The organism is Pseudarthrobacter sp. NPDC092419, from assembly GCF_044755045.1.
Taxonomy (GTDB): Bacteria; Actinomycetota; Actinomycetes; order Actinomycetales; family Micrococcaceae; genus Arthrobacter.
Map to the genome: position 1 here is coordinate 1 of NZ_JBIVQF010000001.1, position 56,707 is coordinate 56,707.

Consider the following 56,707-nt stretch of genomic DNA (forward strand, 5'->3'; position numbering starts at 1 on the left):
TAATCCACCAGCAAGCTGGCTTCATCGTTCGACTTGCATGTGTTAAGCACGCCGCCAGCGTTCATCCTGAGCCAGGATCAAACTCTCCGTTGAAGAAAAACAGACACAACCCCAAGCCCCGGGAAAACGGGACCAAAAGGCTGCACAAAATTTGAAACCAGCTGTAAAAACCATGCACACCACGGGGTGGCGGCACAGCAAAAACAACCAATCAATAAAACAATTGGTATCAACAAACTTGGCACACTATTGAGTTCTCAAACAACAGACACACCCGAATATTCCCGAAGCAATTCATTCAATGAATTTCGCTTCGTATTTCTTCGCTGCGATGTTTTTATCTTATTTCATCTTCATTCGCTTTTGCAAATCCGGTTGTTTTCCCGGAATTCACTCAATCGAGATGAATCCGCCCAGCAAAATATCGAAGGACTCTTCAATCCGTGCCCTGCACGGCCAAGAATCGCTTCTCATTTGTTGGGGGTTTGTCACCACTCAGCGGCGGCGACTCAGAAAACAATACACGCCCCTCCGCGGCCGTGCAAATCGGCTCCGGAAGGGCGTGCATCGGGCTGGGCGGGCAGGCTGCCGGCTAGGGAACCAGGACCTGAACCGTCGCGAGGTTCTTCTTGCCACGGCGCAAAAGGAGGTACTGCCCATGGAGCAGTTCGGACTCCGAAATCACGGCTTCCGGGTCCAGTACCTTCTCGTTGTTTACGTAAGCGCCACCCTCCCCTACTGTGCGCCGGGCAGCAGACTTGCTCTCCGACAATCCGGAGGCGACGAGCAGGTCGATGATGCCAAGCGCGTCGACCTGGACCGTGGCGGAAGGAAGCTCCGAGGTGGCTGCCTGCAGCGTCTGCTTGTCCAGCGCAGAAAGGTCGCCGTTACCGAACAGCGCGGCGGAGGCGGCGATGACCTTTTCCGTGGCCTCGACACCGTGCACCAACGAGGTAACCTCGAACGCCAGTTTCCGCTGGCCTTCCCGTGCGAACGGGCGTTCTGCCACGGCCACGGCAATCTCTTCGATCTCGGCACGCGACAGGAAGGTGAAAACCTTCAGCCGGTCCACCACGTCAGCGTCGGCCGTGTTGAGCCAGAACTGGTAAAACGCGTACGGGCTGCACATGCCGGCATCCAGCCAGATGGCGTTGCCCTCGCTCTTGCCGAACTTGGTTCCGTCGGAGTTGGTGATCAGTGGGGTGCCAAGTGCGTGGACGCTCTTGCCTTCCACCTTACGGATCAGTTCGGTACCGCTGGTGAGGTTGCCCCACTGGTCGGAGCCGCCGGTCTGCAGGACGCAGCCGTATTCGCGGTACAGCTCCAGGTAGTCCATGCCCTGCAGGATCTGGTAGCTGAACTCCGTGTAGCTGATGCCCTCGTCCGAGCTCAGGCGCGAGGCCACCGCATCCTTGCGGAGCATGGTTCCGACGCGGTAGTGCTTCCCTACTTCACGCAGGAAGTCGATGGCGCTCAGCGGTGCGGTCCAGTCAAGGTTGTTGACCATCCGCGCGGCATTGTCGCCCTCGAAGCTGAGGAATCGGCGCACCTGGGCCTGGAGGTACCCGACCCATTCAGCAACGGTGTCCTTGGTGTTCAAGGTGCGCTCCGCCGTCGGACGCGGATCACCGATCATCCCGGTGGATCCGCCCACCAGGCCCAGGGGGCGGTGCCCCGCCAGCTGCAGGCGCCGCATGAGGAGCAGCTGGACCAGGTTGCCCAGGTGCAGGCTCGGTGCGGTGGGGTCGAAGCCGCAATAGTACGTAACCGGTGCACCGGCGAGGAGCTTTTCCAGCTCCGCTTCGTCGGTGGAGACGTGGACCAGGCCACGCCACTTCAGCTCCTGCCAAATATTGGCAAAGGTGGGGTCGTTCTGCTGCGATTCGAGGCTGCTTAGTTCTGGCACGCCTTCTAAGTTAGCAGTATTGCCGCGGCCTCCCTCAGCGCCGCGGGCGGCCCTCCAATTTCACCGGATAATGCCTGCCGGCACCGGCTGCCCTGCGATCAACCGCAGCCGCTGCGTGGCACGGGTCATGGCAACATACAGGTCCCCCACCTTGCCGTGCTCATGGTTGAGCATCATGGCAGGCTCCAGCACCACCACGCCGTCGAACTCCAGGCCCTTGGCCTCACGCGGACTGATCACCACGATGTCCTGCTCATAGCTGCCCGCGCCGTTGCCGATGCGCCGGCCGTAGGCGGCACGCAGGGCGGATGCAGCTTCAGCGAGAAGGGGACCGTCGGCAATCACGGCGAGCAGGCCGCCGTCGAGCGCTGCAAGCTCCTCCGGCAGCACCTCCACCAGGCGGTCCACCAGCGCACCCGGCTGTACCTGGTCCACGATCGGCGCCCAGCGGCCCTCCCGGACCGCCTTGGGCGCAGACACCACCAGGCCGGCGGCGTTGGCCATCCGCACCGCGGCCTCGGCGATCTGCGTGGGCGTACGGTAATTGACCGTCAGCTCCTCCAGCTGCCACCTGTCACCGAACATGGGCCCCAGCGCACCCTGCCACGAGTTGGCGCCGGCAACGGAACTGGTCTGGGCAATGTCCCCCACGATCGTGAAGGACTTCAGCGGGCACCGGCGAACCAGCAGCCGCCACTGCATCGGGGACAGCTCCTGGGCCTCATCCACCACGATGTGCCCGAACGCCCAGGTCCGGTCCGTGGTGGCGCGCTCGGCCGCGGTGAGCCGGGCCTCGCGTTCCTGGTTCTGCTCCATCAGGTCCTCGGCCGTCATGAGCGCATCAACGCCGGCCGTTTCCATGTTGACCAGCGTCTGCTTGGCGTTGGCCAGGTCCCGCGCGCGGTCGTGTTCCTGCTGGGCCAGGCCGCGGCCGGCCGCCGGGTCGAGTTCGCCCAGCAATTCGGCGGCTTCGTCCAGCAGCGGAACGTCGGATTCGGTCCACGGGGCGTCCGCCGGGCGCAGCAGCAGATCGCGCTCGGCGGGCGAGAGATGTGGGGTGCAGAACTCCAGCACGGCGGGCTTGCTGAACAGCTCGGAAATCAGCTTCTCCGGCGTCATGGGCATCCAGCAGAGGTTCAGCGCGATCCGCACGTCCCGGGCGGTCCGGACATCCTCGGCCAGGTAGGAGCGGTCCGCGTTGTTGCCGATGTTCCCGGCTTCCACCATGTCCGTCAGCTGTTCGGTCAGCTCACGCAACAGGATCTTCACGAAGGTCACCCTGGCCTCGTTGTACGGCTTTCCGGTGGACCGGGCGCGTTCGCGGGCGCGGCGCACCTGGCGCGGCGTGAGGGTGAGCTTGCGCCCGTCCACCTCCAGGATCTGGTTCCCGGCCGGGACCCGCTGGCGGTTGGAGACGGCGTTGGCCACCACGGTGGCCATGTCCAGGCGCCCCTTGATGGCCGCCACGGCGGCTTCCGTTTCGGGAACAGCCTGGATCCCGGGCATCAAGCGGCCCAGGCTGGCCATCACGACGCCGGTCTCACCCAGCGAGGGCAGCACCCGTTCGATGTACTTCATGAACGACGACGACGGGCCCACCAGCAGGACACCTGCACTCTTGAGCCGGTCCCGGTGGGTGTAAAGAAGGTAGGCGGCGCGGTGCAGCGCCACGGCAGTCTTGCCCGTACCCGGCCCGCCCTGCACCACGAGGGCACCGGAGATGGAGGAACGGATGATCCGGTCCTGTTCCGACTGGATGGTGCTGACGATGTCCGACATGCGGCCGGTCCGCTTCGAATTTAGGGCCGCCAGCAGGGCCCCTTCGCCCTGCAGCGACTCGTTGTCCGCGAGCATGGAGGCATCCAGCACGTCATCCTCGATCGCCTTGACCTCGCGGCCCTGCAGGATCAGGTGCCGGCGCCGCCGCACGCCCTGCCGGTCGAAAGCGGTGGCCTGGTAGAAGTGGCCGGCTTCCGGCGCGCGCCAGTCCACCATGAGCCGCTGCAGGTCCTCGGTGGACAGGCCGATACGGCCGATGTACTGCGCTTCCCCGGAATCCAGGTCCAGCCGGCCGAAGACCAGCCGGTCATCCACGGCGTCCAGCTGCGCCAGGCGGTCCTCATACAGGGCAGCAAAGGCGTCACGTTCGGAAACATTCTGCATGGTGCCCACGGCGCCGGCCCGCCGGACCTGCGCCAGCTGCCGGCGCTTTTCCTCGCGGAGCTCTTCCAGCCGGGCATAAAGGCCGGCCACATACTCCCGTTCGTGGGCCAAATCCGCGTCGAGCATTAACGTTCCCCTATCGCAAAAGACAGACCTACCATTCTACAACCATTTCCGTTAACGGGCGCCAAACGCGGGCGGTCCGGCCTTCCCCGGGCGCGGCTTCGCGGCCTTGTACCGGGACACGGTGGGATCGCCTGTGATCCAGTACCGCCATGCATACTCCCCGGACCCGCCGGCGCCGGACACCCCCACCCGCGGACCGGAGCTGACCGCCCCAGCCGGGCGGGGCGGAAGTACCAGCGCAAAAGGCGGCGCCAGGGCATCCCGGCCGCTGTCCGCCGTCGTAAGGCCCAACGCCTTGGCGAGCCGGGCAGGGCCGCTGGCGAGATCGGCGGCGGTCCTGGACGTGTGCCGGCGTTTCCGTGCCAGCTCGAGGCCGTCCACGATTTCGCCGGCGCGCAGCAGCAGGGCGGAAGCTGTGCCAGGGGGGCCGCACACAATATTGGTGCAGTGGTGCATCCCGTAGGTGAAGTAGACGTAGAGGTGCCCGGCCGGGCCAAACATCGGCGCGTTGCGCGGAGTGGGGCCGCGGTACGTGTGGGAGCCGGGGTCGGGATGGAGCGAATCCTCCGGGCCCAGGTACGCCTCAACCTCGGTCAGCCGGACAGAGACCGGCCCCTCCCGGGACTCGTGCGTGAGGACGGCACCGAGCAGCAGCGGGGCAAGGTCGCGGGCGTCTCCGGACAGGAATCGGCGCAGGTCGTCCGGGCCATGAGACAGCTGGTCACTCATGGGCAGACTCTATCGAGACCGGCAGGAAACCGGTTACGCAGCCATGTCCGATTTCCGCTAGGTGCAGCCTCTTCGGGCTGGCAGGATGGAAGCGTGGATTTCTGGCAGCGCTACCGGGCCATCGACGCCCGGGATACCCGCTTCGACGGGCAGTTCTACACTGCCGTGCGGACCACGGGGATCTACTGCCGCCCCTCATGCCCGGCCCGGACGCCCAAAGCGTCCAATGTCACCTTCTACGAGACCTCCGCTGCAGCGCACGACGCCGGCTACCGGGCCTGCAAGCGATGCCTCCCCGAAGCGGTCCCCGGGACGCCGGCGTGGAATCTCCGCCAGGACGTTGCCGGCCGGGCCATGCGCCTGATCAACGACGGCGTGGTGAACCGGGAGGGAGTGGAGGGGCTGGCGGCGCGGCTGGGCTACTCCGCGCGGCAGCTCAACCGGATCCTCACCCACGAACTCGGCGCCGGGCCCCTCTCCCTGGCCCGCGCTGGCCGCGCCCAGACAGCCCGCACGCTGCTGGTGTCCACTTCCATGAAGCTGGGCGATGTCGCCTTTGCTGCCGGGTTCAGCAGCGTCCGCCAGTTCAACGAGACCATGCTGGCGGTCTTCGCCATGACTCCCGGCGAGCTTCGCCTCGCTGCCCGGCCGCACCGGCCCGCCCGCGGAACCACCGCCCTGACGCTCGCACTCCCCTACCGGCAGCCCTTCGACCCAGGCGTTTTCTCCTTTCTGGCGGTCCGCACCATTCCCGGGATCGAGGCCGGGACGGAGGCCTCCTATGCGCGCACGCTGCGGCTGCAGCACGGAGACGCGAGGTTCCGGGTGGATTACGACGACGGCGCCCCGGGCCGGCCGCTGACCCTCACCGTGGGCGCGGTGGACCTTCGCGACCTGCCGGCACTGCTGGGCCGGGTGCGCAGGCTGTTCGACCTGGACGCGGACCCCGAGGCCATCGACGACGCCCTCCGTGGTGATCCCCGGCTTGCACCGTCCGTGGCCGCCGCGCCCGGGCTGCGCATGCCGGGGGCAGTGGATCCGCAGGAGCTGCTGGTCCGGGCCATGATGGGCCAGCAGGTCACGGTCGCTGCCGCCCGCACCGCCCTTATCCGATTGTCTGCCGCGGGCAGTCCAAGTACCGCCGCCGGTGACGGCCTGGAGCGGCTGTTTCCCACGCCGGCGCAGCTAGCGGAGGCCGGACACCTCCTGGCCGGCCCTCGGCGCAGGATCGATGCACTCCTTCACGCAGCATCCGCCATGGCTTCCGGCGAGCTGGACTTTGGCTACGGCAACGATGTGCCGGGGCTCGAAGCCGCCCTCCTGCCCCTGCCGGGCGTGGGAGCATGGACCATAGGCTATGTGGCCATGCGGGTCCTCGGCGCCCCGGACATCTTCCTGGCCAACGACGCGGCGGTACGCAATGGGATCCGCGCGCTCGATCATGGGGGCAGCGCCCTTAGCCCTGACTTCCGGGAAACCAGCCCGTGGCGCTCGTATGCCACCATGCACCTCTGGCGCGCCGCCGCCCGCCCGTCCCCCACAACCACCGTTCCCCTGAAAGGGATGCCATGAAAGCCCAACTTCTGCAGCTGTCCACGCCGGACGGGCCGTTCGCCATCCTCGCGCGTGACGGTGTGGTCCTTGCCTCGGGCTGGACGGCAGGCCTTCCGGAATTGACCGGGCAGGTCCATCCCGGGCTGCGGCCGGACGCCGTGGACATGGTGGCGGATCTCGGAGCCATCTCCTCCGCCGTCGAAGCCTTCTATGCCGGTGACCCCGCCCCGGCCATGGCGGTGCCCGTCCTCCAGCAATCTGGCCCGTTCCGTGCCCATGCCTGGGATGTGCTGCGGCAGGTCAAGCCGGGCTCACCCGTCACGTACTCGGAGTACGCCGCCCTGGCCGGCAATCCGCGCGCCGTGCGGGCCGCGGCCAGTGCCTGTGCCTTCAACGCGGCGGCCCTGTTCGTCCCGTGCCATCGTGTGATCCGGACCGATGGCTCGCTGGGCGGGTTCCGCTGGGGTCTCGCGATCAAGGAAAGCCTCCTGGCCCGCGAAGCCAACCAGCCGCCGTCGTCCGCGTACCCGAACGTCCACATACCCGGACGCTCTCTCACTTAATGCCTGAAAAACACCAACGCTCTCTCATTTTCCTGAAGAAAGTGAGAGAGCGTTGCCCCAAAAGCCGCATTAAGTGAGAGAGCGTCGGGGGGTTAGGCGGCGTAGGTGCGGGCCGTCTCCAGCTCGCCTTCCAGCGCGGCCAGTTGGCGTTCGACGGCGGCCGGTGCCGTTCCGCCCTGGGAGTTGCGGCTGTTCAGTGACCCCTCCGTGGACAGGACAGAGCGGACCTCGGGCGTCAGGTGCTCCGAAATGGCGGCGTACTCCACATCCGTTAGGTCCCACAGCTCAACGTTGCGGGACTCTGCCTGCTTGACCGCGGCGCCGGAGAGCTCGTGGGCTTCCCGGAACGGCACGCCCTGCCGGACCAGCCACTCGGCAATGTCCGTGGCCAATGCAAAACCCTGCGGTGCCAGCGACTCCATCCGTTCGGTGTTGAACTTCAGGGTGGCGATCATGCCGGAAACCGCCGGAAGCAGCAGCTCCAGGGTGTCCGCCGCGTCGAAGACCGGTTCCTTGTCCTCCTGCAGGTCGCGGTTGTACGCCAGCGGCAGTCCCTTGAGGGTGGCCAGCAGCCCGGTCAGGTTGCCGATCAGGCGCCCTGCCTTGCCGCGTGCAAGTTCCGCCACGTCCGGGTTCTTCTTCTGCGGCATGATGGACGATCCAGTGGAATACGAATCATGCAGCGTCACGAAGGAGAACTCCTTGGTGGCCCAGAAGATGACTTCCTCGGAGATCCGGGACAGGTCCACGCCGATCATGGAACACACCCAGGCGAACTCGGCGAAGACATCGCGGGACGCGGTGCCATCGATCGAGTTGTGCACCGCGGAGTAGAAGCCCAGGTCGGCGGCCACCGCCTCAGGGTCCAGGCCCAGCGAGGAACCCGCCAGGGCACCGGAACCGTATGGCGAAACACCTGCGCGCTTATCCCAGTCCTGCAGCCGCTGTACGTCGCGCAGCAGCGCCCAGGCGTGGGCAAGCAGGTGATGGCTGAGCAGCACGGGCTGCGCATGCTGCAGGTGGGTCCGGCCTGGCATGGCCACGCCCTGGTGGGCCTTGGCCTGTTCCACCAGCGCGTCCACCGTGTCCAGCACGCCCCGGGCGATGATGCGGGCATGGTCGCGCAGGAACATCCGGCCCAGCGTGGCCACCTGGTCGTTGCGGGACCGGCCTGCCCGGAGCTTGCCGCCCAGCTGGGCACCAGCGCGCTCTATCAGGCCACGCTCCAGGGAACCGTGCACATCCTCGTCGGACTCCGCAGGCTGGTACGCGCCGGAGGCTACGTCCTCATCGAGCTCCGTCAGCGCGGCAAGCATTCCTTCCAGCTCAGCGTCGTCCAGCAGGCCGGCCTTATGCAGCACCCGCGCGTGCGCCTTGGAACCGGCAATGTCGTAGCGGGCCAGCCGCCAGTCGAAGTGCGTGGACTTGCTGAGCGCGGCCAGCGCGTCCGCGGGGCCGCCGGCGAACCGGCCGCCCCACAGTGCGCCGGTGTTGGTAGCTTCAGACTTTGCGTCAGCCACGCGGGCTACTTCCCTGCGACCCGGATGTCGCGGCCGGAGGCAACCTTGGCGGACATGCCCCACAGCTCGATGAAGCCGCGGGCCATGGACTGGTCGAACGTGTCACCGGTGTCGTAGGTGGCCAGGTCGAAGTCGTACAGCGAGGTGTCGGAGCGGCGGCCGTTGACGATGGCCTGGCCACCGTGGAGGACCATGCGGATGTCGCCGGAGACGTACTTCTGGGTGTCCTCAATGAATGCGTCAAGGGAGCGCTTCAGCGGGGAGAACCACTGGCCGTCGTACACCAGCTCTGCCCAGCGCTGGCCGACCGTTGCCTTGAAGCGGGCCTGCTCGCGCTCGATCGTCACGTCCTCGAGGTGCTTGTGGGCGGTGATCAGCGCCATCGCGCCGGGTGCTTCGTAGATTTCGCGGGACTTGATGCCCACCAGGCGGTCCTCGACGACGTCAATGCGGCCCACACCCTGGGCGCCGGCACGGCGGTTGAGTTCCTGGATGGCCTGCAGCGGGGTGACCCTGACGCCGTCGATCGCCACCGGCACGCCGGCCTCGAAGGAGATGGTGACCTCATCCGGTGCCGGCGGGAATTCCGGAGTGGCGGTGTAGTCGTAGATGTCCTTGGTGGGCGCGTTCCAGATATCCTCCAGGTAGCCCGTTTCGACGGCGCGTCCCCAGACGTTCTGGTCGATGGAGTAAGGGTTCTTCTTGGTGGTTTCGATGGGCAGGCCCTTTTCCTCGGCGAAGGCGATGGCCTTGTCGCGGGTGAGGGCGAGGTCGCGGACCGGCGCGATGCACTTCAGGTCCGGGCCGAGGGTCTGGATGCCCACTTCGAAGCGGACCTGGTCGTTGCCCTTGCCGGTGCAGCCGTGCGCAACCGTGGTGGCGCCGAATTCGCGGGCGGCTTTGACCAGGTGCTTGACGATCACCGGGCGGGAGATGGCGGAGACCAGCGGGTAGTGGCCCTGGTAAAGGGCGTTGGCCTTCAGCGTGGGGACGCAGTATTCGTTGGCGAACTCATCCGAAGCGTCGGCCACGTAGGCCTCCACGGCGCCGCAGCCCAGTGCGCGCTGGCGGATGGTTTCCAGCGATTCGCCGCCCTGTCCGACGTCCACGGCCACGGCGATGACCTCTGCCCCGGTCGCTTCGCCGATCCAGCCGATGGCGACGGAGGTGTCCAGGCCGCCGGAGTAGGCCAGCACAATGCGTTCAGTCACTTTGTTTGCTCCTTGTTGGGGGTTGTTTTGATGATTGTCTTCAAGCTTATTGCCCGGCTTCCTCAGCCAGTTGCAGGAAGCGGGCGGCAAGGTCCGGGCCGCCGAGCGGGTCGCGGGAGACCAGCAGCACGGTGTCGTCACCGGCGATGGTGCCCAGGATGGACGGCATGACAGAGTGGTCGATCGCCAGGGCGAGGAAGTTCGCGGCACCGGGCGGGGTCCGCAGCACCACGAGGTTTGCCGACGCTTCTGCGGTGACCAGCAGTTCGCTGCAGAGCCGGGCCAGGCGGGCGTCCAGGATTTCCTGGCTCACCCCCGCCTTGGCCGCGCGTTCGCCGCCCTCGCCCGGAACCGCGTAGACCAGCGCGCCCTCCTGCCCACGGACCCGGACGGCGCCGAGTTCCACGAGGTCCCGCGACAGCGTCGCCTGGGTGACCTGCACGCCGTCGTCCGCGAGCAAGGCCGCCAGCTCGGCTTGGGAACGCACCGACTGGCCCGTAAGGATCGCGGTGATGCGCGCCTGGCGGGCTGTCTTGGTGGCCGGGCTGGAGCCCGCGGCGGTGGGCTGGGAGGACACTAGAACGTGCTCTCCCCGGTGCCCTCGACCGGCGCGAGGCCGTCCACAAAAGCCAGCCCGGAGCGGTGCATCAGCCATGCCATGAGCGCCTTCTGCGCGTGCAAACGGTTTTCGGCCTCGTCCCAGACGATGGACTGCGGACCGTCGATCACGCCGGCGGAGATTTCGTAGCCGCGGTAGGCGGGCAGGCAGTGAAGCACGACGGCGTCATCCGCAGCCAGGGCCATGGCCTCCTCAGTCACGGAGTACTCCCGGAAAAGCTGCATCCGCGCCTCCTTTTCGGCTTCCTGGCCCATGGACACCCAGGTGTCGGTGGCTACCACGTCGGCACCCTGCAGGGCTTTCGCGGCGTCGGTGGTGATGAGCACGGACCCGCCGGTCTCCGCGGCGCGTTCCTCAGCTGCGGCAACGATGTCCGCGGCCGGCAGGTACCCCTCGGGACCCGCGATCCGGACGTGCATGCCCGCGGTGACGCCGGCGAGCAGGTAGGAGTTGGCCATATTGTTGGCGGCGTCGCCCAGGTAGCTCATGGTGAGTCCAGTGAGCTTCCCCTTGTGTTCCTTGACCGCCAGCAGGTCCGCCAGCAGTTGGCACGGGTGGTAGTCGTCGCAGAGCGCGTTGATGACGGGCACGCTGGAGTTTTCCGCCATGGCCACCAGGCCGGCATGGGCACCGGTCCGCCAGACGATGGTGGATACCATGCGTTCCAGGACCTTGGCGGTGTCCTCCACTGTTTCCTTGTGCCCGATCTGGGCTTCACCGGGGTTGATGATGAGGGCGTTGCCGCCCATGTCGGCGATGCCGGTGGCGAAGGAGACGCGGGTCCTGGTGGAGGTCTTGTCGAAGATCACGGCCACGGTCTTGCGGCCGTTTCCGTGGGCGGCATACGGCTGGACGCTGTACGGTGCGGCCTTCATGCGGGCGGCCAGGTCCAGGACTTCGGCCTGTTCGGCGGGGCTGAGGTCCGTGTCCTTGAGGAAGTGCCGGGTGGAGGAGCGAGTCACTGGGCGTCCTTAGCTGTGTGGAGGATGGCGGGAAAAACGGCGAGGAAGGCGTCGGCCTGCGCTTCGGTGAGGATCAGCGGTGGGGCCAGGCGGAGCGTCCTCGGGCCGGGGCTGTTGACGATAAAGCCGGCGTCGAGGCCTGCCTGCACCACCGCGGGCGCCACGTCGGCGTCCAGGTCGAAGCCGATCAGCAGGCCTTCGCCGCGGACCTCGGTGACGCCGGGAATGGCGCGCAGCCCGTCCCGCAGGTGCTCCCCCACCGCAGCGGCGTTCGCCAGGACGTTTTGGCTTTCCAGTGCGTGCAGGGTTGCGAGGGCGGCCGCGGTGGCCACGGGGTTTCCGCCAAACGTGGTGCCGTGCTGGCCGGCGGACAACAACGACGACGGCGCCTCGCCCAGGGTGATCAGCGCACCGACCGGGAACCCGCCGCCCAGCCCCTTGGCCAGGGTGATAGCGTCCGGAACGATGCCGGCCTCTTCGCTCGCGAGCCACTTGCCGGTGCGGCCGATCCCGGTCTGGACCTCGTCGAGGATGAGCAGTGCGCCCGCTTTGGTGGTGGCGGCCCGGGCCGCCTGGAGGTAGCCGGCGGGCAGTGGCCGTACACCGGCCTCGCCCTGGATGGGTTCGAGGAAAACCGCGGCAACAGTGTCATCCACCGCGGCCTCCAGGGCGGCGATGTCACCGAACGGGATATGCTCCACGCCGCCGGGCAGCGGCTCGAACGGGGTCCGGTAGGCTTCCTTGGCCGTGAGTGCCAGTGCCCCCATGGTCCGGCCATGGAAGGCACCTTCGAGGGCGATGATCCTGGTCCGCCGCGGAGCCTCGCCCGGCGCGGAGCCGGTGTTGCGGCGGGCCAGCTTGAAGGCGGCCTCGTTGGCTTCGGTGCCGGAGTTGGTGAAGAACACCTTGGACCCGGCGGGCGCCTTCGCCAGGGCCAGCAGCTTCTCGGCCAGGGCAATCTGGGTCGGGCTGGTGAAGAAGTTGGAGACGTGCCCCAGGGTGGCCAGCTGGCTGCAGATCACGGACGTCACGAAGGGGTGGGCATGGCCCAGCGCGTTGACGGCGATGCCGCCCAGCAGGTCAAGGTATTCCTTGCCGTCGGCGTCCCAGACGAGGCAGCCGGCGCCCCTGACCAGGACGCGCTGCGGGGTGCCGAAAACCCCCATCAGGGAGCCGGAATAGCGGGCCAGCCAGTCGGCGCCGCTGCCGTCGCCGGTGATCAGCGCGGCTTCGGCGCCGGCGGCGGCGGGGTTGACGTCAACAGTGTGGTTCATGCGTTGACCTCCTGGTCAGGAACTACCTGGGTGCCGATGCCGGCGGTGGTGAAGGTTTCCAGCAGCATGGAGTGCGGCAGGCGCCCGTCCACGATGTGCGCGCGTTCCACGCCGCCGTCAACGGCCTTCAGGCAGGCCTCCATCTTGGGGATCATGCCGGATTCCAGGGTGGGAAGCAGTTCGCGCAGGTCTGACGCCTTGAGCGACGAAATCAGCGAGGACCTGTCCGGCCAGTTGGCGTACAGGCCCTCCACGTCGGTGAGGATCACCAGTTTGGAAGCGCCGAGAGCTTCGGCGAGGGCGGCGGCTGCCGTGTCCGCGTTGACGTTGAGCACCTGGCCGGTGGTCTGGTGCGTCTCCCCCTGGGCGCGGCCGTCGACGGCGGTGCCCGGGTTGGCGATTTCGGGCGCCACGGTGGAGATTACCGGAATCCGGCCGGCGGCCAGGATGTCCAGGATGCCTTCGGGATTCACGCCCACCACCTCGCCCACCAGGCCGAGGTCCACTTCCTCGCCGTCGATCACGGTGCCGGTGCGGACCGCCCGGAGCAGGCCGCCATCCTCGCCGGACATGCCCACGGCGTAGGGGCCGTGGGAATTGATGAGGCCTACCAGCTCACGTCCCACCTGGCCGGTCAAGACCATGCGCACTACGTCCATGGCCTCCGGCGTGGTGACGCGCAGACCGCCCTTGAACTCGGACTCGATCCCCAGCCGGGCCAGCATGGAATTGATCTGCGGGCCTCCGCCGTGGACCACCACGGGATGGATGCCCACGTGGTGCAGGAAGACCACGTCCTCGGCGAACGCGCGGCGCAGTTCGTCGTTGACCATCGCGTTGCCGCCGTACTTGATCACCATGGTGGTGCCGGCAAAGCGCTGGATCCAGGGCAACGCCTCGATCAGCGTGGCGGCTTTGTCCTGGGCGTCCAGCATCGAGGTGTTTTCACGGGTTCGGGTGTTCATGGCCTGTCTTCCTGAAGTGGCAGAGAGTTTCGGCGGGCAGCTGCCTAGCTTGAGTAGGCGCTGTTCTCGTGCACGTAGTCGTGGGTCAGGTCGTTGGTCCAGATGGTGGCTTCTGCGTCGCCGGCCTGAAGGTCAATCTCCACCAGCACCTCGCGGGGCTCCAGGTTCACCAGGCTGCGGTCGTCGCCGATGCTGCCGTTCCGGCAGATCTGGACGCCGTTCATGGCCACGTTCAGCTTGTCAGGCTCGAATGCGGCGTCGGTGGTGCCCACGGCGGAAAGTACGCGTCCCCAGTTCGGGTCCTTGCCGAAGATGGCCGCCTTGAAGAGGTTGGACCGGGCCACCGAGCGGCTGACGGCCTCGGCGTCGGCTTCGCTGGCGGCGTTGAAGGTCCGGATGGCGATGTCGTGGCTGGCGCCTTCCGCGTCCCCGATGAGTTTGCGGGCCAGTTCCGCGCATACCTGGGTCAGTCCGGCCCCGAAGGCTGCGGCGGAGGGAACCGCGCCGGAGGCGCCGGAGGCCAGGAGGACCACGGTGTCGTTAGTGGACATGCAGCCGTCAGAGTCGGCCCGGTCGAAGGTGACCCGCGTGGCGTCACGGAGGACGACGTCGAGCATGTCCGCCTGCACGTCCGCGTCGGTGGTGAGGACCACCAGCATGGTGGCCAGGCCGGGAGCGAGCATGCCGGCGCCCTTGGCGATGCCGCCGATGCTGAATTCCCGGCCGTCCGCGTCGCTGCCGATGAACAGGGCGGATTTGGGTACGGAGTCCGTGGTCATGATGGCGGTGCCTGCTGCCGGGCCGCCATCGGTGCTCAGTTCGGCGGCGGCTGCTTCCACGCCCGGCAGGAGCTTGTCCATGGGCAGGTGCTCGCCGATGAGGCCGGTGGAGCAGACAAAGACGTCCGTGGCGGAGAGGCCCAGCACATCCGCTACCTTTTCGGCGGTGCTGTGCGTGTTCTGGAAACCCTGGGGGCCGGTGCACGCGTTGGCTCCGCCCGAGTTGAGGACCACCGCATCGACGCGCCCGTCGGAGACCACCTGGCGGGACCAGTGCACTGGGGCTGCGGCCACGCGGTTGCTGGTGAAGACGGCGGCGGCGGCCTTGGACGGGCCGTCATTGACCACCAGTGCCAGGTCGGGGTTGCCGGAGGCCTTGAGCCCGGCGCTGACGCCTGCGGCCCGGAATCCGGAAGGTGCGGTAATGGTCACGGGGCTACTCCCTGCAGGTTGAGGCCGTCGGTTTCCGGCAGGCCAAGTGCGATGTTCATGGACTGGACCGCGCCGCCGGCGGTGCCCTTGGTGAGGTTGTCGATCACGCAGGTGACAATGACGCGGCCGGTGTGACTGTCGAACGCGAGCTGCATGGCGGCATGGTTGGAGCCCTGGACGGCCTTGGTGGCGGGCCATTGCCCTTCGGGGAGCAGGTGCACGAAGGGCTCGTCGTCGTAGGCATCGGCCCAGGCCTGGCGAAGCTGCTCAGCGGTGGTGCCAGGCTTAACACGGGCGGTCGCCGTGGTGAGGATGCCGCGGCTCATGGGCGCCAGGGTGGGCGTGAAGGACACGGTGACCTGTTCGCCCGCCGCGTTGGACAGGCCTTGCTCGATCTCGGGGGTGTGGCGGTGCCCGCCGCCCACGCCGTAGGGGCTCATCGAGCCCATGACTTCGGAGCCGATGAGGTTTACCTTGGCGGCCTTGCCCGCGCCAGAGGTGCCGGACGCCGAAACGATCACGACGTCGTCGGGCGCCAGGAGCCCTGCACTGAACCCGGGCGTCAGGGCGAGCAGGGCTGACGTCGGGTAGCAGCCGGGGACGGCGATGCGGGTGGCGCCTTTCAGCGTCTCGCGCTGGCCGGGAAGCTCCGGCAGGCCATAGGGCCAGGTGCCGGCGTGCGCCGAACCGTAGAACTTTTCCCAGGCAGCCGGGTCTTCGAGCCGGTGGTCGGCGCCGGCGTCGATCACCACGGTGCCTTCGGGTAGCTGGGCAGCGATTTCCGCGGATGCACCGTGCGGAAGGGCGAGGAAGACCACGTCATGCCCGGAGAGGTTCTCCACCGTGGTGTCCTCCAGGATGCGGCTGGCGAGTCCGTGCAGGTGCGGCTGTAGTTCGCCCAGCCGCGAGCCCGCGTTGCTGTGCGCTGTGATGGCGCCGATGGTCACGCCGGGATGCCCGGCCAGGAGGCGGAGGACTTCGCCCCCTGCATAGCCGCTGGCGCCGGACACTGCCACTGAAATAGTCATGCCTTCGACTATACAACAATACTTATGCATAAGTCCCGATATTTATGCATAGCTGTCCGCACCGGCCGCGATGTCCCTACGATGGGTGCAGCAGCCGGGCCGGAGAGGCCGGACCCGGGAAAGGAGATCCATGACGCACGCCATCGTCGCACGGGAGGCCGGAGGCCCGGAAGTCCTCGCCCATACGGAAATCGACCGTCCCGCTCCGGGCCCCGGGCAGCTGCTGGTCAAAGTGGGTGCGGCCGGCGTGAACTTCATCGACACCTACAAGCGCAGCGGCACCTACAAGGTCCCCTTCCCGTTCACCCCCGGCTCCGAACTGGCCGGCACCGTGGAGGAACTCGGCGAGGGCGTCACCGGGTTCTCGGCCGGCGACCGGGTGGCCACTGCCGAAGGCATCAGCTGCTACGCCGACTACGCTCTGGTGGACGCCGATGCTGCACTTCCCGTTCCGGCCGGACTGGACGACTTCACCGCGGCCGCCCTCCCGCTGCAGGGCATGACCGCCCATTACCTGATGAACTCCACGTTCAAAGTGGAAGCCGGGCAGACGGTACTGCTGCACGCCGGCGCAGGCGGCGTGGGCCTGCTGTTGATCCAGCTGCTGAAGCTGCGTGGCGCAACGGTGGTCACCACCGTCTCCACTGATGAGAAGGCACAGCTTGCGCTGGAGGCAGGCGCGGACCACGTGCTGCGGTATGACGAGTTTGCCGGACGGGTGCGGGAGCTCACCGGCGGCGCGGGCGCCCACGTGGTGTACGACGGCGTCGGGAAGGACACGTTTGACGATTCACTTGCGGCGCTGCGCGTCAGGGGAACGCTGGTACTGTTCGGCGCGGCCTCCGGCCCGGTGCCCCCGGTGGATCCGCAGCGGCTCAACGCGGGCGGTTCGCTCTTCCTGACCCGGCCCACCCTGGTCAACTACCTGCAGGACGCCAAGGAGCGGCGCTGGCGCTCGGATGAAATCTTTGCCGCCGCGGCGGACGGCAGCCTCAAGGTCCGCATCGGCGCCAGATACCCGCTCGCGGAAGCCGGGCAGGCCCACCGGGACCTCGAAGGCCGCCGCACTACGGGCAAGGTGCTCCTGGTGCCATAGTGGCAAACACCTCTGCTGTTCACTTGGGGGAGGCAGAATAGCAACGTGGCTCAACAGCAGCTCCCACCGAAGGATGTTCCCACCATTTACGCGCCCCAAATGCCCGGCTCCGTGTCCGCTCCCCCGGTCCGGACGCTCGTGGACATCCTGGAGGAGACTGCGGCCCGGTTTCCCGAGGCGTCCGCGCTGGACGACGGCCGCCGTTCCCTCAGCTATGCACAGCTGATGACTGAAGTCCGCGCGGTTGCCCGGCGCCTGGACCAGGCGGGGCTCGGCGCGGGCGACAGAATCGGCGTCCGCATACCGTCGGGTACGAGTGAACTCTACGTATCAATCCTGGGCGTGCTTATGGCGGGGGCAGCGTATGTGCCCGTAGACGCGGACGATCCCGACGAACGGGCCCGGCTGGTCTTCGGCGAAGCCCTGGTGTCAGGGATCCTGGAAGGCGGCGGCGTCATCCGCGACGCCGGCCCCGGCGGTGGGGTACACGGTGCCAAAGGGGAACACGGTGCCGGCGGGGAGGACAGCGGCACCCGGGCACACGGTGCCAGGCCGCCGGCGCCGGAGGACGACGCCTGGGTCATCTTCACATCTGGTTCCACTGGAACCCCAAAGGGCGTGGCGGTCAGCCACCGCTCGGCGTCCGCCTTCGTGGACGCCGAGGCCCGGATCTTCCTGCAGGAGGATCCGCTGGGCCCAGAGGACCGCGTGCTGGCCGGGCTGTCCGTGGCCTTCGACGCCTCCTGTGAAGAAATGTGGCTGGCCTGGCGGCATGGGGCGTGCCTGGTTCCTGCCCCCCGCGCGCTGGTGCGGACCGGCATGGACCTTGGACCGTGGCTGATCAACCATGGAATCACGGCAGTGTCCACCGTCCCCACGCTCGCGGCGCTGTGGCCCGCCGAATCGCTGGAGAACGTGCGGCTGCTCATCTTCGGCGGCGAAGCCTGCCCCCCTGAACTCGCCGAGCGGCTAGCCATAGAGGGCCGCGAAGTGTGGAACACCTACGGCCCCACCGAAGCTACGGTAGTCGCCTGCGCAGCTCCGCTGGGCGGACCCGGACCGGTCCGGATCGGACTGCCGCTCGACGGCTGGGACCTGGCCGTCGTCGACCGCGACGCCGTCCCCGTCGCAGAAGGCGCGGTGGGCGAACTGATTATCGGCGGCGTGGGGCTGGCCCGCTACCTCGATCCGGTCAAGGATGCCGAGAAGTATGCGCCCATGCCCAGCCTTGGCTGGGACCGGGCCTACCGGTCCGGAGACCTGGTCCGCTACGAGGCTGCCGGCCTGGTCTTCCAGGGCCGCGCTGATGAACAGGTCAAGCTTGGCGGGCGAAGGATCGAACTCGGGGAAATCGACGCCGCCCTCCAGTCGCTCCCCCTGGTGGGGGGTGCCGCCGCGGCGGTTCAGACCACTGCTGCCGGAAACCAGATCCTGGTGGGCTATCTTGCCTCCGCCACCGGTCAGGAGCTGGACCTGGAAGCCGCCCGCGCGCAGCTCAGCGCCAGCTTACCGGCGGCGCTGGTGCCCATGCTGACTGTCGTGGATTCACTGCCCACCAAGACCAGCGGCAAAGTGGACCGGCATGCCCTGCCCTGGCCCCTGGCCGGTGCCAGCGCGGCAGAGGCCAACGCAGCTCCGCTGAACCTGCCCGATGACGCTGCCTGGATCGTGGAACAATGGAGCGCCGTCCTGGGCAGCCCCGTGACGTCCCTCGATGCCGACTTTTTCGCCTACGGCGGCGGCTCGCTCTCCGCGGCGCAGCTGGTATCTGCCCTCCGCCGCCGCTATCCGACAGTTACAGTGGCTGATATCTACGCAACGCCCCGGGTTGGAGCGCTCATTGAAGTGGCACGGCAATCGCTGCCGGGAGGCGCTGCCGGCCCTGCCCCCGCGCGGTCAGTACGCCCCACGGCCCTAAAATCACAGCTGTTCCAAACCCTGATGGGCGTTCCCCTGCACATCCTGGTGGGCATGCGCTGGCTGACGTACCTGATGGCGGCCAACAACATGCTCTCCGCGGGTGCCGGGTTCACTGCAGCACCCACCATCTCCTGGTGGTGGGTGGCGGCATCCTGGCTGGTCTTCGTCAGCCCCGCGGGGCGGATGCTGACTGCGGTTGCCGCCGCTCGGCTCCTGCTGCGGGGAGTCAAACCGGGCAGGTATCCACGATCGGGACAGGTCCACCTCCGGCTGTGGCTCGCCGAGCAGATCCAGGACCTGGCCGCTGCCATCAGCCTGGCCAGCGCTCCCTGGGTGCCGTCCTACGCCCGGGCGCTGGGGGCGAAGATCGGCCGCGACGTCCAACTGCACTCACTGCCGCCGGTGACCGGGATGCTGACACTGGGCAGGGGCGCAAACGTGGAGCCGGAAGTCGACCTTTCCGGCTGGTGGATCGACGGCGACTACGTCCACATCGGCGCTGTCCACGTTGGCGCCGGCGCCTCGGTGGGCGCGCGCAGCACGCTCCTGCCGGGAACCGCCATTGGCGCGGGGGCGCAGGTCGAGCCGGGCTCGGCGGTGTCGGGCAAGGTGAAGGCCGGCCACCTGGTGGCCGGTTCCCCCGCCGCCCGGCAGGGCAAGGCCAAGCATGCAGTTCCCGACGCACCCGCCCTTGGGCGCGTCGCGGAGAGGGCCTGGATCGGCGGTTTCGCGACGGCCTCCGCGGCACTCTCCCTGATCCCCTACATTTCAGGGGCGGCGGCGCTGTGGGTGGCATACCTCTTTATCCAGGGCAGCACATCACTGAACGAAGCGGTTCCCCGGCTCCTGCCTGCCCTCGCGCCCGCCGCCCTGGTGTGGTTTACGGCCAACGCCCTGCTGATCCTTGCCGTAACAAGGCTGCTCAGCCTGGGTATCACGGAGGGATACCACAGGGTCCACAGCAGGGTGGGCTGGCAGGTATGGGCCACCGAACGTGTCCTGGACCTGGCCAGGGATTTGCTCTTCCCCATCTACGCCAGCCTCTTTACTCCGGTCTGGCTCCGGTTGCTCGGAGCCGGGATCGGCAGGAACGTCGAGGCTTCCACCGTCCTGCTGATCCCGAAGATGACCACCGTCGGCGAAGGCGCCTTCCTCGCAGACGACACCATGGTGGCGTCCTACGAACTGGACGGCGGCTGGATACGGGTAGCGCCTGCGAAAATCGGAAAACGGTCCTTCCTGGGCAACTCGGGCATGACCGCCGCGGGCCGCAACGTCCCCAAGAACTCTCTGGTGGCAGTCCTCTCGGCGACGCCCGTCAAGGCCAAGTCGGGCACCTCCTGGCTGGGCAGCCCGCCGGTCCGGCTGCGCCGCACGGCCATTGCCTCTGACGACACACGAACCTTCCAGCCGTCGCTGAGGCTCAAGATCGCCCGGGCCCTCTGGGAACTGTGCAGGTTCGTTCCGGTCATGCTCACGGCTGGAATTGCGGCGGGCACCATGCTGGTCTTCGACTGGCTCGCCGCAACGTTCAATTACGGTGTGGCCGCGCTGCTCAGCGGCGTGGTGATCCTGCTGGCCGGCTTGGTGGCAGCGGCCTCGGCGGTCGCCGCCAAATGGATTCTGGTAGGACGCATCCAGCCTGGTGAGCATCCGCTGTGGAGCTCGTTCATCTGGCGGAACGAAGTAGTCGACAGCTTCATTGAACTGGTCAGCGCACCCTGGTTCGCCCGCGCCGCGTCGGGAACCCCGGCGCTGGTGTGGTGGCTGAGGGCGCTCGGGGCGAAGATCGGGAGCGGCACGTGGTGCGAGAGCTACTGGCTTCCCGAGGCGGACCTGGTGACTCTCGGCCGGAACGCCACCGTGAACCGCGGCTGCGTGGTGCAGACGCACCTGTTCCACGACCGCATCATGAGCATCGGCCCTGTTACGCTCGAAGACGGCGCAACGATGGGACCGCACGGTGTCATCCTCCCGCAGGCGCGCATCGGCCACGGCGGAACGGTGGGACCGGCTTCCCTGGTCATGCGCGGGGAAACGGTTCCGGCCGGAACCTACTGGATGGGCAACCCCGTCAGTCCATGGGCCGGCCCCGGCGTTCCTGCACCCCGCCCGAAGTAAGTACCCGCCACGTTTGTGATTGAGGCCCGCGTCCATGAGTCTTCCTGAACCAGCAACCTCCGGACCTGCCGCCGGGACAGCCATCCCCGGAGTGCTGTCCGACCCCTACATGCCGGGCCACGGTACCGACTCGTACCGCGTGTCCCGCTACGAACTGGACCTCGACTACCGCATGGCGGCCAACCGGCTCAGCGGCCGCGCCGTCATTCACGCCACGGCGGCCCGGGAGGCGTCCGCCGTCGTCCTGGACCTGGCGGGACTTCGCGCCATCAAAGTGCAGCTGAACGGGCGGCGGGTGCGGAGGTTCGCGCAGCGCGCTGAACAACTGGTGGTCCATTTGGATGCGGACCTGGCCCCGGGCGAAACGTTCACCGTAGACGTCCGCTATGAGGGCAATCCTGCGCCGCGCCGCGGGCTGTGGGGCGAGGTGGGCTGGGAAGAACTGACCGACGGCGTGCTGGTGGCTGGCCAGCCCAACGGTGCACCGTCCTGGTTTCCGTGCAACGACCATCCGCGGAGCAAGGCAAGCTATCGGATCACGGTAACTACCGACGCCAATTACCGTGCCGTCTGCAACGGCCGGTTGGTAGGGCACAGCACCAGGGCCAGCCGGGAGACCTGGACCTACGAGCAGGAGGAGCCGATGGCCACCTACCTGGCCACGGTCCAGATCGGGCGGTATGAATCCCTGGTCCTTGACCCGGGTGGGGCCCCGGGAGGCGTGCTCCAGACCGCGGCCGTCCCGCCCGCACTGGCAGCGGCTGCGGGCCAGGGGCTGCGCCTCCAGCCTGACATGATGCGCACCTTCGTCAGGTGCTTTGGGCCTTACCCATTTTCCGAGTACACGGTTGTGGTGGCCGACGATGTCCTGGAAATTCCGCTGGAAGCCCAGACCATGGCCATCCTGGGCCGCAACCACCTCAGCCTGAACTGGGATGCCCAGCGCCTGATCGCCCATGAACTATCGCACCAGTGGTTCGGAAACTCCCTGACAGTCCGCGGGTGGCACGACATTTGGCTGCACGAGGGGTTTGCCTGCTACGCAGAATGGATCTGGTCGGAGGCGGCCGGAGTAATGACCGCCCAGGACAGGGCGGCCGCGGCCTGGCGCGGGCTTTCCGCCGCGGGGAAGGATCTGCTCATCGGCGACCCCGGACCGGCCCTGATGTTTGACGACCGTGTCTACAAGCGCGGGGCCCTGGCGCTGCATGCACTCCGGATGCATTGCGGGGACCTTGCGTTCTTCACCCTGTTGCAGGAATGGACCAGGACCCACCGCCATGGCTCCGTCTCAACAGCCGATTTCATCCTGATGGCCAGCGGTGTTGCGGGCATCGACGCCGAAGCAGTGCTCCACCCCTGGCTCTTTGAACTTGCGCTTCCGCCGTTGCCGGCGGCGCGGAGCCGGCAAGTCTAGCCCAAGGCCGCGGCGGCAACCAGCGACGCCGGCAGGCCCGTTGCTGTGGACGGCAGGTCCTGCACTCCGGGTTCCTCCAAGGCGGCTACCGTCCGGGGATCCACCCTGAGGCCCTCGCCGGTCATCTTGAGCAAGGCCTCCTTCCTGCTCCAGAGCCGGGCACGTTCCCGCAGGAGCGACTTTCCTTCCAGCCCCGCGAGGCTGAGCCCCTCCGAGCGGGACAACGCCACGGCGTCAAACCCCTCGAAGCCGAGCCGTTCCGGATTTTCGGCGTCCACCCCCAGCCGTTCTCCCCTGCCCGGCGACGTAACCGCCGCGAGCAGCACCCAGTTGCCGGTCCTGGCCATGCTCAGCAACAGGGGCAAGCGCCGGCCACGGTGCGTGAAGCCCGGCCGGCCGTGGGAGACCCCGGGTCCGGAGCCGCACTGGAGGCAGGCGTAGGAAGACTGCAGCTGCGCTTCCGGTACATCAAGGACCTCGGCGACAAAGCGCCGCAGCGCTGCCCTGCCGGCCAGGAAACGCTGCGCGGCAGCCGGCTCCATGGCGGCGGCCCGCAGACCTTCGGCCCGTCCAGGGGCGAAGCCGCCAGGATACCCCTGCGGGCAGGGGACATCAGCTGCGATATCCACTGCCCGCAGGGTCAGCCTTGCATCCATGGGATCCCGGTCCCGCGCGCTTAGCGCTGGACGGCACCGAACCGTTCGGCGGCCAATGCCACAGCGCCCTCGCGGGCAGCGGATGCCTCATCGGCGGTGAGCGTGCGGTCGTCGGCGCGGAAGCGCAGCCCGAAGGCGAGGGACTTCTTGCCCTCTTCAATGCCCTTGCCGGCGTAGACGTCAAACAACGCAACGTCTTCCAGGAGCTCTCCGGCGCCTTCACGCAGCGCGGCCAGGACCTCGTCCGCCGGCACCTCCGCGGGAACCACCAGGGCGACATCCTGGGTGGCGACCGGGAACGTGGAGAGGTGGCGGGCCACGATCACGTCCGGGGCTGCGTCGAACAGCGCGTCCGCGTTGAACTCAAGGGCCACGGAGCGGGCGGGCATGTCCGCGGCGGCCAGCAGCTTGGGGTGAAGTTCACCGGCATAGCCCACGGTTTCGCCGGTCCGGAGAGACAGCCGGGCGGCCCGGCCCGGGTGGAACGCCTGGTGGCTGCCCTGGCTGACAACGAGTTCCACGCCCAGGACATCACCGGCGAGCCGCGCAATATCCAGCGCGTCGGCCCAGTCCCACAGCCGTGGAGTGTGCGCCGCGGCAGCGGGCGAATCATGCCCCGTCAGTACGGCGGCGACGTGGAACGGCTGGTCCGGAACGCCGTCGTACAGTCCATCCAGCACCTCATCGGAGGGCTTGGCGCCCAGCGGCGGAATGGACGCCGTGCCCACAGTCCCGGACGGCAGGAACACCAGGCCGGATTCGAACAGCGCCAGGTCCCGGAAGCCGCGCGAGTGGTTGCGCTTGGCCACCTCGATCAGCCCGGGCAGGATCGAGGTGCGCAGGAAGCCCTGCTCCTCGCTGATCGGATTGGCCAGCTTGACCGCAGTGCGTTTCGCCTCCGGCTCCGCCACACCGAAGGTGTCGTTGGCGGCCTTGGACACGAACGGGTAGGACAGCACCTCGGTGAGCCCGGCGTCGGCGAGCGCCTGGATCAACCTGCGGCGCTGCTGCTGGACGCGCGTCAGGCCCCGGCCCGGAGGCGCCACCGGCAGTGTGGCGGGAATCTGGTCATACCCCACCAGCCGCGCGATTTCCTCGGACAGGTCTTCCTTGGTCTCCAGGTCGCTCCGCCAGCTGGGGGCTGTGACGCTCCAGCCGCCGTCGTGCTTCTCCACGGCGGCGCCCAGGTCCTCGAGCGAGGTGGTGATCTGGTCTTCGGTGAAGTCGATGCCGATCCGCGCGGCTGCGAAGTCCGCGGGCAGGTCGATGGTGACGGTCGCCGGGGCGGTTCCGACGTCGGTGCCCGCGTCATCCGCGGCTCCTCCGGCAAGTTCGACCAGGAGGTCCACCACGCGCTGCGCGGCAATGCCGGCAACCTGCCAGTCCACCCCGCGCTCGAAGCGCTTCGAGGCTTCGGACGGCAGCTTGTGCCGGCGGCGGGACCGGGCGATGGACACCTCGTCGAAGTGCGCGGCCTCCACCAGGATGTTCGACGTCGAATCGCCCACCTCGGTGGCGGCGCCGCCCATGACGCCTGCGATGCCAATGGCGCCGGAGTCGTCGGTGATCAGGAGGTCCTCGGCGTCAAGGGTGCGCTCCTTGCCGTCCAGGGTGGTGATTTGCTCGCCGGCGGCGGCGCGGCGCACCACGATGTCGCCGGAGAGCGTGTCCAGGTCGTAGCAGTGCGTGGGCTGGCCCAGCTCGAGCATGACGTAGTTGGAAATGTCCACTGGAAGCGAGATGGACCGGATGCCGGCGAGCCGGAGCCGGGAGACCATCCACTGCGGGGTGGGCCGGTTGGCGTCCACGCCGCGGACGGTGCGCGCCACGAAGCGGTCGCAGCCGGGCTTGCCGTAGATGGGGGCGTCGTCGTTGAGCTTGACGCCGTATCCGCCGGACAGCGACTCCGGGGCCTGGACCTTCGACGCCGGATCGGTGAAGGACGTGCCCGTGGCATGCGCGTATTCACGGGCCACGCCGCGGATGGAGAACGCGTAGCCGCGGTCCGGGGTGACGTTGATTTCGGCGGCTTGGTCGTAGAGGCCCAGAAGCTCCATGGCGTCGGTGCCCACCTCGGGGTCCAGCCCGATGCGGGACAGCACCAGGATGCCGTCGTGGTCGTCCCCAATGCCGAGTTCACGGACGGAAGCGATCATGCCGGCCGACAGGTGCCCGTAGGTCTTCCGCGCCGAGATGTGGAAGTTGCCCGGCAGCACCGCTCCCGGAAGGGTGACCACCACCTTGTCGCCTTCAACGAAGTTGTGGGCGCCGCAGATGATGCCCTGCACGCCGGACGGGTCGATGCCGTCGCCGGTGAGCTTCTGCTCCTGCCCTTCAGGGACGACCCGCACCTGGCACCAGTTGATGGTTTTTCCGTTAGTCTGCGGTTCCTTGACCAGGCTCAGCACCTGGCCAACGACGATCGGGCCCTGCAGGGTGTCCGTGGGACGGTGGACGTCCTCTTCTTCGAAACCGACCTTGACCAGTTCGGCCATGACGTCTTCGGCCGTTGCTCCGGCCGGTACCTCTGCGAATTCACGCAGCCAGGAAATTGGGATACGCACTGTTAGATCTCCATCCCGAAGTGCTCGCTGAAACGTACATCGCCTTCGATCATGTCGCGCATGTCCCCCACTTCGTTGCGGAACATGAGGGTGCGCTCGATGCCCATGCCGAAGGCAAAACCTGAATAGACGTCCGGGTCGATGCCCGCGGCGCGGAGCACGTTGGGGTTGACCATGCCGCAGCCGCCCCATTCGATCCAGCGCGGGCCGCCCTTGGCGCCGGGGTGGAAGATATCCAGTTCGGCGGACGGTTCGGTGAAGGGGAAGTAGTTGGGACGCAGCCGAATCTGGGCTTCATCGCCGAACATCTGCCGGGCGAAGTGCTCCAGGGTGCCGCGGAGGTCGGCCATGCTGAGGTTCCTGTCGATCGCCAGGCCCTCGAACTGGTGGAACACCGGCGTGTGCGTGGCATCCAGTTCGTCGGTACGGAACACCTTGCCCGGGCACAGGACGTAGATGGGCACTTCGCGCTCCAGCATGGAGCGAACCTGTACCGGCGAGGTGTGGGTGCGCATCAGCAGGTGGGCTTCGGGAGGCTCCACGAAGAAGGTGTCCTGCATTTCGCGGGCCGGGTGGTCCGGCTTGAAGTTCAGCGCATCGAAATTGAACCACTCGGATTCCACCTCGGGGCCTTCGGCGATTTCCCAGCCCATGCCGACGAAGATGTCGGCCACACGGTCCTGCAGCGTGGAGAGCGGGTGCCTTGCACCGGCACGGCGCCGCCGCGGGGCCGCAGTGACGTCTACGGTCTCCTCGAGCAGGATGCGGGCGTCGTTTTCCGCCTCGAGCTCAGCGGTGCGGTCCGCGAGCGCCTTGTTAACCCGGCCGCGCGAGGAGCCCATGAGCTTTCCGGCCACGGCCTTCTGGTCCTTGGGCAGCTTGCCGATCTCGCGGTTGGCCAGGCTCAGCGGGGACTTCTCCCCAGCGTGCGCGAGCCTCACCGCCTTGAGCTCGTCAAGGGTGGCCGCGCCGGCGATGGCGGCGACAGCCTGGTCTACAGCGGCGTTGATGGCGGCTTCATCCGTGGGGTTCGGGGCGGCGCCGGGCAAAGTTTCAGTCATCTACTGTTCTTAGCTTCGAGTTTGTTGGCTGCCGGCGAACGGGTCGGCCTGCACGGTTTCCCGCCGGCGCGTCCGTCACTGGCAGGTCATGGATGAACGCGCCCAAGGTTCAGCGTATTCAATGACCAGGTCAGGGCCCACCGGAAATCCGGCAGCCACTGCCCTCCAGTCTAGTAGAACGCCCCGGCTACCATGGCCTCATGACAGCGCAGCAGTTCCAGGGGCCGGTGGCGCGTCCGACGGCGGCCCAGCGGCTGAGGCAGGCCGCGAACCTCCTGAACGGGAGCACCCTGGTGGGGGTCGCCGTCGCGAGCCTCTCCGGGGCACGCCTGCGGCGCGGACCCCGGGGCCTCCTGCTCGCCTCCGGCTACCGGTGGCCGCTGCCGCTCGCGCGGGCCTTCGTGCTGGGGAACGTGGTGCTGTACCGCGGGCGAGCCTCGGACCTGCTGTCCATGCCGGCCCTGCTGGGGCATGAGGAGAAGCATTGCACGCAGTATGCGTGGTGCCTTGGCTTGCCGTTCCTGCCCCTTTACTCCGTGGCGGCAGCCTGGTCCGTCCTGCGGACGGGCAATCCGGGAACGGCGAACATCTTTGAGCGGCGGGCAGGACTGGCCGCCGGCGGCTACCCCGCGCGGAAGGAACTTCCGTGAGCGGACCCCGGGCCATACAGCCCGGAACCATCACCGTCTCCGGGCACGGCGGGGCAGAGGCACCGCCGGACCTGGCCGCCGTCGCCCTGGGCGTTGAGTGCCGCGGCGGCTCGGTGGACGCCGCTTTCACTGCGGCGGGCTCATCGCTGGCAGCCGTTTCCGCCGCGTTACGCAGTGCGGGCGTTGCGGACTCCGATCTGCAAAGCACCGGGCTCACAGTCCGCGCCGACCTCGTGTGGCGTGATGGCGGGAGCCAGCAGGTGGCCGGATATATCGCCGCAGGAACGCTTGCTGCACGGCTGCGTGATCTGGATTCAGTCCCGGCGGTCCTTGCGGCCGCGGTTGCTGCCGCCGGCGACGACGTCCGGCTGAACAACCTGCAGCTGGTCGTGGAGGACACTGCCGCGCTCCGGGAGCGGGCCCGGGCCGGTGCGTGGGAGGACGCAACGCGCTCAGCAGGCCAGCTCGCCGCCCTGGCGGGCGCCACGTTGGGCCGGGTGGTCTCCCTGGCAGAACAGCCGACGGCGGGAGGCCCCGTTCCGCTTGCCGGCCTCCAGCGCATGTCCGCCAGCCAAGGCATTCCTCTGGAGCCGGGCCTCAACCGCGAAGAGGCCACGGTGACCGTCAGCTGGGAGCTGCTGCCGCGCCGGCAGGGCGCGGACGGCTGAAGCGCCGGCACTCTTGCGGGCGCGGCGTCCTTGACATTGATTCGAACATGTTTTCGAATGGAGTTCATGAGATGGGACGCGCAGGCACTGCTGGAGACGCCCGGGAATGCTCCCGCTGCCTCACCCGCACTCCTTCCCCTGGCAGGACTGGTCCGGTCCGTGACCACACCCGAGTTCGCGGGGGTCACCTTCCACGAGGTCACCGCCAAATCGGTGCTCAACAGGGTGCCCGCCGGTTCCCGGATGCCGTTCGAGTGGACCATCAACCCCTACCGCGGCTGCAGCCACGCCTGTGTCTACTGCTTTGCCCGGAAGACCCACACCTACCTGGACTTCGATGCCGGCCTGGACTTCGACAGCCAGGTGGTGGTCAAGGTCAACGCGGCGGAAGTGCTCCGCAAGGAACTCGCCAAGCCGTCATGGGCACGCCGGCAGGTGGCCCTCGGAACCAACACGGACCCCTACCAGCGGGCTGAAGGCCGCTACCGGCTGATGCCCGGGATCATCTCTGCGCTGGCCGATTCCGGCACTCCCCTGTCCATCCTCACTAAGGGGACGCTCCTCGCCCGGGACATCCCGCTTCTGAAAAGCGCTGCCACTCAGGTTCCCGTGGGGATCGGCATCTCGCTGGCCATGACGGACGAGGCCCTGTCCGAGGCGATCGAGCCGGGAACCCCGGGGCCGCGGGCCCGCCTGAAGCTGGTCTCGCGACTGCGCGAGGCGGGGCTGCCGTGCGGCGTCATGGCCATGCCCATCCTGCCCTGGCTCTCCGACAGCGATGAAGCTCTAGACTCCCTCTTTTCCTCCCTGGCCGCAGCGGGTGCCACCGGCGTCACTGCCGGAGCGCTGTACCTGAAACCCGGAACACGTGAATGGTTCATGGGCTGGCTTGCCGCCAACCATCCCCACCTGGCGGGCAAGTACCGGCGCCTCTACGGGCAGGGTTCGTACGCGTCCAAGGAGTACCGGATGTGGCTGGCCGGCAAGGTGCGCTATTTCAAGGCCCGGCACGGGTTCCGGTCGACCTCAGGATTCAGCCACCGCGATGTGGACGATCCGAGCAGCCCCGCGGACGATCCCCGCGGAGAGGAGGCCCAGTACCCGGCAGGCAGCATCCCGGCGCAGGCTGCCCAGCAGGCCACGCCACGGGAGGGACAGCAGGGCGGCGCACAGCCGGTGCTGTTCTAGCCGACCGAATCCAGCCCGGCCCGACGCTGCACAGCCTGGTCCTGATCAGCCCGATCCTGCACAGCCCGCCCCAAACCAGCCTGATCCAGGACAGCCTCTACAATCGGATAATCGGCCGGGATCCACGGCAGTGCCAGCACGGCTTCCGGATCAGCCAGGGACACCCAGCGCAGTTCGTCGTGGTCCTCCAGCGGTTGGGGCTTTCCGCTGCTCACCTGGGCAAACCACACCCGCATGCTGGCACGCCGGTTCAGCGGCCAGCCTTGCGGCTGCCCGGAGGAAAGCTCCTGGCCCAGCCGGACCTCCACGCCGAGCTCTTCGCGAAGTTCCCGGACCAGCGCGGCCGGAGCAGCCTCGCCCGGCTCGACTTTCCCGCCCGGAAATTCCCACAGTCCGGCCAGTGTTTCCGGCGCGCTGCGGCGGGCCGCCAGCAGCGCCGTCGGCCGTGCCAGGCTGTCCACCACGGCCCCGCCCACTACCTGAATCACTACGTCTTCCTGCGTCTGCCCGGTCATCGTTCCAGTGTATGGGGGACAATGGAAAAACCGACGCCCCTGCCCGCGGGAATACCGCCTGGCAGCGCAGGGTTATCCGGTTAGTCCCGACCTGCCCCGCTGCCGTGGCCCGGTCTGTCCGCCACCACCGAAAAGCAGGCTTATGAGCAGCGTCCTGGAAAAGTCCACGGCAGTTCCCGCCCGGTCCTTCAACCTCACCATGGCCATCATCGCCCTCGCCATGGGCGGGGCAGGCATCGGCGTTACCGAGTTCACCATGATGGGCCTGCTGAAAGAGGTGGAAGCAGGGCTGGGTATTTCAACCCCGGAGGCCGGCCACCTGATTTCCGCATACGCCCTGGGAGTGGTGGTGGGCGCTCCCCTGCTGGCCGCGGTGGGCGCCAAACTGCCTCGGAAATACCTGGCACTGGGGCTCATGCTCTTCTTCAGCCTGGCCAATCTCAGCTCGTATGTCGCACCGGATTACGGGACCATGCTCCTGTCCAGGTTCGCCGCCGGCCTGCCGCACGGCGCGTTCTTCGGCGTGGCCGCCGTGATCGCTGCATCGCTGGTCCCGCCCACGCGGCGGGGCTGGGCCATTTCCATGGTGATGGCGGGACTCAGTATCTCAAACGTGGTCGGCGTCCCCTTCGCCACGTGGCTCGGCCAGACCTATGGGTGGCGGCTGCTCTTCATCCTGGTGGGCTTCATCGGGCTCCTGACCATGGCACTCATTGCCCGGTTCGTGCCGTTCGAAGCCGCGCACCCGGAAGCGAGCATCCGGCGCGAACTCGGCGCCCTCAAGCGGCTTCAGGTGTGGCTGGCCATCCTGATCGGCATCGTGGGCTTCGGCGGGTTCTTCGCCACATACACCTACATTGCGCACACCATGACTGCCGTCGCTGGGATGCCCCAAACCATGATCCCTGTCGTGGTGGCCCTCTACGGGGTGGGCATGGTGGCTGGTACCCTGCTCGGCGGCCGCTTCGCCGACAGGTCCGTCATGGGCACCCTGTACCGGGTACTGCCGGGCATCGCGGTGGCGCTGGTGGTCTACGCCGTTGCCGTGCACTGGCAGTGGTCGGCGCTGGTGATGGTGTTCGTCGTGGGCGCCGCCGGCTCCATGCTGGTCCCGGCGCTCCAGACCCGGCTCCTGGATGCTTCCCCGGACGCCCCATCGCTGGCGTCCTCACTCAACCATGCGGCACTGAACGTGGCCAACGCCCTGGGCGCCTTCCTTGGCGGTGTGGTCATCGCGCTGGGATGGGGCTACGTTGCCCCGGCACTCGTGGGGGCCGTCCTCGCCGTCCTGGGCTTCGGCGTCGCACTCCTCAGCGGGCTGTTGGAGCGCAAAAAGCCGCTGGCCGCTTAGGCATCTGACTGCCGGCCCGTTCCCTGTCGTCAGCCCTGCTGGGAGCGGGCGCTGGCATAAAGGCACACCGTGGCTGCGGTGCCGAGGTTCAAGCTCTCCGCTGCACCGTACACGGGTACGGCCACACGGTGGTCGGCCAGCGCGAGCTCCTCTTCGGACAGCCCCTGGGCCTCGTTCCCGAAGAGCCACGCCGTGGGCGCCGCAAGGTCAACGGCGGATTCCGGCCCGTCCCCGGTCAACCGGCGGCGGGCACTCTCATCCTGGAGCGCATCCAGGTTGAGCTGCCCATAACCGTCCGCAGCGAGGATACCAATACCCCGCGCCCGGCAGGCAGCCGCGAGTTCGGCGGGCTCCACACCGAGGACCACCGGCAGGTGGAACAGCGATCCTGCAGTGGAGCGGACCGCTTTCGGGTTGTAGATGTCCACGCTGGATCCTGTGAGCACCACGGCGTCCGCACCGGCGGAGTCCGCAGCCCGGAGGACGGTGCCGGCGTTCCCGGGGTCGCGCACCTGGCAAAGGACGGCAATCAGGCGTGGACCGCCGTCGAGCACGTCCTGAAGCGGCACGTCCACGAAGCGGCAAACAGCGATGATCCCCTGCGGGTTGACGGTGTCCGCCATGGCTGCCAGGACCTCATCCGTGGCCAGGCGCGCGTTGGTCCCCTCTGCGAGTTCCTCGAACTCCGGAAACCGGTCCAGGCAGGCGTCGCTGGCGAACACCTCGGTGACAATGCCGGGCGCACCCGACGCCAGCCGTTCCTGGTGCAGCTTCAGAGCCTCTCGTACCGCCTGCGGACCTTCCGCCAGGAACTGCCCGCGCTTTAAACGCGCCGGGCGCCCGGCAAGTTTTGCCACATCCCGGACCCGATCAGCTCGGGGGTTGGAGAGTGGAAAATCTTGCGGGCGCCCGGTGTCGTTCATATAGGAAACTCTAGTGGCTGGCACCAGTGGTTCCTGAACGTCCCCGTCGATGGGGGGAAGAGCCTGTTGCTAGGCTACAACCTTCTTGGCGGAGGTGTCAGCCGGAAGGGAGTCCTTGGCGACCTTGACCAGTGCGGCGAAAGCGTTGGCGTCGGAGACGGCCAGCTCTGCCAGCATGCGGCGGTCAACCTCGACCTCAGCGGCCTTCAGGCCCTGGATCAGGCGGTTGTAGGTCAGGCCGTTGGCGCGGGAAGCCGCGTTGATACGCTGGATCCAAAGGCGGCGGAAGTCGCCCTTCTTCTTTTTGCGGTCGCCGTAGCTGTACACAAACGAGTGCAGCAGCTGCTCTTTGGCCTTGCGGTACAGGCGTGAACGCTGTCCACGGTAGCCCTTTGCGCGTTCAAGGATAACCCGGCGCTTCTTGTGGGCGTTGACCGCCCTCTTCACACGTGCCACGTGCGTACTCCTTCGAAAATTCTGATCCCAAGCATCTACTGCCGGAGGTCCGGCGGCCTGAGAAGGCTGTTTGGCAGGTGACCGACCACCAGGTGGTGTTCAGTCAAAGAACTTGGAAATTAGATGCCGAGCATCTTCCGGATGACCTTGGCATCGCCCTTGAAGACGATCTTGTCGCCGGCGAGACGGCGGGTCAGGCGGCTGGACTTGTGCTCCAGGTAGTGGCGGCGGTTGGCCTGCTGGCGGCGCAGCTTGCCGCTGCCGGTCAGCTTGAAGCGCTTCTTAGCACCACTGTGGGTCTTCATCTTCGGCATGGTAACCGATCTCCTTACGTGTCCGCAGGCATTGCCTGCAGTTCTATCGCGCAGCCTCCCCTGAGGGCGGCATGCTGGTTGCTGACTGCCGGAAGCCGGAACTTCCCGCAGTTGTGAACTACGTGGTCTTCTTACCGGCCGGCTTCGGCGTTGCCTTGGGGGCAGGGCGTGCGGCGGGCTTCGGCGCGGCGGGCCTGGCCACCGGCTTGGGCGGCGCAGGAACAGCAGCAGGCTTCGGCGCAGCAGCCGCAGGCTTGGGAGCCGTAGCCTTTTCCGCTGGCTTGGAAGCTTCCTTGGGGGCAGCTTTCGGAGCCGGAGCAGCCTTGGGCGCGGCGGCCTTCGGTGCTTCCTGCTTGGGAGCGGCCTTAGGCGCGGCAGCCTTCGGAGCCTCTTCCTTTTCCTTCGGAGCTTCCTTTTCCTTCGGAGCTTCCTTGGGTGCTTCCTCAACAACCTCGGCAGGTTCGACGGCGGCAGCCGACTCCTGCGCTTCGCCCTGGGGAGCTTCTGGTTCCGTGGAAACGGCAAAACCCTCCGGGAGCAGGTCCGCAAGCGACTGGGTCATGGGAGCCTGGTCGTCGCCCGAAACGTCTACCCGGCCCGAGGCCTTTGCTTCGTTCTGGGCCTTCGCCTCAGCCCGCTGCGTGGCGCGGCGTGCTTCAGCCTTGGCTTCCGCCTTGTTCTTCAGCGGACCGACCACCATGACCATGTTGCGGCCGTCGATGCGCGGGCTGGATTCAACCACGCCCACCTCGGCAACGTCGTCCGCGAAACGCTGGAGCAGGCGGATGCCCATTTCGGGGCGCTGCTGCTCACGGCCTCGGAACTGGATCATGGCCTTGACCTTGTCCCCGGCGCCGAGGAAGCGCAGTGCGTGGCCGCGCTTGGTCTCGTAGTCGTGGGTGTCGATCTTCAGGCGGAAGCGGATTTCCTTCAGAACAGTGTTGGTCTGGTTCTTCCGGGCTTCACGTGCCTTAACTGCGGCCTCGTACTTGTACTTGCCGAAGTCCATCAGCTTGCACACCGGAGGCTTGGCCTGAGGTGCTACTTCAACGAGATCAAGGTCGGACTCGGCAGCCAGACGCAGGGCATCCTCAATACGGACGATGCCTACCTGTTCACCTGCAGGGCCGACCAGCCGCACCTCGGGGACGCGGATACGCTCATTGATTCTTGGCTCGCTAATGTTAAAGCTCCTGTGTTGTTGTGGGATCCCGGCAAAAGGAGAAGGCCCCCGACTGCCGGAGCAATCGAAGGCCTCTAAAGATCGGAACAGCTCCCGCTAAGGGACTGCGTGCAGGTCCACGGCGACTGCCGTTGACCATACCCAACCAGGTACCCGGCAACCTTGCGTTTCGGGACGATCCTGCTGGATATCCAAAACAACGGCCGACGCGGGTGGGAGAGAACTCCGCTTGCAAACTGCATGCCATTCTACAGAAAAAATCCCCGCCAGTGCTGTGAAGCGCCGGTGGGAACCCGTTGTGCTGAAATAACGACATCCAGTCGGTCTGTGTCAAGCTTACCAGTATGAGCACCCCAGACAGTAATTCACACGTTTTCGAGCCCGCGGGCGGCGCCGCCGACGTCTCGCAGGAGATCAGGGATATTTCCGAGGTCCCGGCAATCGAGGTCATCACCACCGCGGCCGTCCACCTTATGAGTGCCGCCGCCGTCAAACTGGGCCTGGCCGCTGAGGACAATGCCGAGGAACTCAAGGACCTGGACGAGGCCCGGAAGCTCATTACGGCCCTCGCGGGGCTGGTCACCGCGGCGGCACCCGAAATCGGCTCGCAGCACGCTGGCCCGTTGCGCGATGGCCTCCGTTCCCTCCAGCTGGCTTTCCGCGAAGAGTCGCTGATCCCTGACGCCCCGGGCAAGGGTCCCGGCGAAAAGTACACCGGCGCCGTCAACTAAAGGAACGCCGTACACCCCACCAGCACCACAGCACCCCACTCCGGAGTTTAGGGGTGGGGTCTGGGCGTGGTGTCCTTGCTGGCGGGGGCTGTCCGGCTGCGGCGTACCTGTTGCAGGACCAGCCCCGCCACGCACAGCACTACCCCTGCGACGCCGACGGCCGTGAAACCGCTGGAAGGTCCGCGGCCGTCGATGAATACACCGGCCAGCGGAGCACCCAACGCCACGCCTGCGGTCAGGGCGGACCCGTACCAGCCCATCGCCTCGCCCCTCCGTTCCTCGGACACCAGGTCCGCCACCTTCTCGGAGGCTGACGACAGCACCGGAGCGCACAGCAGGCCAGGCAGGATGGAGAGCAGCGCCAGGGTCCATGTGTCGGTGGCGAAGCCCATGGGAATCGTGAGCGCGGCCATGCCCAGCAGCAGCAGCATCGGCGAAACCGGACGGTGCATGGCGCCGTAGATCAATCCACCTACCACGGACGCGGCGCACCAGAACAGGAAGACGATCCCGATTTCGCTTTGCCGGCCTCCGGTTTCCAGCGCCGCGACGATTCCCACATCCGTGCCGCTAAGCACCATTCCGGTACCCGCAGCTACCGCGAACAATGCGGCGACGGCAGCGGTGAACCAGGCAAAGTTGTGCGCCACCCTGGTGCGGAACGCGCGACGGCGGCCCGGCCCGCCGCCCGCGGCGGCATCGTCGCTTTCGGCGCCTGCGGGCACCAGCTCGGCCGCGGCCTCCTGTACGTGGGCCGGGGCGGCCGACACCACCGCGATTTCGGCCGCATGCAGCAGCTCACCGGCGCGTTCGGCCGTGGGCGCTGCACTGCGGGTGGGTGGGTTGAACCAGATCAGGAACAGCCCGGCCAACGAGGTGGAAATTCCCACCGCCGTCAGGCCCGCGACGGTAAAGCCGCTGGTGGCGATGATGGCGCCGGCCGCCGGGCCGATCATGAACACCACTTCGGTGCTGATGGCGTCCAAAGCAAAGGCGGTGCGCCGCTGTTCACCGTCGGCCAGGACGCCCAGGGATTGACGTACCACACTGAAGATCGGAAGGGTCAACAGCCCGCCCACGAAGACCAGGGGCAGCAGCCACTGGTAGCTGACGTGCGGAACGGCGGACCACACCAGGGCTTCGGACACCACTGACGGGATGAGCGCCCGGCGCAGGCCGACGGTGTCCACGCGCCGGCCACGCCAGGGAGCGCCAACGGCGATGCCGATGGTCATGACTGCAGCTGCAGCCCCCGCGGCAGCGTACCCTTCACCGAGCGAAAGAACGATGTGAAGGGTGAGCAGCACTCCAGCGGCTGAGTGCGGTATGCGGGCCACCATGCCCACCAGCAGGAGGCGCCGGATGGGACGCACTGCCAGGAGGTGCCGGTAAAGGGCGAAGTTCACGAAGGTTTCCTTATGGTCTGCTGCGGCAGTCCGGGAGGGTCTCCGCCGTGCACCGCCGCTAGTTGACGGCCCGCCTCAGCTTGATTTCCATCGAGTCGACCCGCTCCCCAAACAATACATTCCGGGACCACTCGCCCTGGAGGGACGCTACGAGGTGCTGCACCGCGCCGGCGTCCAGGCCGTCCTCGAGGTACAGGACCACCTGAAGTTCCGGGCCGGGTCCGCCGCCGGCAAGGACTGTACCGTCCGCTGCCCGGCTGGCCACTCCCCCGCCGGGCAGCAGTTCAATGCTCCGGACGGCGGGGAAGCGGGAAGCGGCCTGCCCAAGCTCGGGGGCGAGGGCGGGATCGGTGTAGCTGGGAACCCACTCGTGCTGCTGAGCCAGCGCCCACAGGGCGGGTCGTCGGACCACGAACGTCACTGGGGAGCCAGGGTCCAGCACCATCAGTTCGGCTCCCTCGGCGACGGCAGACAGCGCAGCACGGGCTGCGTAGACGGCGACGGGCCGGGCGTCCGGGTGCCATGCGGCAAGGGCGGCGGCCGACGTGAATGCCGGCATGGCGGTCCGTCCGTCCGGTGCCTTAAGCGTCACCAGTGCCATGTCGGCCTGCTTGTCCGCCCGCAGGCCGTGGCCGCCGTCGGCCTCTTCGGCAAGCTGGGCGACGACCGGGATGAAGACGCGGGCTGTGGCGAGGGAGCGCACTACGGCGGCCTCGTCTCCGCTCCCCTCGCACAACTGGTCGACGGCGGCGAGGTACCCGGCGTCGGCCGTGCCGTCGTCGTCCTCGAAGTTGTGGATCCTGGCGTCATCCCCTGCGAGGCTGCGGCCCGCCCAGGGCCGCCCGGCCGAATCTGCCGCGCCACCAGCACCTGCCAGCGCGGCAGCTATATGGCCGGGCAGGTGGCGGGGGGCCGGGGCTTCGGAACCGTCAGTGGCCATGGCGGGCGTCAGCGCCGCCCGGCGACGTCGAGCGCCTCGGGCAGGGTGAAGGCGCCGGCGTAGAGCGCCTTGCCAACGATGGCCCCTTCGACGCCGAGCGGCACGAGGGAACGCAGGACCTTGAGGTCGTCCAGGCTGGAGATCCCGCCGGATGCCACCACGGGCTTACCGGTTTTTTCCACCATCTGGCGCAGCAGTTCGACGTTGGGGCCCTGAAGGGTGCCGTCCTTAGTCACGTCCGTCACCACGTAGCGGGCGCAGCCGGATTCTTCAAGCCTGGCCAGGACGTCCCAGAGATCCCCACCCTCCTTGGTCCAGCCGCGGCCGGCCAGGGTGGTGCCGCGGACGTCGAGGCCGACCGCGATCTTGTCACCAAAGCGCTCAATCGCGCGGGCGGTCCACTCAGGGTTCTCCAGCGCCGCGGTGCCGAGGTTGACGCGCGCCACGCCGAGGCCCAGGGCGGTTTCGAGCGTCTCGTCGTCCCGGAGGCCGCCGGAGAGCTCGACCTTGATGTCCAGCCGGCCCACCACTTCCCGCAGCAGCTCAGCGTTGGAGCCGCGGCCGAAGGCTGCGTCGAGATCGACCAGGTGCACCCATTCGGCGCCCTGCTCCTGCCAGTTCAAGGCAGCTTCGAGGGGTGTGCCGTAACTGGTTTCGCTGCCTGCCTCGCCTTGGACCAGGCGCACGGCCTGTCCGTTGACGACGTCCACGGCGGGCAGCAGTTCGAGGACCGGCAAATCGTTAGCGGTGGTCATGTTCGTCCTTTGTCAGGTAGGCGGGGCGCTGCGGGCTAGGCAGCCGGCAGCGTTAACAGGTAGGCGGCGAGCAAAGCCATGCCCGCCAAAACGTAGAAGGAGATTTGCGTCCACAGCGGCTTGCCTTGCTGGCGGAATGCCAGGGCACCGCCCACCAGGAGGCCGGCAAGGCCCATCAGGACGATGGACCACATCTAGGCGCCGCCGGTCGCAGGCGCTGCGCTGCTGCCGGCCCCGGAGTCCGCGGGCCGGCGGAGGGATTCCACCCAGTTGCGCAGCAGCCGGGCACCGGCGTCGCCGGACTTCTCCGGGTGGAACTGCGTTGCGCAGAGCGGCCCGTTTTCCACGGCGGCGATGAATGGTGCGCCGTGCTCGGACCAGGTCACCAGTGGTGCGGCCATGCGCGGCTGGACGACATCGAAGTTCCATTCCTGCACGCCGTAGGAGTGCACGAAATAGAAGCGCTCGTTTTCGACGCCGGCGAACAGCCTGGATCCCTCGGGAACCTTAACGGTGTTCCAGCCCATGTGCGGGACCACGTCCGCGGGCAGGTGCTCCACCTTGCCGGGCCATTCGCCCATGCCTTCGGCCTCGGTGCCATGTTCGACTCCGGTTTCGAAGAGGACCTGGAGACCGACGCAGATTCCCAGGACGGGACGACCACCCGCAACACGGCGGCCGATCAGCCGGATTCCGTCCACGGCCTTGAGTTCGCGCATGACAGTTTCGAACGCACCCACGCCCGGAACCACCAGGCCATCGGCGTTCAGGACGTCCTCCGGCTTGGCACTGAGGGTAACCTCGGCGCCTGCCCGTTCGAGGGCCCGGACGGCGGAGCGGACATTGCCCGAACCGTAGTCCAGGACCGTCACCGTAGGCTTTCCCTCCGGGGAGGGAAGCTTCCGTGATGCTGAAGGGTCCACGATGGCGCCGTCCTTCAGGACCTGGCCGCTCACAGGGCGCCCTTGGTGGACGGAATGCCCTCGACGCGGGGGTCCGGCTCAACAGCAGCCCGAAGTGCGCGGGCAAACGCCTTGAACTGCGCCTCCACGATGTGGTGCGGGTCGCGGCCGGCGATGACGTTCATGTGCAGGCAGATTCCCGCGTGCAGGGTAATCGCTTCGAAGACGTGGCGGGTCAGCGAGCCGGTGAAGTGGCCGCCGATCAGGTGGTATTCCTGGCCGGCCGGTTCGCCTCCGTGCACCAGGTAGGGCCGCCCGGAAACGTCGACGACGGCGTGGGCGAGGGCCTCGTCCAGGGGCACTGTCGCTTCACCGAACCGTCGGATGCCGGCCTTGTTCCCGAGCGCGGTACGAAGGACTTCGCCGAAGGTGATGGCAACGTCTTCCACCGTGTGGTGGACATCGATGTGGATGTCCCCGGTCGCCTTGACCGTCATATCGATCAGCGAGTGCTTGCACAGGGCAGTGAGCATGTGGTCGTAGAAGGGTACGGACGTGTCGATGTCCGAAACGCCGGTGCCGTCGAGGTTGATCTCCACGAGTACAGACGACTCACTGGTGGCACGCTCCATGCGGGCGGTCCGGGAGGCCGCGGCATTCGATCCGGTGGAACTCATGGTCAAAGTGTCCTTTGGGGAAGATAGGTGGTCAGGGCGCAGGGCGCCGCTCTTCCAAGTCTAGGCGGGTAGCGCTGCCTGCCGGGCGAGGATGCTTTCCAACGATTCCAGGAAAGCTGTGGTTTCCGTCTCAGTTCCGGCCGTTACGCGCAGGTGTCCGGGAATCCCGACGTCACGGATCAGCACACCCGCCGCCAGGAGTTCCTGCCAGACCTGGTGCGGATGGTCAAGTCCGCCAAAGAACACGTAGTTGGAGTCGGACGCGGCCGGCGTGAGGCCCATGCGGCGCAGTTCATCGACGATTCGGTCCCGCTGCCTCTTGATGTCCTCGACATCGGCCATCAGCGCTGCACGGTATTCCAGTGCGGCCAGCGCCGTCGCCTGGGTCACGGCTGACAGGTGGTACGGCAGCCGGACAAGGCGCAGCGCATCCGTCACTTCCGGGGCTGCTGCCATGTAACCTAGCCGCGCCCCGGCCAAGGCAAAGGCCTTGCTCATGGTGCGGGACACAATGAGTCGCTCACGGCCCGGCAGGAGAGTCAGCGCGCTGGGCGTACCGTCGTGGGCAAACTCGTGGTAGGCCTCGTCCACGATCACGATGGTTTGGCTCGCCTCACCGGCACGGTAGACCTCCTCCACCACGTCCAGTCCCAGGCCGGTACCGGTGGGGTTGTTTGGCGAGCAAAGGAAGACGATGCTCGGCTGCAGGTCCTTCACCTGCCGGGCAGCGGACTCTGCAGTGAGGCCGTAATCATCCGCGCGCTGTCCAGCGATATAGCGGGTATCCGTGCCGCTCGCGAGCAGCGGATACATGGAGTACGTGGGAGGGAATCCGAGCGCGGTGCGGCCGGGGCCGCCGAAGGCCTGGAGGATCTGCTGGAGGACCTCGTTGGAGCCGTTGGCCGCCCAGATGTTCGAAGCGTCCAGCCCGTGGCCGAGGTATTCGGCCAAGGCAGTGCGGAGCTCGGTGAATTCGCGGTCCGGGTACCGGTTCAGGCCCTTGGCGGCACGGGCAACGGCCGCGGTGATAGCCGCCTGCACGTCCGCCGGGACGCCATGCGTGTTCTCGTTAACGTTCAGGAGAATGGGGACGTCCAGCTGCGGTGCCCCGTAGGGGGCAAGACCGCGGAGGTTCTCGCGGAGTGGAAGCCGGTTCAGTCGTTCTAGCTGGTCATTCACCTGAACAGTTTAGTGCCCGCGCCGGGGACCGGAAAATGTGACAGTTCCCTGCCGCCCCTGCCCGGCTCTGGGACTCCATTACCCGGCCGGAACGAACAGTTGCTGGCCCGGAATCACAGGCCCGCCGGAAAGATTGTTCAGCTGCACTATTTCTGCCACGACGTCCCTGGCATCGCGCTCCGGCGCAAGGCTGCCGGCAATGCTCCACAGGGACTGGCCCGGCTGGACTGTCACGGTGACTGTCGGCGTGGCCACGAGGTCGGCTGCCGAGTCTGAGGCCTTGGCGGGCGAGTTGAAGAACCCCGCCAGGGAAAGCAGCAGCGCCGCCAGCAGGACCAGCGGGATGCCAATCAGCACTACCCGCCCCCGGCGGGTGAGCCGCAGCGGCGGCAGGGGCGCTGGCGCCTGGCCTTCAGAAGCGCGGCCATCAGAACCCGAGGTGTTCCCTGGGGAAACTGGTGAGTGGTGAGCGGAAATAGCTGACATGGACTTAGCCCTCCTGGACCGTACTGTGCTGCCCGGAATGTTCCGGCCGCCATCTCCCGCCGTTCTTCGAAGATGAACTTCGAACGACTGCAACAGTGACTAGAACACATATTCGAACTTTGCTGATTCAGTTTTAGCACTTATCAACGAATAATGTCGAGACTCGCTAGAACAAATGTTTGAAAAAGCCCTGTGGCTGGCCTAGTTTTGAAGACAAGAACAACCACGCGGACAGTTGATCAGCCAGGTCTGACAATTTGGACGGGACCATCACGGCCGGAGCCAGAGCAAGCGGACCGGTGGCAACCGAAGGGCATTGGCAAACATGGCAGCAGCACCGGCCGGGGGCAGGACACTCCCGCAGGCGAAGAAGCCCGCCAAGGGCCTGACCGCCCGGCAGAAGAAGATCCTCGAAACCATCCAGCGCTCAGTCAACGACAACGGCTATCCGCCGTCGATGCGCGAGATCGGGGACACGGTGGGGCTGGCCAGCCTCTCCAGCGTGACGCACCAGCTTTCACAGCTCGAAAAGCTGGGCTACCTCCGCCGGGATCCCAAGCGGCCCCGCGCCATGGAAGTGTTGATGCCGCTGACACTGGGCGGCGTGCCGGGCAAGGGAGCCCCGGCCACCGAAAGCCCGGTACCGGGTGCCATGGCCGCCACAGTCACCGAACTCCCCACAGCTCTCGACACCGCAATGGTCCCCTTGGTGGGCCGGATCGCCGCCGGCGGGCCAATCCTTGCGGACCAGGTGGTGGAAGACGTCATGCCTCTTCCCCGGCAATTGGTGGGCCAGGGTGAACTGTTCATGCTGAAAGTCGCCGGCGACTCCATGGTGGACGCGGCCATCTGCGACGGCGACTGGGTAGTGGTCCGCCGTCAGGCCGACGCAGCCAACGGGGATATCGTGGCGGCCCTCTTGGACGATGAAGCCACCGTCAAGACCTTCCGGCAGCGCGACGGCCACACCTGGCTGCTGCCACAGAATACCCAGTACGAGCCCATTCTGGGCGACCACGCCACCATCATGGGCAAAGTGGTGTCCGTGCTGCGGTCCCTCTAGGGCACGAGCTCCCACGGAGCTGCGCCGCCTAAAGCGGCGTTCCCGACGGCCGCCGGCCTCCCGGCTAGCCTTCCCGGGCCAGCCGTTCAAGCGCCGCGAAGGCCGTGTTGCGGTCGGTGGTGGGCCAAAACGGCGGCAGCGCTCCCCGCAGGAAGCCCGCATAGCGTTCGGTGGCCAGCCGGGAATCCAGGACTGCTACCACGCCTTTGTCGTTGGTGGACCGGATCAGCCGCCCAGCCCCCTGGGCGAGACGGATGGCCGCATGCGTCGCCGAGACCGCCATGAACCCGTTGCCGCCGGATTGAGCCACAGCCCGGGACCGTGCCGTCATGAGCGGGTCGTCCGGCCGCGGAAACGGAATCCTGTCGATGACCACAAGGCGGCAGGAACCGCCCGGCACATCCACTCCCTGCCACAGAGACATGGTGCCAAACAGGCAGGTATCGGATTCGTCCGCGAACTGCTTGACCAAGGCCGTCATGGTGGATTCGCCCTGGCAGAGGATGGTCATTCCCAGCTTGGGCCGGAGGGCGTCGGCCGCTTCCTCGGCCGCACGCCGGGAGGAGAAGAGACACAGGGCGCCGCCGCCGGAGGCCTGGATCAGGGCCTCAAGTTCGGCCAGCGCCTCCGGGGAGACACCGCGTCCGGGCTTCGGCAGGTGGCCTGCCACATAAAGGATCCCCTGTTTGGGATAGTCGAAGGGCGAGCCCACATCCACGCCCGTCCAACTGGGTGCCCCCTGGCCCACGAGCCCCAGTCCGCCAGCGGCCGGCTCGAACGCTGATCCAATGGCAAGGGTGGCCGAGGTGAGGACCACCGTATGGTCCGCGAACAGGCCCTCGCGGAGCTTGCCGGCCACGGACAGCGGCGCCACGTTGATCAGCACCGGTGCCGAGTCGTCCGGCTGGGAGTAGCCTTGCCCGGGGTCGAAGGTACTCGCCCGTGAAAACCAGACCACTTCGCGGTTTTCCCGTGCCATCAGGAGCCGCTCGCACAGTTCCAGGATGAGCATGAGGCGGGACCGCGCAAGCTGCCGCCCGCCGTCGGCCGCCTGGCTGCCATCCCCCTTGGAATCAGACAACGCGGCACGGCAAGCCTCGCGGAGTTGGTCAACGCAGTCGAGCTGTTCGTCGTTGAGGCCGTTGGGGAGCAGCCCTCCGGGCGCACCGGCCAGCGCGGCTTCAAGGTTGGCTGCGGCAGCATTGAGCGCATCCACGGTAATGGCGGTGTGCTTCCGCGCCCCGGAGGCAGCGGCATGGACCATGGCCACGGACAGTTGCCCGGAAACGGCGCCGGTCACCCGGTCCTGCAGTTCGTGGGCCTCGTCCACCACCACCACGTCGTACTCGGGAAGGACTGCCAGGCCCTCGAAGGCGCTGACGGCCAGCATAGCGTGGTTGGTCACCACGATGTCTGCAGAGGCCGCATCGTGCCGTGCAAGCTCGCTGAAGCACTCTTCGGCCAGTGGACATTTCTGCGCACCCAGGCACTCCATGGACGTGACGGAGACCTGGCGCCATGCGCGGTCGGTGACCCCGGGCAGCAGTTCGTCACGGTCCCCCGTCGCGGTCTTTGCAGCCCATTCGCGCAGCCGGACCACTTCCTTGCCCAGCTGCGAGGAGGGTCCGCCGACGGCTGCGGCAAAGTGCGGAACACTGGTGTCCTCACCAAGCGAGAACAGCTGGCCCTCCGTGGGCTCCTCGGACGGGAATCCCCCCTCAAGCTTGTGCCGGCAGACGTAATTGGACCGGCCTTTGACCAGCGACACCTTGACGGGCCGCTCCAGCGCCGGGGTGATGGCGTCCAGCAGCCGAGGCAGGTCCCGCCCCACGATCTGTGTCTGCAACGCCAGGGTGGCGGTGGACACCAGGGTGGGCTTGTTGCTTTCCAGCGCATGCGCAATCAGCGGGATAAGGTAAGCCAACGACTTGCCCGTGCCCGTCCCCGCCTGCACCAGGAGGTGGGTGCCTGTTTCGATCGCCTGCGCGACCTGCCGGGCCATCTCGTGCTGGCCAGGCCTGCTCTGTCCCCCCATCGCGCCGACGGCGCGGTCGAGCAGTTCGGTCACGAACTGTCCGCCGGCCGTCTTCGTGGCGCCGGACGCGGCGTCAGTCATTGAAGCGGCGTCAGTCATTGGTGACGAAGGGTTCCAGCTCGGCCGCGAGACCCTCCCTGACCATCACCACGGCGCGGGTGCCCGCCTCCACATGGTCCACGCTGATGATTTCAGCGTCCGATTCGTGCAGCTTGCTGATCAGGTCTCCCCGATCGTAGGGAATGAGCAACTCGAGCTTCACGCTGGGCCGGGGAATCGAATCGCTGATGGCCTTGAGCAGTTCGGCAATCCCTTCGCCGGTGCGGGCCGAGACCACCACATGGCGCGGTTCGCGCTGTTTGAGGCGTTCCACCACGAAAGGATCCGCGGCGTCCGCCTTGTTCAGGACAATGATTTCGGGAACCTTACGGGCGTCGACCTCACTGAAAACCTTGCGGACTGCTGCGATCTGTCCTTCGGGATCGGGATGCGAAACATCCACGACGTGCAGGATCAGGTCAGCGTCCGCCACCTCTTCCAGCGTGGAGCGGAACGCTTCCACCAGCTGGGTGGGCAGGGAGCGGACAAAGCCCACCGTGTCCGCCAGCGTGTAACCGAGCCCGTCGGCCGTTTCGGCCTTGCGGACGGTGGGATCAAGCGTGGCAAACAGGGCGTTCTCCACCAGGACACCGGCATCCGTCAGCCTGTTGAGCAGGGACGACTTTCCGGCGTTCGTGTACCCGGCAATGGCAACTGACGGGACGGAATTACGACGGCGGTTGGCGCGCTTGGTCTCGCGGGCAGGCTTCATTGCGGCGATTTCACGCCGAAGCTTGGCCATCCGGGTACGGATCCGCCGGCGGTCCAGTTCGATCTTCGTCTCACCGGGACCACGGGAGCCCATGCCTGCCGCTGCGCCGCCCACCTGGCCACCTGCCTGGCGGGACATCGATTCGCCCCAGCCGCGCAGTCGCGGCAGGAGGTACTCGAGCTGGGCCAGTTCCACCTGCGCTTTACCTTCGCGGCTCTTGGCGTGCTGGGCAAAGATGTCCAGGATCAGCGCCGTCCGGTCGATGACCTTGACCTTGACGATGTCCTCAAGTCCACGGCGCTGGGACGGTGCCAGCTCAGCGTCCACCACCACGGTGTCCGCGCCGGTGGCCATCACGATGTCCTTGAGCTCCTGCGCCTTTCCCGACCCCAGGAAGGTGCCCGGGTCAGGCTTGGCACGCCGCTGGACCAGTCCGTCGAGGACCTCGGAGCCCGCGGTTTCGGCAAGCGCAGCAAGTTCACGCAGCGAATTCTCCGCGTCTGCGAGGGTACCGTCCGACCACAGCCCTGCCAGTACCACCCGTTCCAGCCGAAGCTGCCGGTATTCGACCTCGGTAACGTCCTCGAGCTCAGTGGACAGCCCCGCCGTGCGGCGCAGTGCGCGGCGCTCTTCGAGATCCTGCTGGTCGCCGTCGTACTCGCTGTGTTCTGCGTCCAGGCGGGAGATTGCCTGGGCCTTGCCAAGCACAGCCGCGCCTTCACCGCGGCCGCTGTCCGGCGTTCCGGTCCGGGCGGGAACGTCCTTGGAAAGGATCCGGTCGATCACGGCCTGGATTTCCTGTGGACTCATGTCCTGGGCGGCGGGATCGGATCCGGTGTTGGGCTGGCTGGTCATGGTCTCCTTTGAAGATTCGGCAGTTCCAGAATAGTGCTGATTGGTCTGATGTGGTGAAGTATTCGCGCTGGGCTGACGGCCTGCGGACATGCAGTACTCCTGGTCTTGGCGGCCTCCCTGACGGGCAGGCGGCAGATATGCCGCCCGGGGACGGCAGAAATTGAGCAGTGATTGAAGGGCCGGGAACAGCGCGGAAAACCAGCCAGATGCTGTCTCTCGAGTAGTGTCCGGCGGCCGGACGACGACGTGCGGCCCGGTGCACGAGCGGAAGGCACGGACGCCTGCATCGCTGTGGGACATGATCCGGGGCGGGCGTAGCCCGCGCCGGATTACTCGAAGATCAGGAACATGCCTCCTAGGGTAGCAGAGGGGCCGCCGGCCGGGTTTCCCTTTACGCTGCAAGGGGAACTACGCTGGCCAGTTATGGAGTCTGCACACTATTTCAGCGCGTCACCCGCCGGCCCGTTCACCAGAAAGCCGCTGACGGTGGAACTCGCAGGGGAAACGCGCAGGCTCCACTCCTCCAGCGGCATCTTCAGCCCCGACGGAATCGACAAGGGAACGGCAGTCCTGCTGGCCAATGTTCCGGCGCCGGCACCCACCGGAAACCTGTTGGACATCGGCTGCGGCTGGGGTCCGGTTGCCCTGACGCTGGCGTTGCGGGCACCGCACGCGAAGGTTTACGCCGTGGACGTCAACGAACGCTGCATCGTCCTGACCAACGAGAACGCGGAGGCCCTGGGGCTGGACAACGTCACGGCCTCCACCCCGGATTCGGTGGACCCGGAGCTTCGCTTCGACACGATCTGGTCCAACCCGCCCATCCGGATCGGCAAGGACGAACTGCATTCGCTGCTGAAGCTGTGGCTGCCCCGCCTGGCTCCAGGCGGAACAGCCTGGCTGGTGGTGCAGAAGAACCTCGGCTCGGATTCGCTGCAGCGCTGGCTGGCGGCCGAACTGGACGACTCGTTTACGGTGACCCGTGAAGCAACCGCAAAATCGTTTCGCATCCTGAAGGTCAGGAAAGCGTCCCTGTTGCCACAATGACAGCCGGGCCGCGGAGCTCGACGTGCTCGTGGCCGCTGGTCCCCTGGAAGAACCTGACTCCCACGGTGCCGCCGGGGACGTGGACCTGCCACGTGTCCGGGGCCTCGGCGCCGGCCCAGTGCCGGATGGCAACAGCGGCCGCGCAGGCGCCGGTCCCGCAGGACTGCGTCTCCCCCACGCCGCGTTCATGCACTCGCATCGTGACCGAGCCGACTCCGCCGTGAACCAGCGGTTCGGCAGGAACGACAAATTCTACATTGGTGCCGTTGGCCGGTGCAGGATCCACCGAGGGGGCGGTGAAAAGCCTGGTTCCGGCCAGTTCACCGAGCTCGGCGAGGGCGACGACGGTGTGCGGGTTGCCCATGCTGACGGACAGCGCGGGGCGGGGCACCTCCAGGCCGTCCGCTGTGACGAGGGAATCCATGGAGCGGGCCGCGGCTTCACCCGGGAAAATGAACGACCAGGGGCCCATATCCACGGCGTAGTCCTCGCCGGTCCGGACCACGGTCTTCACCCCGCCGCGGGTACCAATGGTGAGGGAGCCGCCGTCGGGCAGGTCGATCAGGCCCTCCGTGCGCAGGAAGTGAACGAAGACGCGTACCCCGTTGCCGCACATTTCCGAAAGGGAGCCGTCACCGTTGCGGTAGTCCATGAACCACTCGGCGTCGGGTGCAGCTTCCATCAGGCCGCGGCCCTCGGGAAGGAAGCGGGAGGGCACGGCGCGGATCAGTCCGTCGCCGCCGATCCCGCGGTGCCGGTCGCACAGGGCAGCAACCTGCTCTGCGGAAATCTCCTGGCGTCCTTCCGGGTCCGACACCAGGACGAAGTCGTTGCCGGTTCCGTGCCCCTTCGAGAAGCGCAGTCCACCCAGCGTGCCGAGGACGGTTTCGAGGGGCAGCGCAGGGGTGGTTTCCATGGTTCCAAGGGTACCGGCCGTGGGCGGCCCGGCCGAAACCGTTCCAACCCCGGAAGGCTGCACCTCCCTAGAGGCCGCACCTCGCTAAAGACACAGCGCGGCCGCTTTCTCCACAAGGTCCGGGTCCTGCCAGTCCAGCCACTGGATGCGCGGGTCTGCACGGAACCAGGTGAGCTGCCGGCGGGCAAACTGGCGCGTGGCCACGATCGTTTCCCCTGCAGCCTGTTCCACCGTGGCTTCGCCGTCCACCACCTTCAGGAACTGGGAGTACCCGAGGGCACGGGAAGCGGTCTTGCACCTGCGCAGGCCCTGGGCATCCAGCCGCCGCACTTCCTCCAAAAGCCCCTGATCCACCATGGCGTGCACCCGGGCAGCCAGCCGTTCCCTGAGTACTTCGCGGTCCACTTCCAGGCCCACCTGCACGGCCGGCTGGAAGTACTCCCGGCGCGGCATGAAGGAACTGAAAGGCCGGCCGGTGAGCGCGTACACCTCAAGGGCACGGACGATGCGGCGCGCATCCGAAAGCCGTCCCGCGGACACGGGGTCTACAGCGCTCAGCCGTTCCAGCATGGCGGAGCTGCCGCGGGCCGCCAGTTCCTGCTCCAGCCGGGCCCGCACCACGGGGTCGGTCCCCGGAAATTCCAGGATGTCCAGGGCTGCGCGGACGTAGAGTCCGGAGCCGCCGGCGAGGATGGCGCGGCGGCCGCGGCTGTGAATGTCCGCGATCAGCTCTCTGGCCTGCGCCTGGAAGTCGGAGACGCTGGCCTCCTGGGTGATGTCCAGTGTGTCCAGGAGATGGTGCGGGACGCCGCGGCGATCGGCCCCGGTAATTTTGGCGGTGCCGATGTCCATGCCGCGGTAGAACTGCATGGCGTCCGCATTGATGACTTCGCCGTCCAGGCGCCGGGCAAGGCCGACTGCGAGGTCTGACTTTCCGGAGCCGGTTGGACCGACGACGGCGATGACCGGCTTGGTGCCCACCGGTCAGCGGGCGCGCAGTGGCAGCGCCGGCATCCCCAGGGAGACTCCCTTGCCTGCCGCGCCCGCTCCGGGCGCAGGGGCACCGCAGGAGTCTGCCTGCGAACGGTCCCAGGCGTCGCCGGCGCGCGACCGGCGGAGGCTGTAGTCCTCCAAAGTGGGGTCCGCCACGAGGTGGAACGCCGCCGCTTCAGTGATGGTGACGGTGACGAGGTCCCCGGGCCGGGGAGCCGGAGCGCCGTGCGGGACAGAGAAGTGCACCAGGCGCTGGTCCTGTGCGCGGCCTGAGAGCCGGTGGGTCTCCTCTGCCTTTCGCCCGGATTGGGCTGTGACCATGACTTCGACCCTGCGGCCCAGCTGCTTGCGGTTCTCCTCCGCAGCGATCCGGTCCTGAAGCGTGGTCAGGCGCTCAAAACGTTCCTGGACGACGGCCTTGGGCAACTGGTCGGGAAGGTCAGCGGCGGGCGTGCCCGGCCGCTTGGAGTACTGGAAGGTAAAGGCCGTGGCAAAGCGGGACTGCTCCACCACGTCCAGGGTTGCCTGGAAGTCCTCCTCCGTTTCACCGGGGAACCCGACAATGATGTCGGTAGAAATGGCCGCGTGCGGGATCCTTTCCCGGACCTTGGCCAGAATCCCCAGGAACCTGGTGGATCGGTACGACCGTTTCATGGCCTTCAAGATGCTGTCCGAGCCGGACTGCAGCGGCATGTGCAGCTGCGGCATCACGTTCGGGGTTTCCGCCATGGCGTCGATGACGTCATCGGTGAAGGCCGCCGGGTGGGGGCTCGTGAAGCGGACCCGTTCAAGGCCTTCGATGCTGCCGCAGGCCCGCAACAGCTTGGAGAACGCCTGGCGGTCGCCGAACTCCACGCCGTAGGAGTTGACGTTCTGGCCCAGCAGGGTGACCTCGATGGCTCCGTCGTCCACCAGCGCCTGGATCTCCGCCAGGATGTCTCCGGGGCGGCGGTCCTTTTCCTTGCCGCGCAGCGCGGGCACGATGCAGAAGGTGCAGGTGTTGTTGCAGCCCACGGAGATGGATACCCACCCCGCGTACACGGAGTCGCGCTTGGTGGGCAGCGTGGAGGGGAACACGTCCAGCGATTCCAGGATTTCCAGCTGGGCTTCGTCGTTGTGCCGGGCACGGTCAAGGAGGGCCGGCAGCGCGCCAACGTTGTGGGTTCCGAAAACGGCATCAACCCACGGTGCCTTCTTGAGGATGGTTTCCCGGTCCTTTTGGGCCAGGCAGCCTCCCACGGCAATCTGCATGCCCGGGTTGGCGGCTTTCACCGGCGCCAGGATACCCAAGTTGCCGTACAGCTTGTTGTCCGCGTTTTCCCGGACGGCGCAGGTGTTGAACACCACTACGTCAGCCACATCGCCGTCCGCCGGAATGTAGCCGGCGCCTTCCAGCATCCCGGCCATCCGCTCTGAGTCATGCACGTTCATCTGGCAGCCGAACGTGCGTACCTGGTACGTGCGGGGCTTCTGGCCGCCTTCAGCGGCATCCGGCTGCCGGCCGCGCTCCAAGGTATCGGATGATTCAGGGCCGGACGGGAGGGAAGGGATGGTCAAACTCACCTATTAAGGGTACCGGCTCCCCAGGCCGTCGCCGTCAGGATCCTCGAACTGCCCGTCGAGGACCTCGTTCACGATGCGGAACGCCTGTGACAGCTGGTAGCCCTTGCGGGCAAGCATCGACGCCAGTCGACGGGCGGCTTTGTCGCGCCCGGCCCTGTCGTGCAGGTCCGTGCCGGGACGGAGCTTTCGCTGCACCAGGGCCCTGGCGGCCTCCTCCTCGTCGGAATCGGAGACCTGCGCCAGGGCAGCGTCGGCAGCTTCCTGGTCGATGCCCTTATCGGCGAGCTCACGCCGCAGAGCACCCCGGGCCAGCTTGCGCGACTGCGCCCTGCTCCGGACCCACATTGCTGCAAACTCCGCATCGTCGATCAGTCCGGCGGCCTGGAACTTGTCCAGGACCGCCTCCGCCACGTGTTCCGGAACATTGCGTTCCGCAAGCTTCCGGGACAGCTGCAGCCTGCTCTTCGCCGACGCGGTCAGCTGCCGGTAGACGATGGCTTGGGCCACTGACACGGTATCCGGCTCGGCGTCACCAAATCCGGGCGCGTCAAAGTCATCGCTCCCGCCCAAGGACCTAGAACCCGTCAACGGCCTTCAGCTTGGGCGAGTCCTTGGCATCCGCTTCGGCCGGCTTGACGCCCACCCCGAGCTTTTCCTTGATGAGCCGCTCGAGCTCCGCGGCCAGTTCCGGGTTGTCCCGCAGGAACCGGCGGGAGTTCTCCATGCCCTGGCCCAGCTGGTCGCCGTCGTACGTGAACCACGACCCCGACTTCTTGATAATGCCGTGTTCCACGCCCATGTCGATGATGCCGCCCTCGCGGGAAATGCCCTGGCCGTAGATGATGTCAAATTCGGCGACCTTGAAGGGCGGGGCCATCTTGTTCTTGACGATCTTGGCCTTGGTGCGGTTACCGACCGAGTCGGCGCCCTCCTTGAGGGTCTGGATGCGGCGGACGTCGATGCGGATGGAGGCGTAGAACTTCAGGGCCTTGCCACCGGTGGTGGTTTCCGGGGAACCGAAGAATACGCCAATCTTTTCGCGCAGCTGGTTGATAAAGATGGCGGTGGTCTTGGTCTGGCTCAGCCGGCCGGTAATCTTACGCAGCGCCTGGCTCATGAGGCGGGCCTGGAGGCCCACGTGGCTGTCGCCCATGTCGCCTTCAATTTCGGCGCGCGGGACCAGGGCGGCCACGGAGTCAATCACGATGACGTCCAGGGAGCCTGAGCCCACCAGCATGTCCATGATTTCCAGGGCCTGCTCACCGGTGTCCGGCTGGGAAACCAGGAGCGCATCCGTGTCCACGCCCAGTTTGGCGGCATATTCGGGGTCCAGCGCATGTTCGGCATCGATGAACGCCGCGATGCCACCCTGGCGCTGGGCGTTGGCCACCGCGTGCAGCGCAACCGTGGTCTTACCGGACGACTCTGGCCCGTAGATCTCGATGACGCGTCCGCGCGGCAGGCCGCCAATTCCCAGAGCGACATCCAGCGCGATGGAACCGGTGGGAATGACTTCGATAGGTGCGCGCACCTCATCGCCCAGCCGCATGACCGAACCTTTGCCGAACTGCTTATCAATCTGGGCAAGAGCTGCTTCCAGCGCTTTTTCACGATCCGGGGCTGCCGCCATGGTTGACACCTCTAATGCTTTCTCGATGGTGGCCTCAGCGGCCGTTTGTTGGTCATCTCTGACGCTAAGGGGAACCACTGACATTCAGGCCGGATGGGATCGGCTATGTGGATAACCCGCTGGTTCCAGCATAGCTTTATCCGAACAGGTATTCGAAGAAGCGGGTGGGCGTGTCAGTCGCGTCGAGGCGCGATGTCGCGGCCCAGCCGGCGTTCGGGGGGAACGTCCTGGACATCGCAGACGGCGAACCATACCCTCCGCGGTTCCACTCCGGCCGCCAGCGCCTGGTCCGCGGTGCGGCCGCCCACTCCGGCCAGCACCAGCGTGCTGCTCAGCACCCTCGAGTAACCTGCACCGAACTCGTCATCCATAAGCCGCCAGTAGTCGCTGATCCGCACCGGTAAATCCTCTCATGACCGCGGAGCCCTAGACTTGTTGCCATGAGCAACACGCCTGATGCCCCGTCGCCGGACTCCGCACCGGGCCCCGCCACGGACGATGCGTCGGTGGATGAGGTCCTTCAAAGCGTTGAACACCAGCTGAGCCTTTTCTGGCGCCGGGCCAGGGCCATCTCCAACCAGCTGTCCCGCCAGGTACACCCGGACATGGAGCCGGCGGCTTATGGATTGCTGACAGTCATCCGCCGCGAGGGTCCGATCCGGCTGACGGACCTCGCTATGAACATCGGGGTGGGTAAGCCATCCGTCAGCCGGCAGATCGCGTTCCTCGAAAGCATCGGGCTCGTGTCCAAGGAAGCGGATCCGCAGGACGGCCGTGCGCAGTCCATCCAGCTGACGGCAAAGGGCGAAGAAAAGATGAGCCAGGTCCAGGACGCCCGAAAGCAGGTGTTCCGCGAGCGTTTGGGTTCCTGGCCTATCACGGACCTGCAGGAACTCGCCCGCTACATGGCCAAACTCAACGCAACCTACGAAGGCGACGGGTTTCCCCGCGACAGCGGCACCCCCGAAGGCGGTGGACCGGGAGCGCGCTAGAGATGCGTGCATCGGAAAACGCCAAAGCCCCCGGCAGCTGACCGTAGTCAGCCGCAGGGGGCGTCGGATACCGTCTCTGGCTGCCGGCAGCCCTAGCGGGCGCCGGACAGCAGGCCGGTAGCAAGTTCGTCGGTGAGTTCCGCGTTCAGGTCGCGGCCGTAGCGCTGGGAGAATTCCTGCGGGACGGTGTCCGGGACGGTGACGCCTTCGGCCACGGCAACGCGGTCGCTGACTTCCCGGAGCATGCTCGACAGCGGAACGTCCAGGGCCGTGCAGATCGAGGACAACAGCTCGGATGACGCTTCCTTCTGGCCTCGTTCAACTTCGCTGAGGTAACCCAGGGAGACACGGGCGCTGTGCGACACTTCACGGAGCGTACGCCCCTGACGCTGGCGGACATCGCGCAGGACATCACCGATTTCGTGACGAAGTACAACCATCTTGCGCTCCTTCTGTTCGCTCTTGCCCTGATCGGCGAGGCCCACATCCTTCCAGCGGACAACGCCGTTTACGGATACGGGCTGCTTTACCATCTGTATCGCCTTGCTCCCTCATTGGTCAGGTCCGCCGCAGCGAACCGTCGTGGTCATTTCATCCTAGGCGCCTCCCATCCCGGGAAGCGACACAATGTAATAACTAATCGGTACCGGCTTTTGTTCCCGGCTACTTAACTCCCGGTAACTTCTGCCGCCGCATCATCCGCGGCAGCCGTTGCGCGGCCTCAACGGGTGAGGGCTTCAAGCAGCCGTTCCAGCGCTGCGGCGCAGGCCTGGCCGCGGATGTCGGCGCGGCTGCCGGTGAAGGAATACTCAAAGGCCGCCGTGCCGGACGCTGCGGCGACTCCCACATACACCCGGCCGACCGGTTTTCCGTCATGTTCCTCCGGCCCCGCCACCCCGGTGGTGGCGATGCCGATATCCGCGCCGAGGGAGTCCCGGGCGCCTTCCGCCATGGCGGCCGCCACATCCGGATCCACGGACCCGGCATCGGCCAGCAGCGCGCCGGAAACGCCCAGCAGCGTCTCCTTGACGGAATTCTGGTAAGCCACCACGCCGCCCTGCAGCATACCCGAGGCGCCCGGGGTGTCCGCGAGCACCGCAGCCAGCATTCCAGCCGTCAGCGACTCGGCGGTGGCGACGGTCATGCCGGCTGAGATGGCGGTTTCCACTGCCTGCGCCGCGAGGTGGTGGAGGTTGCTCATGCCGGCTCCTGTCCCGGAACGTCGTTTCCCTTGGCTTCCTGGGCGTGCCGCTTGCCTTCGGCGCGCAGGCGAAGCGCCTGGACCACGTATTCGACGCCGGTCCACACCGTAATGGCGACGGCCGCCATCATCACGGCAAAGGCGATCCACCCCAGCCAGGGTGCGATGGCGCCCAACGGCAGGAGGTACAGGAAGATTGCGGCCGTCTGGATCACTGTCTTGAGCTTGCCACCGCGCGATGCCGGGATTACGCCGTACCGGATCACGAAGAAGCGGAGTCCGGTGATCCCCCACTCCCGGACCAGGATCACCAGCGTGGCCCACCAAGGCAATTCGCCGAGTACCGAAAGCATCACCAGGGCCGAGCCCGTCAGCAGCTTGTCGGCAATGGGGTCGGCAATCTTGCCAAAATCGGTGACGAGGTTGCGGCTCCTGGCAATGTCGCCGTCGAGCTTGTCCGTGTAAATGGCGACGGCGAACGCGGCCACCGCCGCCCAGCGCCAAGGGCCTGCCTCGCTCCTGAGCCCGGGAGCGTCAGCGATGAGGAACCAGACGAAGAAGGGCACCAGCGCGATGCGGAGCATGGTCAGGACGTTGGGAAGGTTCCAGACCCCGGCACGGCCAGGGCCGGCGGTGGTTGCATCAGTGCTAGTCACGTTTCTAGGCTACCGTCCCTGGGCTAACGCCCGGTGAGGGACCAGGCGTCTTCGGAGCCGTCGTCGTCCTCCCCGTAGCCTCCCGGCGCGGAATCGGAGCCGTCGTAATACTCGACGTTTTGCTTCCGCTGGTCCAGGTCGGCGGCCACCAGGTCTTCGGCGTAGCCGCCCTGGGCAATGTTGGCGTTGGCGTTGTCGCTGAGCGCGGCCGTTTGGGAATCGGGCGTTGCGGGCGCTTCCTGGCCCTTCATGGCGGCCAGGACGGGCGCGAGGTCGTCCGGCTTGACCAGCACGTCACGTGCCTTGGACCCTTCTGACGGGCCCACCACGCCCCGGGATTCCAGCAGGTCCATGAGCCTGCCGGCTTTGGCGAAGCCGACGCGCAGCTTGCGCTGGAGCATCGAGGTGGAGCCGAATTGCGTGGTGACCACGAGTTCCGTCGCCTGGAGCAGCACCTCGAGGTCGTCTCCGATGTCGTCGTCGATCTGCTTCTTGGGGGCCTCGGCGGCCACGTCATCGCGGTAGCTGGCCTGCAGCTGTCCCTTGACGTGTTCCACCACTTTGTGGATTTCGGACTCGGTGACCCACGCGCCCTGCACGCGCATCGCCTTGGAGGCGCCCATCGGCAGGAAGAGCGCGTCACCCTGGCCAATGAGTTTCTCGGCACCCGGCTGATCCAGCACCACGCGGGAGTCGGTGACGGAGGAGGTGGCAAAGGCCATGCGGGAGGGCACGTTGGCCTTGATGAGACCGGTCACCACGTCCACGGACGGCCGTTGGGTGGCCAGAACCAAGTGGATGCCGGCGGCGCGCGCCAGCTGGGTGATGCGGACAATCGAGTCTTCGACGTCGCGCGGAGCCACCATCATGAGGTCGGCAAGCTCGTCCACGATGACCAGCAGGTACGGGTAGGGACGGATAACGCGCTTCGAGTCCGGCGGCGGCTGCACCTTGCCGGCACGGACTGCCTTATTGAAGTCGTCGATGTGCTTGAAGCCATAATTGGCCAGGTCATCGTAGCGGGCATCCATTTCGCGGACCACCCACTGCAGCGCCTCGGCGGCCTTCTTGGGGTTGGTGATGATGGGGGTGATGAGATGCGGGACGCCTTCGTACGCGGTCAGTTCCACGCGTTTGGGGTCCACCATCACCATGCGCACTTCGTCCGGCGTTGCGCGCATCAGCAGCGAGGTGATCATGGAGTTCACGAACGATGACTTGCCCGCGCCCGTGGCGCCTGCCACGAGAAGGTGGGGCATCTTGGCCAGGTTGGCCACCACATAGCCGCCTTCGACGTCCTTGCCGACGCCCATCACCATCGGGTGGTCGGTGCGGCGGGCGTTCTGGCTCCGGAGCACGTCGCCCAGGGACACGGTTTCACGGTCCGTGTTGGGAATTTCGATGCCGATGGCCGATTTGCCCGGGATGGGGCTCAGGATCCGCACGTCGCTGGAGGCCACGGCGTAGGAGATGTTCTTGGACAGCGCGGTGACCCGCTCCACCTTCGTGCCCGGCGCGAGTTCGATCTCGTACCGCGTCACCGTCGGTCCCCGGCTGAACCCGGTGACGGTGGCGTCCACGTTGAACTGCTGGAGGGTGTCCGTCAGCGCAGCGACGACGGCATCATTGGCTTCCGTGCGTTCCTTTGGGATGGAACCGGGGGTCAGGAAGTCTGAGGCCGGCAGGGTGTATGTGACGTCGCCTGCCAGGGAAAGCTGTTCCGTCCGCTGCGGGATAGGCGTGGGCGGCGGTGCCGGGGTGACAGGGTTCGCGGGCACGTGCGGTCCGGCGGCAGGTGCCGCCCCTGCAGCGGCCATCCCCGGAGTGATCATCGGGATCGCTTCGGTGGCGTTCTCGCCGGCCGCCGCACCCGCGCCGATGCCCTGCGCGGCCTTGATCTTTTCGACGGCGATCTCCGCCTGGGTAGGCCGCCGCACGCCCGGAGCCGGCTTGGG

52 protein-coding genes and 1 rRNA gene (1 of these 53 cut by a window edge) are annotated in these 56,707 nt (G+C 67.1%); 13 read left to right on the top strand and 40 right to left on the bottom strand.

All coding sequences use genetic code 11. From position 1 onward, the window contains the following. The 4 genes from ACIQC0_RS00005 to ACIQC0_RS00020 form a co-directional block, all read right to left on the bottom strand. Window positions 1-93, bottom strand: a 16S ribosomal RNA gene (locus tag ACIQC0_RS00005); the annotation flags it as partial. A gap of 499 nt (window positions 94-592) precedes the next feature. Next, on the bottom strand, window positions 593-1,906 hold the full coding sequence (gene tyrS / locus ACIQC0_RS00010) for a tyrosine--tRNA ligase (protein ID WP_377217124.1): 1,314 nt from the start codon (window positions 1,904-1,906) through the stop codon (window positions 593-595). Window positions 1,907-1,966: 60 nt separating this feature from the next. Continuing rightward, window positions 1,967-4,195: a HelD family protein gene (locus ACIQC0_RS00015; RefSeq protein WP_400532097.1), complete on the bottom strand. Its 2,229-nt coding sequence runs from the start codon at window positions 4,193-4,195 to the stop codon at window positions 1,967-1,969. Between the two features lie 51 nt (window positions 4,196-4,246). Next, window positions 4,247-4,924 (bottom strand): DNA-3-methyladenine glycosylase, encoded by a 678-nt coding sequence (locus tag ACIQC0_RS00020; protein WP_377217122.1) that lies wholly within the window; start codon window positions 4,922-4,924, stop codon window positions 4,247-4,249. A gap of 93 nt (window positions 4,925-5,017) precedes the next feature. Here ACIQC0_RS00020 and ACIQC0_RS00025 point away from each other — a divergent pair, with 93 nt between their 5' ends. After that, window positions 5,018-6,496, top strand: a complete 1,479-nt coding sequence (locus tag ACIQC0_RS00025; RefSeq protein ID WP_400532099.1) for an AlkA N-terminal domain-containing protein — start codon at window positions 5,018-5,020, stop codon at window positions 6,494-6,496. Beyond that, window positions 6,493-7,041 carry a methylated-DNA--[protein]-cysteine S-methyltransferase gene (locus ACIQC0_RS00030; protein ID WP_400532101.1) on the top strand — a complete coding sequence of 183 codons (549 nt, stop codon included), beginning with the start codon at window positions 6,493-6,495 and terminating at the stop codon, window positions 7,039-7,041. Before ACIQC0_RS00025 ends, ACIQC0_RS00030 begins: the two co-directional genes overlap by 4 nt. 92 nt (window positions 7,042-7,133) lie before the next feature. On the opposite strand, the gene argH is transcribed toward ACIQC0_RS00030, so the two are convergent. From argH to argC, 8 genes are read right to left on the bottom strand one after another with little or no spacing between them, the layout of a single operon-like run. Beyond that, window positions 7,134-8,561: an argininosuccinate lyase gene (gene argH / locus ACIQC0_RS00035; RefSeq protein ID WP_400532103.1), complete on the bottom strand. Its 1,428-nt coding sequence runs from the start codon at window positions 8,559-8,561 to the stop codon at window positions 7,134-7,136. 5 nt (window positions 8,562-8,566) lie between these two features. Further along, window positions 8,567-9,772 carry an argininosuccinate synthase gene (locus ACIQC0_RS00040; protein ID WP_400532105.1) on the bottom strand — a complete coding sequence of 402 codons (1,206 nt, stop codon included), beginning with the start codon at window positions 9,770-9,772 and terminating at the stop codon, window positions 8,567-8,569. Between the two features lie 46 nt (window positions 9,773-9,818). Continuing rightward, a complete protein-coding gene (locus tag ACIQC0_RS00045) occupies window positions 9,819-10,349 on the bottom strand; it encodes an arginine repressor (RefSeq protein ID WP_377217117.1) in 531 nt (176 codons plus the stop codon). Further along, on the bottom strand, window positions 10,349-11,353 hold the full coding sequence (argF, locus tag ACIQC0_RS00050; protein WP_400532107.1) for an ornithine carbamoyltransferase: 1,005 nt from the start codon (window positions 11,351-11,353) through the stop codon (window positions 10,349-10,351). Before argF ends, ACIQC0_RS00045 begins: the two co-directional genes overlap by 1 nt. Continuing rightward, on the bottom strand, window positions 11,350-12,627 hold the full coding sequence (locus ACIQC0_RS00055; protein WP_400532109.1) for an acetylornithine transaminase: 1,278 nt from the start codon (window positions 12,625-12,627) through the stop codon (window positions 11,350-11,352). Before ACIQC0_RS00055 ends, argF begins: the two co-directional genes overlap by 4 nt. Further along, window positions 12,624-13,592 (bottom strand): acetylglutamate kinase, encoded by a 969-nt coding sequence (argB, locus tag ACIQC0_RS00060; protein WP_400532111.1) that lies wholly within the window; start codon window positions 13,590-13,592, stop codon window positions 12,624-12,626. Before argB ends, ACIQC0_RS00055 begins: the two co-directional genes overlap by 4 nt. A 44-nt stretch (window positions 13,593-13,636) precedes the next feature. Beyond that, a complete protein-coding gene (gene argJ, locus ACIQC0_RS00065) occupies window positions 13,637-14,803 on the bottom strand; it encodes a bifunctional glutamate N-acetyltransferase/amino-acid acetyltransferase ArgJ (RefSeq protein WP_400532113.1) in 1,167 nt (388 codons plus the stop codon). After that, window positions 14,800-15,831 (bottom strand): N-acetyl-gamma-glutamyl-phosphate reductase, encoded by a 1,032-nt coding sequence (argC, locus tag ACIQC0_RS00070; RefSeq protein WP_377217112.1) that lies wholly within the window; start codon window positions 15,829-15,831, stop codon window positions 14,800-14,802. Before argC ends, argJ begins: the two co-directional genes overlap by 4 nt. Before the next feature lie 130 nt (window positions 15,832-15,961). Between argC and ACIQC0_RS00075 the strand changes: the two genes are divergently transcribed. The 3 genes from ACIQC0_RS00075 to ACIQC0_RS00085 all read left to right on the top strand — a co-directional run bounded on the left by ACIQC0_RS00075 (window position 15,962) and on the right by ACIQC0_RS00085 (window position 22,385). Then, entirely contained in the window at window positions 15,962-16,927 is a 966-nt protein-coding gene (locus ACIQC0_RS00075) for a quinone oxidoreductase family protein (RefSeq protein ID WP_400532115.1), read from the top strand. A 99-nt stretch (window positions 16,928-17,026) separates the two neighbouring features. Continuing rightward, on the top strand, window positions 17,027-20,968 hold the full coding sequence (locus ACIQC0_RS00080) for a Pls/PosA family non-ribosomal peptide synthetase (protein WP_400532573.1): 3,942 nt from the start codon (window positions 17,027-17,029) through the stop codon (window positions 20,966-20,968). A 34-nt stretch (window positions 20,969-21,002) separates the two neighbouring features. Further along, window positions 21,003-22,385 carry a M1 family metallopeptidase gene (locus ACIQC0_RS00085; protein WP_400532117.1) on the top strand — a complete coding sequence of 461 codons (1,383 nt, stop codon included), beginning with the start codon at window positions 21,003-21,005 and terminating at the stop codon, window positions 22,383-22,385. Here ACIQC0_RS00085 and ACIQC0_RS00090 read toward each other — a convergent pair. Genes ACIQC0_RS00090 through pheS form a run of 3 tightly spaced genes read right to left on the bottom strand, consistent with a single transcriptional unit; the run spans window position 22,382 to window position 26,666 of the window. Further along, on the bottom strand, window positions 22,382-23,014 hold the full coding sequence (locus ACIQC0_RS00090; protein ID WP_377217109.1) for a 4'-phosphopantetheinyl transferase family protein: 633 nt from the start codon (window positions 23,012-23,014) through the stop codon (window positions 22,382-22,384). The two genes, ACIQC0_RS00085 and ACIQC0_RS00090, sit on opposite strands and share 4 nt — an antisense overlap. Before the next feature lie 47 nt (window positions 23,015-23,061). Further along, on the bottom strand, window positions 23,062-25,605 hold the full coding sequence (gene pheT, locus ACIQC0_RS00095) for a phenylalanine--tRNA ligase subunit beta (RefSeq protein ID WP_400532119.1): 2,544 nt from the start codon (window positions 25,603-25,605) through the stop codon (window positions 23,062-23,064). A 2-nt stretch (window positions 25,606-25,607) separates the two neighbouring features. Beyond that, window positions 25,608-26,666 carry a phenylalanine--tRNA ligase subunit alpha gene (gene pheS / locus ACIQC0_RS00100; RefSeq protein ID WP_377217107.1) on the bottom strand — a complete coding sequence of 353 codons (1,059 nt, stop codon included), beginning with the start codon at window positions 26,664-26,666 and terminating at the stop codon, window positions 25,608-25,610. Window positions 26,667-26,866: 200 nt separating this feature from the next. Between pheS and ACIQC0_RS00105 the strand changes: the two genes are divergently transcribed. The 3 genes from ACIQC0_RS00105 to ACIQC0_RS00115 all read left to right on the top strand — a co-directional run bounded on the left by ACIQC0_RS00105 (window position 26,867) and on the right by ACIQC0_RS00115 (window position 29,172). After that, on the top strand, window positions 26,867-27,316 hold the full coding sequence (locus ACIQC0_RS00105; RefSeq protein ID WP_400532121.1) for a hypothetical protein: 450 nt from the start codon (window positions 26,867-26,869) through the stop codon (window positions 27,314-27,316). Then, window positions 27,313-27,984, top strand: coding sequence for an SIMPL domain-containing protein (locus ACIQC0_RS00110; RefSeq protein ID WP_400532123.1), 672 nt, complete (start codon window positions 27,313-27,315; stop codon window positions 27,982-27,984). Before ACIQC0_RS00105 ends, ACIQC0_RS00110 begins: the two co-directional genes overlap by 4 nt. 66 nt (window positions 27,985-28,050) lie before the next feature. Beyond that, window positions 28,051-29,172, top strand: a complete 1,122-nt coding sequence (locus tag ACIQC0_RS00115) for an Rv2578c family radical SAM protein (protein WP_400532125.1) — start codon at window positions 28,051-28,053, stop codon at window positions 29,170-29,172. Here the strand turns inward: ACIQC0_RS00115 and ACIQC0_RS00120 are convergent. Then, window positions 29,169-29,687 (bottom strand): (deoxy)nucleoside triphosphate pyrophosphohydrolase, encoded by a 519-nt coding sequence (locus ACIQC0_RS00120; RefSeq protein ID WP_377217103.1) that lies wholly within the window; start codon window positions 29,685-29,687, stop codon window positions 29,169-29,171. The two genes, ACIQC0_RS00115 and ACIQC0_RS00120, sit on opposite strands and share 4 nt — an antisense overlap. Window positions 29,688-29,829: 142 nt before the next feature. On the opposite strand from ACIQC0_RS00120, the gene ACIQC0_RS00125 reads away from it, so the two are divergent. Then, window positions 29,830-31,038 (top strand): MFS transporter, encoded by a 1,209-nt coding sequence (locus tag ACIQC0_RS00125; RefSeq protein WP_377217102.1) that lies wholly within the window; start codon window positions 29,830-29,832, stop codon window positions 31,036-31,038. Between the two features lie 29 nt (window positions 31,039-31,067). On the opposite strand, the gene ACIQC0_RS00130 is transcribed toward ACIQC0_RS00125, so the two are convergent. The 4 genes from ACIQC0_RS00130 to infC all read right to left on the bottom strand — a co-directional run bounded on the left by ACIQC0_RS00130 (window position 31,068) and on the right by infC (window position 33,872). Then, window positions 31,068-31,961, bottom strand: a complete 894-nt coding sequence (locus tag ACIQC0_RS00130; protein WP_400532128.1) for a TrmH family RNA methyltransferase — start codon at window positions 31,959-31,961, stop codon at window positions 31,068-31,070. 69 nt (window positions 31,962-32,030) lie between these two features. After that, a complete protein-coding gene (gene rplT / locus ACIQC0_RS00135) occupies window positions 32,031-32,417 on the bottom strand; it encodes a 50S ribosomal protein L20 (RefSeq protein WP_066274920.1) in 387 nt (128 codons plus the stop codon). 119 nt (window positions 32,418-32,536) lie between these two features. Beyond that, window positions 32,537-32,731 (bottom strand): 50S ribosomal protein L35, encoded by a 195-nt coding sequence (rpmI, locus tag ACIQC0_RS00140; protein WP_009358635.1) that lies wholly within the window; start codon window positions 32,729-32,731, stop codon window positions 32,537-32,539. Between the two features lie 118 nt (window positions 32,732-32,849). Further along, on the bottom strand, window positions 32,850-33,872 hold the full coding sequence (infC, locus tag ACIQC0_RS00145) for a translation initiation factor IF-3 (RefSeq protein WP_400532130.1): 1,023 nt from the start codon (window positions 33,870-33,872) through the stop codon (window positions 32,850-32,852). A gap of 386 nt (window positions 33,873-34,258) precedes the next feature. Here infC and ACIQC0_RS00150 point away from each other — a divergent pair, with 386 nt between their 5' ends. After that, window positions 34,259-34,645 carry a DUF1844 domain-containing protein gene (locus ACIQC0_RS00150; RefSeq protein ID WP_377217099.1) on the top strand — a complete coding sequence of 129 codons (387 nt, stop codon included), beginning with the start codon at window positions 34,259-34,261 and terminating at the stop codon, window positions 34,643-34,645. A 47-nt stretch (window positions 34,646-34,692) separates the two neighbouring features. On the opposite strand, the gene ACIQC0_RS00155 is transcribed toward ACIQC0_RS00150, so the two are convergent. The 8 genes from ACIQC0_RS00155 to ACIQC0_RS00190 all read right to left on the bottom strand — a co-directional run bounded on the left by ACIQC0_RS00155 (window position 34,693) and on the right by ACIQC0_RS00190 (window position 40,990). Beyond that, window positions 34,693-36,051, bottom strand: a complete 1,359-nt coding sequence (locus ACIQC0_RS00155; protein WP_400532131.1) for an MFS transporter — start codon at window positions 36,049-36,051, stop codon at window positions 34,693-34,695. Between the two features lie 58 nt (window positions 36,052-36,109). Beyond that, complete coding sequence (locus tag ACIQC0_RS00160) at window positions 36,110-36,991, bottom strand: SseB family protein (RefSeq protein ID WP_400532133.1); 882 nt, start codon at window positions 36,989-36,991, stop codon at window positions 36,110-36,112. 8 nt (window positions 36,992-36,999) lie between these two features. Continuing rightward, on the bottom strand, window positions 37,000-37,746 hold the full coding sequence (gene priA, locus ACIQC0_RS00165) for a bifunctional 1-(5-phosphoribosyl)-5-((5-phosphoribosylamino)methylideneamino)imidazole-4-carboxamide isomerase/phosphoribosylanthranilate isomerase PriA (protein ID WP_400532134.1): 747 nt from the start codon (window positions 37,744-37,746) through the stop codon (window positions 37,000-37,002). 35 nt (window positions 37,747-37,781) lie between these two features. Further along, entirely contained in the window at window positions 37,782-37,940 is a 159-nt protein-coding gene (locus tag ACIQC0_RS00170) for a hypothetical protein (RefSeq protein WP_377217095.1), read from the bottom strand. Next, window positions 37,941-38,702, bottom strand: coding sequence for an imidazole glycerol phosphate synthase subunit HisH (gene hisH, locus ACIQC0_RS00175; protein WP_400532136.1), 762 nt, complete (start codon window positions 38,700-38,702; stop codon window positions 37,941-37,943). Then, window positions 38,699-39,325, bottom strand: a complete 627-nt coding sequence (gene hisB / locus ACIQC0_RS00180; RefSeq protein ID WP_377217093.1) for an imidazoleglycerol-phosphate dehydratase HisB — start codon at window positions 39,323-39,325, stop codon at window positions 38,699-38,701. Before hisB ends, hisH begins: the two co-directional genes overlap by 4 nt. A 60-nt stretch (window positions 39,326-39,385) precedes the next feature. Continuing rightward, the gene (locus tag ACIQC0_RS00185; protein WP_400532138.1) at window positions 39,386-40,504 is read right to left on the bottom strand and encodes a histidinol-phosphate transaminase; all 1,119 of its coding nucleotides are present in this window, start codon (window positions 40,502-40,504) and stop codon (window positions 39,386-39,388) included. A gap of 78 nt (window positions 40,505-40,582) precedes the next feature. Continuing rightward, window positions 40,583-40,990, bottom strand: a complete 408-nt coding sequence (locus ACIQC0_RS00190; protein ID WP_377217091.1) for a LysM peptidoglycan-binding domain-containing protein — start codon at window positions 40,988-40,990, stop codon at window positions 40,583-40,585. A gap of 325 nt (window positions 40,991-41,315) precedes the next feature. On the opposite strand from ACIQC0_RS00190, the gene lexA reads away from it, so the two are divergent. Further along, a complete protein-coding gene (lexA, locus tag ACIQC0_RS00195) occupies window positions 41,316-42,053 on the top strand; it encodes a transcriptional repressor LexA (RefSeq protein WP_377217090.1) in 738 nt (245 codons plus the stop codon). A gap of 64 nt (window positions 42,054-42,117) precedes the next feature. Here the strand turns inward: lexA and ACIQC0_RS00200 are convergent, their stop codons facing one another. After that, window positions 42,118-44,169 carry an ATP-dependent DNA helicase gene (locus tag ACIQC0_RS00200; RefSeq protein ID WP_377217126.1) on the bottom strand — a complete coding sequence of 684 codons (2,052 nt, stop codon included), beginning with the start codon at window positions 44,167-44,169 and terminating at the stop codon, window positions 42,118-42,120. Window positions 44,170-44,179: 10 nt separating this feature from the next. Next, a complete protein-coding gene (hflX, locus tag ACIQC0_RS00205) occupies window positions 44,180-45,754 on the bottom strand; it encodes a GTPase HflX (RefSeq protein WP_377217089.1) in 1,575 nt (524 codons plus the stop codon). Between the two features lie 423 nt (window positions 45,755-46,177). Here hflX and ACIQC0_RS00210 point away from each other — a divergent pair, with 423 nt between their 5' ends. Then, window positions 46,178-46,801, top strand: a complete 624-nt coding sequence (locus ACIQC0_RS00210) for a class I SAM-dependent methyltransferase (RefSeq protein ID WP_377217088.1) — start codon at window positions 46,178-46,180, stop codon at window positions 46,799-46,801. Here ACIQC0_RS00210 and dapF read toward each other — a convergent pair. From dapF to ACIQC0_RS00240, 6 genes are all read right to left on the bottom strand, one after another. Then, window positions 46,773-47,717, bottom strand: coding sequence for a diaminopimelate epimerase (dapF, locus tag ACIQC0_RS00215; RefSeq protein WP_400532140.1), 945 nt, complete (start codon window positions 47,715-47,717; stop codon window positions 46,773-46,775). The genes ACIQC0_RS00210 and dapF overlap by 29 nt on opposite strands. Before the next feature lie 84 nt (window positions 47,718-47,801). Further along, window positions 47,802-48,698 carry a tRNA (adenosine(37)-N6)-dimethylallyltransferase MiaA gene (gene miaA / locus ACIQC0_RS00220; protein ID WP_400532142.1) on the bottom strand — a complete coding sequence of 299 codons (897 nt, stop codon included), beginning with the start codon at window positions 48,696-48,698 and terminating at the stop codon, window positions 47,802-47,804. Window positions 48,699-48,701: 3 nt separating this feature from the next. Then, window positions 48,702-50,273 (bottom strand): tRNA (N6-isopentenyl adenosine(37)-C2)-methylthiotransferase MiaB, encoded by a 1,572-nt coding sequence (miaB, locus tag ACIQC0_RS00225; protein WP_400532144.1) that lies wholly within the window; start codon window positions 50,271-50,273, stop codon window positions 48,702-48,704. Window positions 50,274-50,276: 3 nt separating this feature from the next. Then, window positions 50,277-50,780 (bottom strand): regulatory protein RecX, encoded by a 504-nt coding sequence (locus ACIQC0_RS00230; protein ID WP_400532575.1) that lies wholly within the window; start codon window positions 50,778-50,780, stop codon window positions 50,277-50,279. A 67-nt stretch (window positions 50,781-50,847) separates the two neighbouring features. After that, window positions 50,848-51,903 (bottom strand): recombinase RecA, encoded by a 1,056-nt coding sequence (recA, locus tag ACIQC0_RS00235; RefSeq protein ID WP_377217084.1) that lies wholly within the window; start codon window positions 51,901-51,903, stop codon window positions 50,848-50,850. Between the two features lie 173 nt (window positions 51,904-52,076). Then, window positions 52,077-52,301, bottom strand: coding sequence for a DUF3046 domain-containing protein (locus tag ACIQC0_RS00240; protein WP_400532146.1), 225 nt, complete (start codon window positions 52,299-52,301; stop codon window positions 52,077-52,079). A 42-nt stretch (window positions 52,302-52,343) separates the two neighbouring features. Between ACIQC0_RS00240 and ACIQC0_RS00245 the strand changes: the two genes are divergently transcribed. Next, the gene (locus ACIQC0_RS00245) at window positions 52,344-52,895 is read left to right on the top strand and encodes a MarR family winged helix-turn-helix transcriptional regulator (RefSeq protein ID WP_377217082.1); all 552 of its coding nucleotides are present in this window, start codon (window positions 52,344-52,346) and stop codon (window positions 52,893-52,895) included. A 92-nt stretch (window positions 52,896-52,987) separates the two neighbouring features. Here ACIQC0_RS00245 and ACIQC0_RS00250 read toward each other — a convergent pair whose 3' ends face one another. The 4 genes from ACIQC0_RS00250 to ACIQC0_RS00265 form a co-directional block, all read right to left on the bottom strand. Then, window positions 52,988-53,428: a helix-turn-helix domain-containing protein gene (locus ACIQC0_RS00250; protein ID WP_400532148.1), complete on the bottom strand. Its 441-nt coding sequence runs from the start codon at window positions 53,426-53,428 to the stop codon at window positions 52,988-52,990. 188 nt (window positions 53,429-53,616) lie between these two features. After that, window positions 53,617-54,096 (bottom strand): CinA family protein, encoded by a 480-nt coding sequence (locus ACIQC0_RS00255; protein WP_377217080.1) that lies wholly within the window; start codon window positions 54,094-54,096, stop codon window positions 53,617-53,619. Continuing rightward, window positions 54,093-54,752, bottom strand: coding sequence for a CDP-diacylglycerol--glycerol-3-phosphate 3-phosphatidyltransferase (gene pgsA, locus ACIQC0_RS00260; protein WP_377217079.1), 660 nt, complete (start codon window positions 54,750-54,752; stop codon window positions 54,093-54,095). Before pgsA ends, ACIQC0_RS00255 begins: the two co-directional genes overlap by 4 nt. Before the next feature lie 23 nt (window positions 54,753-54,775). Then, on the bottom strand, window positions 54,776-56,707 hold the 3' portion of the coding sequence (locus ACIQC0_RS00265) for a DNA translocase FtsK (protein ID WP_400532150.1). Its footprint extends 948 nt past the window's final position; the window shows 1,932 of its 2,880 coding nt (coding positions 949-2,880); the start codon falls outside the window, past its right edge; the stop codon is at window positions 54,776-54,778.

Bases quoted from the DNA above. Each gene is read 5' to 3' on its own strand.
- ACIQC0_RS00015 (WP_400532097.1), bottom strand. From the start codon at position 4,195: ATGCTCGACGCGGATTTGGCCCACGAACGGGAGTATGTGGCCGGCCTT.
- ACIQC0_RS00020 (WP_377217122.1), bottom strand. From the start codon at position 4,924: ATGAGTGACCAGCTGTCTCATGGCCCGGACGACCTGCGCCGATTCCTG.
- ACIQC0_RS00030 (WP_400532101.1), top strand. From the start codon at position 6,493: ATGAAAGCCCAACTTCTGCAGCTGTCCACGCCGGACGGGCCGTTCGCC.
- ACIQC0_RS00055 (WP_400532109.1), bottom strand. From the start codon at position 12,627: ATGAACCACACTGTTGACGTCAACCCCGCCGCCGCCGGCGCCGAAGCC.
- argB (WP_400532111.1), bottom strand. From the start codon at position 13,592: ATGAACACCCGAACCCGTGAAAACACCTCGATGCTGGACGCCCAGGAC.
- argC (WP_377217112.1), bottom strand. From the start codon at position 15,831: ATGACTATTTCAGTGGCAGTGTCCGGCGCCAGCGGCTATGCAGGGGGC.
- ACIQC0_RS00075 (WP_400532115.1), top strand. From the start codon at position 15,962: ATGACGCACGCCATCGTCGCACGGGAGGCCGGAGGCCCGGAAGTCCTC.
- ACIQC0_RS00080 (WP_400532573.1), top strand. From the start codon at position 17,027: ATGCCCGGCTCCGTGTCCGCTCCCCCGGTCCGGACGCTCGTGGACATC.
- ACIQC0_RS00085 (WP_400532117.1), top strand. From the start codon at position 21,003: ATGAGTCTTCCTGAACCAGCAACCTCCGGACCTGCCGCCGGGACAGCC.
- pheS (WP_377217107.1), bottom strand. From the start codon at position 26,666: ATGACTGAAACTTTGCCCGGCGCCGCCCCGAACCCCACGGATGAAGCC.
- ACIQC0_RS00105 (WP_400532121.1), top strand. From the start codon at position 26,867: ATGACAGCGCAGCAGTTCCAGGGGCCGGTGGCGCGTCCGACGGCGGCC.
- ACIQC0_RS00115 (WP_400532125.1), top strand. From the start codon at position 28,051: ATGAGATGGGACGCGCAGGCACTGCTGGAGACGCCCGGGAATGCTCCC.
- ACIQC0_RS00120 (WP_377217103.1), bottom strand. From the start codon at position 29,687: ATGACCGGGCAGACGCAGGAAGACGTAGTGATTCAGGTAGTGGGCGGG.
- ACIQC0_RS00125 (WP_377217102.1), top strand. From the start codon at position 29,830: ATGAGCAGCGTCCTGGAAAAGTCCACGGCAGTTCCCGCCCGGTCCTTC.
- ACIQC0_RS00130 (WP_400532128.1), bottom strand. From the start codon at position 31,961: ATGAACGACACCGGGCGCCCGCAAGATTTTCCACTCTCCAACCCCCGA.
- rpmI (WP_009358635.1), bottom strand. From the start codon at position 32,731: ATGCCGAAGATGAAGACCCACAGTGGTGCTAAGAAGCGCTTCAAGCTG.
- ACIQC0_RS00150 (WP_377217099.1), top strand. From the start codon at position 34,259: ATGAGCACCCCAGACAGTAATTCACACGTTTTCGAGCCCGCGGGCGGC.
- ACIQC0_RS00160 (WP_400532133.1), bottom strand. From the start codon at position 36,991: ATGGCCACTGACGGTTCCGAAGCCCCGGCCCCCCGCCACCTGCCCGGC.
- priA (WP_400532134.1), bottom strand. From the start codon at position 37,746: ATGACCACCGCTAACGATTTGCCGGTCCTCGAACTGCTGCCCGCCGTG.
- ACIQC0_RS00170 (WP_377217095.1), bottom strand. From the start codon at position 37,940: ATGTGGTCCATCGTCCTGATGGGCCTTGCCGGCCTCCTGGTGGGCGGT.
- hisB (WP_377217093.1), bottom strand. From the start codon at position 39,325: ATGAGTTCCACCGGATCGAATGCCGCGGCCTCCCGGACCGCCCGCATG.
- ACIQC0_RS00190 (WP_377217091.1), bottom strand. From the start codon at position 40,990: ATGTCAGCTATTTCCGCTCACCACTCACCAGTTTCCCCAGGGAACACC.
- lexA (WP_377217090.1), top strand. From the start codon at position 41,316: ATGGCAGCAGCACCGGCCGGGGGCAGGACACTCCCGCAGGCGAAGAAG.
- ACIQC0_RS00200 (WP_377217126.1), bottom strand. From the start codon at position 44,169: ATGACTGACGCCGCGTCCGGCGCCACGAAGACGGCCGGCGGACAGTTC.
- hflX (WP_377217089.1), bottom strand. From the start codon at position 45,754: ATGACCAGCCAGCCCAACACCGGATCCGATCCCGCCGCCCAGGACATG.
- ACIQC0_RS00210 (WP_377217088.1), top strand. From the start codon at position 46,178: ATGGAGTCTGCACACTATTTCAGCGCGTCACCCGCCGGCCCGTTCACC.
- dapF (WP_400532140.1), bottom strand. From the start codon at position 47,717: ATGGAAACCACCCCTGCGCTGCCCCTCGAAACCGTCCTCGGCACGCTG.
- recA (WP_377217084.1), bottom strand. From the start codon at position 51,903: ATGGCGGCAGCCCCGGATCGTGAAAAAGCGCTGGAAGCAGCTCTTGCC.
- ACIQC0_RS00245 (WP_377217082.1), top strand. From the start codon at position 52,344: ATGAGCAACACGCCTGATGCCCCGTCGCCGGACTCCGCACCGGGCCCC.
- ACIQC0_RS00250 (WP_400532148.1), bottom strand. From the start codon at position 53,428: ATGGTAAAGCAGCCCGTATCCGTAAACGGCGTTGTCCGCTGGAAGGAT.
- ACIQC0_RS00255 (WP_377217080.1), bottom strand. From the start codon at position 54,096: ATGAGCAACCTCCACCACCTCGCGGCGCAGGCAGTGGAAACCGCCATC.